Origin of the sequence: Streptomyces sp. NPDC046866, from assembly GCF_040704625.1 — a bacterium.
Taxonomy (GTDB): Bacteria; Actinomycetota; Actinomycetes; order Streptomycetales; family Streptomycetaceae; genus Streptomyces.
In genome coordinates this window covers 1-56,080 of sequence record NZ_JBEYXN010000014.1, presented here as the reverse complement: position 1 = coordinate 56,080, position 56,080 = coordinate 1, and the positions used below count along the sequence as shown (strand labels likewise).

52 protein-coding genes and 1 riboswitch (1 of these 53 cut by a window edge) are annotated in these 56,080 nt (G+C 72.9%); of the genes, 18 read left to right on the top strand and 34 right to left on the bottom strand.

Translation table 11 applies throughout. The annotated features are described in order from the left end of the window. A protein-coding gene (locus tag AB0953_RS20910) for a DUF5931 domain-containing protein (RefSeq protein ID WP_366861001.1) crosses the window boundary here: on the bottom strand, positions 1-1,023 show its 5' portion. Its footprint begins 186 nt before the window's first position; only the first 1,023 of its 1,209 coding nucleotides appear in the window; its start codon is at positions 1,021-1,023; its stop codon lies beyond the left edge, outside the window. A 41-nt stretch (positions 1,024-1,064) separates the two neighbouring features. Further along, positions 1,065-1,811 (bottom strand): lysophospholipid acyltransferase family protein, encoded by a 747-nt coding sequence (locus tag AB0953_RS20905; RefSeq protein WP_366861114.1) that lies wholly within the window; start codon positions 1,809-1,811, stop codon positions 1,065-1,067. Between the two features lie 169 nt (positions 1,812-1,980). Here AB0953_RS20905 and AB0953_RS20900 point away from each other — a divergent pair, with 169 nt between their 5' ends. Both AB0953_RS20900 and AB0953_RS20895 read left to right on the top strand, forming a co-directional pair. After that, complete coding sequence (locus tag AB0953_RS20900; protein ID WP_366861000.1) at positions 1,981-2,763, top strand: alpha/beta fold hydrolase; 783 nt, start codon at positions 1,981-1,983, stop codon at positions 2,761-2,763. After that, complete coding sequence (locus AB0953_RS20895; RefSeq protein ID WP_366860999.1) at positions 2,756-3,391, top strand: hypothetical protein; 636 nt, start codon at positions 2,756-2,758, stop codon at positions 3,389-3,391. The genes AB0953_RS20900 and AB0953_RS20895 overlap by 8 nt, the downstream gene beginning before the upstream one ends. Positions 3,392-3,630: 239 nt before the next feature. Here the strand turns inward: AB0953_RS20895 and AB0953_RS20890 are convergent, their stop codons facing one another. From AB0953_RS20890 to AB0953_RS20865, 6 genes are all read right to left on the bottom strand, one after another. Then, complete coding sequence (locus AB0953_RS20890) at positions 3,631-4,398, bottom strand: endonuclease/exonuclease/phosphatase family protein (RefSeq protein ID WP_366861113.1); 768 nt, start codon at positions 4,396-4,398, stop codon at positions 3,631-3,633. An 88-nt stretch (positions 4,399-4,486) separates the two neighbouring features. Beyond that, positions 4,487-5,428, bottom strand: coding sequence for an ROK family glucokinase (locus AB0953_RS20885; protein ID WP_362174664.1), 942 nt, complete (start codon positions 5,426-5,428; stop codon positions 4,487-4,489). Between the two features lie 61 nt (positions 5,429-5,489). Next, positions 5,490-5,978: a DUF5304 domain-containing protein gene (locus tag AB0953_RS20880; protein ID WP_366860998.1), complete on the bottom strand. Its 489-nt coding sequence runs from the start codon at positions 5,976-5,978 to the stop codon at positions 5,490-5,492. Between the two features lie 78 nt (positions 5,979-6,056). Then, the gene (locus AB0953_RS20875) at positions 6,057-7,283 is read right to left on the bottom strand and encodes an ArsA-related P-loop ATPase (RefSeq protein WP_366860997.1); all 1,227 of its coding nucleotides are present in this window, start codon (positions 7,281-7,283) and stop codon (positions 6,057-6,059) included. 5 nt (positions 7,284-7,288) lie between these two features. Further along, a complete protein-coding gene (locus AB0953_RS20870; RefSeq protein ID WP_366860996.1) occupies positions 7,289-7,738 on the bottom strand; it encodes an SRPBCC family protein in 450 nt (149 codons plus the stop codon). A gap of 80 nt (positions 7,739-7,818) precedes the next feature. Continuing rightward, complete coding sequence (locus AB0953_RS20865; RefSeq protein ID WP_366860995.1) at positions 7,819-8,649, bottom strand: metallophosphoesterase; 831 nt, start codon at positions 8,647-8,649, stop codon at positions 7,819-7,821. Between the two features lie 230 nt (positions 8,650-8,879). Between AB0953_RS20865 and AB0953_RS20860 the strand changes: the two genes are divergently transcribed. Further along, a complete protein-coding gene (locus AB0953_RS20860; RefSeq protein WP_366860994.1) occupies positions 8,880-10,676 on the top strand; it encodes an AMP-dependent synthetase/ligase in 1,797 nt (598 codons plus the stop codon). 10 nt (positions 10,677-10,686) lie between these two features. Here the strand turns inward: AB0953_RS20860 and AB0953_RS20855 are convergent, their stop codons facing one another. The 7 genes from AB0953_RS20855 to AB0953_RS20825 form a co-directional block, all read right to left on the bottom strand. Next, positions 10,687-12,303 carry a GMC oxidoreductase gene (locus AB0953_RS20855; protein WP_366860993.1) on the bottom strand — a complete coding sequence of 539 codons (1,617 nt, stop codon included), beginning with the start codon at positions 12,301-12,303 and terminating at the stop codon, positions 10,687-10,689. Positions 12,304-12,470: 167 nt separating this feature from the next. After that, the gene (locus tag AB0953_RS20850) at positions 12,471-13,613 is read right to left on the bottom strand and encodes a glycosyltransferase family 4 protein (protein WP_366860992.1); all 1,143 of its coding nucleotides are present in this window, start codon (positions 13,611-13,613) and stop codon (positions 12,471-12,473) included. A 37-nt stretch (positions 13,614-13,650) separates the two neighbouring features. Beyond that, positions 13,651-14,874, bottom strand: coding sequence for a hypothetical protein (locus AB0953_RS20845; RefSeq protein WP_366860991.1), 1,224 nt, complete (start codon positions 14,872-14,874; stop codon positions 13,651-13,653). Between the two features lie 25 nt (positions 14,875-14,899). Continuing rightward, positions 14,900-15,946: an NlpC/P60 family protein gene (locus AB0953_RS20840; RefSeq protein WP_366860990.1), complete on the bottom strand. Its 1,047-nt coding sequence runs from the start codon at positions 15,944-15,946 to the stop codon at positions 14,900-14,902. Between the two features lie 290 nt (positions 15,947-16,236). After that, the gene (locus AB0953_RS20835) at positions 16,237-17,262 is read right to left on the bottom strand and encodes an NlpC/P60 family protein (RefSeq protein ID WP_366860989.1); all 1,026 of its coding nucleotides are present in this window, start codon (positions 17,260-17,262) and stop codon (positions 16,237-16,239) included. A gap of 270 nt (positions 17,263-17,532) precedes the next feature. Beyond that, entirely contained in the window at positions 17,533-18,897 is a 1,365-nt protein-coding gene (locus AB0953_RS20830; protein WP_366861112.1) for an NYN domain-containing protein, read from the bottom strand. Between the two features lie 43 nt (positions 18,898-18,940). Next, positions 18,941-19,180 carry a hypothetical protein gene (locus AB0953_RS20825; protein WP_249771655.1) on the bottom strand — a complete coding sequence of 80 codons (240 nt, stop codon included), beginning with the start codon at positions 19,178-19,180 and terminating at the stop codon, positions 18,941-18,943. A 127-nt stretch (positions 19,181-19,307) separates the two neighbouring features. Here AB0953_RS20825 and AB0953_RS20820 point away from each other — a divergent pair, with 127 nt between their 5' ends. Beyond that, positions 19,308-20,033: a rhomboid family intramembrane serine protease gene (locus tag AB0953_RS20820; RefSeq protein ID WP_366860988.1), complete on the top strand. Its 726-nt coding sequence runs from the start codon at positions 19,308-19,310 to the stop codon at positions 20,031-20,033. Next, on the top strand, positions 20,030-20,311 hold the full coding sequence (locus AB0953_RS20815) for an Lrp/AsnC ligand binding domain-containing protein (protein ID WP_366860987.1): 282 nt from the start codon (positions 20,030-20,032) through the stop codon (positions 20,309-20,311). The genes AB0953_RS20820 and AB0953_RS20815 overlap by 4 nt, the downstream gene beginning before the upstream one ends. A 20-nt stretch (positions 20,312-20,331) precedes the next feature. Here AB0953_RS20815 and AB0953_RS20810 read toward each other — a convergent pair whose 3' ends face one another. The 7 genes from AB0953_RS20810 to AB0953_RS20780 all read right to left on the bottom strand — a co-directional run bounded on the left by AB0953_RS20810 (position 20,332) and on the right by AB0953_RS20780 (position 28,228). Continuing rightward, entirely contained in the window at positions 20,332-20,910 is a 579-nt protein-coding gene (locus tag AB0953_RS20810; RefSeq protein WP_366860986.1) for a ferredoxin, read from the bottom strand. 13 nt (positions 20,911-20,923) lie between these two features. After that, positions 20,924-22,348 carry an aminotransferase class V-fold PLP-dependent enzyme gene (locus tag AB0953_RS20805; protein ID WP_366860985.1) on the bottom strand — a complete coding sequence of 475 codons (1,425 nt, stop codon included), beginning with the start codon at positions 22,346-22,348 and terminating at the stop codon, positions 20,924-20,926. Between the two features lie 231 nt (positions 22,349-22,579). Beyond that, positions 22,580-22,696, bottom strand: a riboswitch (SAM riboswitch). Positions 22,697-22,827: 131 nt separating this feature from the next. Then, entirely contained in the window at positions 22,828-23,892 is a 1,065-nt protein-coding gene (trpD, locus tag AB0953_RS20800) for an anthranilate phosphoribosyltransferase (protein ID WP_366860984.1), read from the bottom strand. Between the two features lie 152 nt (positions 23,893-24,044). After that, complete coding sequence (locus AB0953_RS20795; protein ID WP_366860983.1) at positions 24,045-25,670, bottom strand: cytochrome bc complex cytochrome b subunit; 1,626 nt, start codon at positions 25,668-25,670, stop codon at positions 24,045-24,047. Continuing rightward, positions 25,667-26,725 (bottom strand): Rieske 2Fe-2S domain-containing protein, encoded by a 1,059-nt coding sequence (locus AB0953_RS20790; RefSeq protein ID WP_366860982.1) that lies wholly within the window; start codon positions 26,723-26,725, stop codon positions 25,667-25,669. Before AB0953_RS20790 ends, AB0953_RS20795 begins: the two co-directional genes overlap by 4 nt. After that, on the bottom strand, positions 26,722-27,531 hold the full coding sequence (locus tag AB0953_RS20785; RefSeq protein ID WP_366860981.1) for a c-type cytochrome: 810 nt from the start codon (positions 27,529-27,531) through the stop codon (positions 26,722-26,724). The genes AB0953_RS20790 and AB0953_RS20785 overlap by 4 nt, the downstream gene beginning before the upstream one ends. A gap of 76 nt (positions 27,532-27,607) precedes the next feature. Beyond that, positions 27,608-28,228, bottom strand: coding sequence for a heme-copper oxidase subunit III (locus AB0953_RS20780; protein ID WP_366860980.1), 621 nt, complete (start codon positions 28,226-28,228; stop codon positions 27,608-27,610). A 187-nt stretch (positions 28,229-28,415) separates the two neighbouring features. Here AB0953_RS20780 and AB0953_RS20775 point away from each other — a divergent pair, with 187 nt between their 5' ends. Continuing rightward, positions 28,416-28,817, top strand: coding sequence for a hypothetical protein (locus AB0953_RS20775; protein ID WP_366860979.1), 402 nt, complete (start codon positions 28,416-28,418; stop codon positions 28,815-28,817). A 95-nt stretch (positions 28,818-28,912) separates the two neighbouring features. Here the strand turns inward: AB0953_RS20775 and AB0953_RS20770 are convergent, their stop codons facing one another. The 4 genes from AB0953_RS20770 to coxB all read right to left on the bottom strand — a co-directional run bounded on the left by AB0953_RS20770 (position 28,913) and on the right by coxB (position 33,378). Next, entirely contained in the window at positions 28,913-30,157 is a 1,245-nt protein-coding gene (locus tag AB0953_RS20770) for an Ig-like domain-containing protein (RefSeq protein ID WP_366860978.1), read from the bottom strand. 127 nt (positions 30,158-30,284) lie between these two features. Beyond that, positions 30,285-30,683 (bottom strand): cytochrome c oxidase subunit 4, encoded by a 399-nt coding sequence (locus tag AB0953_RS20765; protein WP_361914025.1) that lies wholly within the window; start codon positions 30,681-30,683, stop codon positions 30,285-30,287. Further along, positions 30,680-32,407 carry a cytochrome c oxidase subunit I gene (gene ctaD / locus AB0953_RS20760; protein WP_366860977.1) on the bottom strand — a complete coding sequence of 576 codons (1,728 nt, stop codon included), beginning with the start codon at positions 32,405-32,407 and terminating at the stop codon, positions 30,680-30,682. Before ctaD ends, AB0953_RS20765 begins: the two co-directional genes overlap by 4 nt. Further along, positions 32,404-33,378 (bottom strand): cytochrome c oxidase subunit II, encoded by a 975-nt coding sequence (gene coxB / locus AB0953_RS20755; RefSeq protein ID WP_366860976.1) that lies wholly within the window; start codon positions 33,376-33,378, stop codon positions 32,404-32,406. The genes ctaD and coxB overlap by 4 nt, the downstream gene beginning before the upstream one ends. A 283-nt stretch (positions 33,379-33,661) precedes the next feature. On the opposite strand from coxB, the gene AB0953_RS20750 reads away from it, so the two are divergent. Further along, on the top strand, positions 33,662-35,041 hold the full coding sequence (locus AB0953_RS20750; RefSeq protein ID WP_366860975.1) for an aminotransferase class V-fold PLP-dependent enzyme: 1,380 nt from the start codon (positions 33,662-33,664) through the stop codon (positions 35,039-35,041). 263 nt (positions 35,042-35,304) lie between these two features. On the opposite strand, the gene AB0953_RS20745 is transcribed toward AB0953_RS20750, so the two are convergent. Beyond that, positions 35,305-36,282, bottom strand: a complete 978-nt coding sequence (locus AB0953_RS20745; RefSeq protein WP_366860974.1) for a carbohydrate kinase family protein — start codon at positions 36,280-36,282, stop codon at positions 35,305-35,307. 132 nt (positions 36,283-36,414) lie between these two features. Here AB0953_RS20745 and AB0953_RS20740 point away from each other — a divergent pair, with 132 nt between their 5' ends. Both AB0953_RS20740 and AB0953_RS20735 read left to right on the top strand, forming a co-directional pair. Then, positions 36,415-36,630: a hypothetical protein gene (locus AB0953_RS20740; RefSeq protein ID WP_366860973.1), complete on the top strand. Its 216-nt coding sequence runs from the start codon at positions 36,415-36,417 to the stop codon at positions 36,628-36,630. Between the two features lie 75 nt (positions 36,631-36,705). After that, positions 36,706-38,157 (top strand): hypothetical protein, encoded by a 1,452-nt coding sequence (locus AB0953_RS20735; RefSeq protein WP_366860972.1) that lies wholly within the window; start codon positions 36,706-36,708, stop codon positions 38,155-38,157. 130 nt (positions 38,158-38,287) lie between these two features. Here AB0953_RS20735 and AB0953_RS20730 read toward each other — a convergent pair whose 3' ends face one another. Continuing rightward, positions 38,288-38,644 (bottom strand): iron-sulfur cluster assembly accessory protein, encoded by a 357-nt coding sequence (locus AB0953_RS20730; RefSeq protein WP_114058871.1) that lies wholly within the window; start codon positions 38,642-38,644, stop codon positions 38,288-38,290. Between the two features lie 295 nt (positions 38,645-38,939). Here AB0953_RS20730 and nadA point away from each other — a divergent pair, with 295 nt between their 5' ends. After that, positions 38,940-40,127: a quinolinate synthase NadA gene (nadA, locus tag AB0953_RS20725; RefSeq protein ID WP_366860971.1), complete on the top strand. Its 1,188-nt coding sequence runs from the start codon at positions 38,940-38,942 to the stop codon at positions 40,125-40,127. 104 nt (positions 40,128-40,231) lie between these two features. Here nadA and AB0953_RS20720 read toward each other — a convergent pair whose 3' ends face one another. The 3 genes from AB0953_RS20720 to AB0953_RS20710 all read right to left on the bottom strand — a co-directional run bounded on the left by AB0953_RS20720 (position 40,232) and on the right by AB0953_RS20710 (position 45,149). Next, positions 40,232-43,354 carry an efflux RND transporter permease subunit gene (locus tag AB0953_RS20720; RefSeq protein ID WP_366860970.1) on the bottom strand — a complete coding sequence of 1,041 codons (3,123 nt, stop codon included), beginning with the start codon at positions 43,352-43,354 and terminating at the stop codon, positions 40,232-40,234. Positions 43,355-43,522: 168 nt separating this feature from the next. After that, positions 43,523-44,245 (bottom strand): response regulator transcription factor, encoded by a 723-nt coding sequence (locus tag AB0953_RS20715; RefSeq protein ID WP_366860969.1) that lies wholly within the window; start codon positions 44,243-44,245, stop codon positions 43,523-43,525. A gap of 70 nt (positions 44,246-44,315) precedes the next feature. Beyond that, positions 44,316-45,149: an adenosylcobinamide-GDP ribazoletransferase gene (locus AB0953_RS20710; protein ID WP_366860968.1), complete on the bottom strand. Its 834-nt coding sequence runs from the start codon at positions 45,147-45,149 to the stop codon at positions 44,316-44,318. Positions 45,150-45,237: 88 nt separating this feature from the next. On the opposite strand from AB0953_RS20710, the gene AB0953_RS20705 reads away from it, so the two are divergent. Beyond that, a complete protein-coding gene (locus AB0953_RS20705) occupies positions 45,238-46,017 on the top strand; it encodes a hypothetical protein (protein WP_366860967.1) in 780 nt (259 codons plus the stop codon). A 27-nt stretch (positions 46,018-46,044) separates the two neighbouring features. Here the strand turns inward: AB0953_RS20705 and AB0953_RS20700 are convergent, their stop codons facing one another. After that, on the bottom strand, positions 46,045-46,323 hold the full coding sequence (locus AB0953_RS20700; protein ID WP_366860966.1) for a hypothetical protein: 279 nt from the start codon (positions 46,321-46,323) through the stop codon (positions 46,045-46,047). Positions 46,324-46,336: 13 nt separating this feature from the next. Beyond that, complete coding sequence (locus AB0953_RS20695) at positions 46,337-47,131, bottom strand: PspA/IM30 family protein (protein WP_366860965.1); 795 nt, start codon at positions 47,129-47,131, stop codon at positions 46,337-46,339. Positions 47,132-47,448: 317 nt separating this feature from the next. On the opposite strand from AB0953_RS20695, the gene AB0953_RS20690 reads away from it, so the two are divergent. After that, positions 47,449-48,057 carry a DUF3043 domain-containing protein gene (locus AB0953_RS20690; RefSeq protein ID WP_366860964.1) on the top strand — a complete coding sequence of 203 codons (609 nt, stop codon included), beginning with the start codon at positions 47,449-47,451 and terminating at the stop codon, positions 48,055-48,057. 101 nt (positions 48,058-48,158) lie between these two features. Then, the gene (locus AB0953_RS20685) at positions 48,159-48,866 is read left to right on the top strand and encodes a methyltransferase domain-containing protein (protein ID WP_366860963.1); all 708 of its coding nucleotides are present in this window, start codon (positions 48,159-48,161) and stop codon (positions 48,864-48,866) included. Positions 48,867-48,951: 85 nt separating this feature from the next. Here the strand turns inward: AB0953_RS20685 and AB0953_RS20680 are convergent, their stop codons facing one another. Further along, positions 48,952-49,164, bottom strand: coding sequence for a hypothetical protein (locus AB0953_RS20680; protein ID WP_366861111.1), 213 nt, complete (start codon positions 49,162-49,164; stop codon positions 48,952-48,954). A gap of 104 nt (positions 49,165-49,268) precedes the next feature. On the opposite strand from AB0953_RS20680, the gene AB0953_RS20675 reads away from it, so the two are divergent. From AB0953_RS20675 to AB0953_RS20655, 5 genes are all read left to right on the top strand, one after another. Further along, the gene (locus tag AB0953_RS20675; RefSeq protein WP_366860962.1) at positions 49,269-50,474 is read left to right on the top strand and encodes a bifunctional adenosylcobinamide kinase/adenosylcobinamide-phosphate guanylyltransferase; all 1,206 of its coding nucleotides are present in this window, start codon (positions 49,269-49,271) and stop codon (positions 50,472-50,474) included. 82 nt (positions 50,475-50,556) lie between these two features. Continuing rightward, a complete protein-coding gene (cobT, locus tag AB0953_RS20670; protein ID WP_366860961.1) occupies positions 50,557-51,621 on the top strand; it encodes a nicotinate-nucleotide--dimethylbenzimidazole phosphoribosyltransferase in 1,065 nt (354 codons plus the stop codon). A 374-nt stretch (positions 51,622-51,995) separates the two neighbouring features. Next, the gene (locus tag AB0953_RS20665; RefSeq protein WP_362174783.1) at positions 51,996-53,711 is read left to right on the top strand and encodes a phosphatidylglycerol lysyltransferase domain-containing protein; all 1,716 of its coding nucleotides are present in this window, start codon (positions 51,996-51,998) and stop codon (positions 53,709-53,711) included. Continuing rightward, positions 53,708-54,454 carry a hypothetical protein gene (locus tag AB0953_RS20660; protein WP_366860960.1) on the top strand — a complete coding sequence of 249 codons (747 nt, stop codon included), beginning with the start codon at positions 53,708-53,710 and terminating at the stop codon, positions 54,452-54,454. Before AB0953_RS20665 ends, AB0953_RS20660 begins: the two co-directional genes overlap by 4 nt. Before the next feature lie 60 nt (positions 54,455-54,514). After that, positions 54,515-55,729: a histidine kinase gene (locus tag AB0953_RS20655; protein WP_366860959.1), complete on the top strand. Its 1,215-nt coding sequence runs from the start codon at positions 54,515-54,517 to the stop codon at positions 55,727-55,729. The last annotated feature ends 351 nt before the right edge of the window (positions 55,730-56,080 follow it).

Below are 56,080 nucleotides of genomic sequence, written 5' to 3'. Positions count from 1 at the left end.
GGTGACGACCACCTCGTCGCCCCAGTCCTCGACCAGGATCCATGCGCGCGCGCCGTCGCCCGCGTGCTTGCGCACGTTGTCCAGGGCGGCGCCGACCGCTGCGGCCACCTCCCGCGCCGCGGGCGCCGGCAGCGGGACCGGGGTGCCCGGCTCGGCGAAGCTCACCCGGGAGCCGGCGTGCGGGGCGAGCAGGCTCCGCAGGTCCGTCTCGCCCTCGTCCGCGCCGGGTTCGTCCACCTCGTACGCGTCCACCAGCGCGCCGAGCGATTCGTCGCGGGAGACCCGGGAGGTGTGCACCAGGCCGCTGGAGACCAGGGTGCGCAGCGCGACCTCCTGCTCGCCGGCCATCCGGCCGAGCTCCGCGGCCTCGCCGCCCAGCTCGGTGCCGCGCCGCTGGACCATGGCGAGGACCTGCAGGACCCCGTCGTGGATGTCGCGGGCGAGGCGCTCGCGCTCTCGGGTGGCGGCTTCGATCTCCAGGGCGCGGGCGAGGGTGGCCTCACTGGCCCGGGCCACCTCGACGACGTACCCGACGGCGACGGAGGCCACCCACACCAGCACCACGTTGTGCACGGTGTCGCGGGTGGGCGCGCCGCGCTGGACGATGTTGGCCGCGGCGACGAAGCTCGACGCGAAGCAGGCCCAGCGCCAGCCGCCCTTGATCGCGAAGGCGAGGACCGCCCCGGCCGTCCAGATGCTCGGGAGGGTGGGGCCGCCGGCGGTGATCCGCTCGTCGGTGTCCGCGAGCGGCGTGAGCAGGATGCCGACGAGGGCGATCGTGAGGTCGGCGACGAGGAACCGCCGGGTGCAGCTCGCGGCGCCCGCGACCTTGGGCAGGGTGGCCAGGGTCCACACGACGAGGAACGAGAGGTAGCCCACCGCGACCCAGGGGCGGTCGAAGGCACGGTACGCCGACGCGAACAGCCCCACGGCGTAGACCGTGCTGATCAGCCGGTAGCCGGTCAGCGCCCGCCACAGCGGCTGCTCGACCGACATGCGCACGACGCGTTCGCGTTTCGCCATCCCCCACCCCTTGCGGGCGGTCCCGCCCCGAACTCCGGCGCCTACTCGGCGCTCTTGCCGTCCCCGCCCTTGCCGTCGGCCCCCTTGTCGGCCGCCTTCGCGGCCTTGGCGGCCTTCTCGGCGTCGGCGATCTGGCGTTTGGCGGCCGTCGCGTAGATGTCGACGTACTCCTGGCCCGACAGCTTCATGATCTCGTACATGACCTCGTCGGTCACCGAGCGCAGGATGAAGCGGTCGCCGTCCATGCCCTGGTAGCGGCTGAAGTCCAGCGGCTTGCCGATCCGGATGCCGGGGCGCATCAGCTTCGGGACGACCTTCCCGGGGGGCTGGATCTTCTCCGTGTCGATCATCGCGACGGGGATCACGGGCGCACCGGTGGCCAGCGCCACGCGGGCCAGGCCGCCGGGCTTGCCGCGGTACAGACGGCCGTCGGGTGAACGCGTGCCCTCGGGGTAAATACCGAACAGCTCACCCCGCTCGATGACCTCGATGCCGCTCTTGATGGCGGCCTCGCCGGCGCCGCGCGCGCCGGAGCGGTCGACCGGGAGCTGGCCGACGCCCTTGAAGAAGGCGGCCGTCAGCTTGCCCTTGACGCCCGGGGAGGTGAAGTACTCGGCCTTCGCGATGAAGGTGACCTTCCGGTCGAGCACGGCCGGCAGGAAGAAGGAGTCCGAGAAGGACAGGTGGTTGCTCGCCAGGATCGCCGGCCCCTCGGCGGGAATGTTCTCGAGGCCCTCCACCCACGGCCTGAAGGCGAGCTTCAGGGAACCCCCGATGGAGAACTTCATTGCGCCGTAGATCAACTCGTAAGCCTTCCTGTGTCCTGTCGAACAGACCTTAACCCCTGGCTCGCACCGCGGCGGTCCGACGGCCCTGGTCGGTGCCGGGCCGGTCGCGTACGGTGAAGTCACACAGCGCTACGCACCCCCCTTCCACCCCCTCACTAAGGAGACCCCGGTGCCCGTCCTCCCTGGAGCCGAGCCGTTCCGCCACGAGGGCGGAGAGGTCGGCGTCCTCCTGTGCCACGGTTTCACCGGCTCCCCGCAGTCGCTGCGCCCGTGGGCCGAGTACCTCGCCGCACGGGGCCTGACGGTGTCGCTGCCGCTGCTGCCCGGGCACGGGACGCGCTGGCAGGACATGCAGCTCACGGGCTGGCAGGACTGGTACGCCGAGGTCGACCGGGCGCTGCGGGAGCTGTTGGACTCCTGCGCCCGGGTGTTCGTGTTCGGGCTGTCCATGGGCGGGGCGCTGACCCTGCGGCTGGCGGCGAAGCACGGTGATGCCATCAGCGGCATCGTCCTCGTCAACCCGGCCAACAAGGTGCACGACCCGCTGGCCTTCGCCCTTCCGGTGGCCAAGCACTTCGTCCGTTCGACGCCGGGCATCGCGAGCGACATCGCCAAGCCGGGCTCGGAGGAGGTCGGGTACGACCGCGTGCCGACGCGGGCGGCGCATTCGCTCCGGCAGTTCCTGCAGCTGGTGGACGGCGAGCTGCCCCAGGTGACGCAGCCGGTGCTGCTGCTGCACAGCCCGCAGGACCACGTGGTCCCGCCGGCGGACTCGGCGCGGATCCTGGCGCGGATCTCCTCGACGGACGTCACCGAGACCCTGCTGGAACAGAGCTACCACGTCGCGACGTTGGACCACGATGCGGAGCGGATCTTCGAGGACAGCTACGCGTTCGTCGGGCGGCTCGCACAGAGCGTCGTCGGCAGGGAGGGGGCGGCCAGCGGTGGCTGAGCACGAGGAGTCCTCGGGGGGCGTTCCCCCGCTGGACGAGGAGGCGGCGTGGGCGGCGATCGTCGCCGGTTACGGGCAGGAGCCGCCGGACCCGCCGGGGGCGCGGCCGTTCCGGCCGATCGAGAACCTGATGCTGCCGGAGGAGGACGTGGAGCCGGAGCCAGAGCCGAAGCCGAAGCCTGAGCCGAAGCCGAAGCCCGAGGGTCCGTCGGCGTCGCCGCTGCCGGAGGGCCCTGCGGACCCGCCGGCCCCGCCGCCCGCGCCCGCGGCGTTGGGCAGCTCCGTGGTCTTCGCGCCGGGCGTCGGCGCGGGCGGGGCCGGGGCCGGGGTCGGTGCCGGGCCGCGCGACCATTCGCCGCCGGATCCGGACGAGCTGGACGAGGGGCACTTCGTCCAGCCGGAGCCGGAGCTGCCGGAGGCCGATACGACGACGAAGTTCGCGTGGCTGGCGGTGGTCGGCGGGCCGGTGCTGCTGCTGGTGGCGGTGCTGCTGCAGTGGGACATGACGTGGTGGCTGACGACGCTCGGCGTCGGCGGCTTCCTGGGCGGTTTCGCCACGCTGGTGGCCCGTATGTCGCAGGGCGACGACGACGATGACGACGACCCCGGCCGCGGCGCGGTCGTCTGACCCCCGCCGCCCCTGCCGCTGGCCGCTGCCCGGAGCCGTTCCCCGCCCCGCCCCTTCTCCCCCAGCTACCGCTGGGAGGTGCCCCCAGAAACCGGGGCTGACGCCCCGGACCCCGTTGCGGGCGCTCCGCGCCCGGTGCGCTCAAACGCCGCGCGGGCTGGATCCATCCAGCCCCGCCGGCGGTTGAGGCGTTTCGGGAAGGGGCGGGGTGGGGAATCGGCTCCGCGCAGCGGCAGCCGCTACACCGGCGCCGGAAGGCGGAGGGCCGCGAGGACCGGGAGGTGGTCCGTGGCGGCGGCCAGGTCCGCCGGCTCGATCCCGTCCAGGCCCTGCGGAACACCGCACCCCAGGACCTCCACCCCCGCCGAGGCGAAGATCGCGTCGATGCGACGGGGCGGCCTGGACCGGACGAAAGTGTGCTCCCCGCCCCAGGGCGCAGCCACGCGGCAGTCCTGGAGGGCCCCGGCCAGCAGCCGGAACGCGGGCCCGTCGGGGGCCTCGTTGATGTCCCCGGCGACGATCGCGTAGGGGGCGTCGGCCTTCCGGACCCGCGCCAGCAGCTGCTCGGCCTGGGCCAGCCGCTCGGCCCGGTCCAGCGAGAGGTGCGCGCTCACCACGGCGACCCGGGCGGCCCCGAAGCGGACCACGGCGGTGGCGAAGCCGCGCCGGTGCAGGCCGGGGGTCAGCGGCAGCAGGACGTCCTCGGTGCCCTCCACGAAGGCGCGCAGCGAGCACAGCAGGAGCGGGCCGGCGGCGGTCGCGCCGCCCGAGAGGACGACCAGGTCGGTCTTGGCGGCGAGCCGCGCCGCGTGCTTGCGCCAGCGGAAGAACCGCGGCGCCTCCTGGACGAGGACAAGGTCGGGGGCGCAGGCCCGGATCACCCGGGCCAGCGCCTCCTCGTCGTCGCGCATCGAGCGGATGTTGTAGCTGAGGACGCGGACGACGGCCGAGCCGTCCGGTTCGGTACGGGACCGGGGCAGAGCGGGGAGCCGCGAGGTCAGGTCCATATCCATACCGGCAACATAGCCATCCTGCCCGCCGCGCCCCAGAGGGCACGGCGGGCAGGATCGCCCAGCGCGAAGGGCGCGGGGTGCGTCAGCCCTGGCGGGCCAGGTCCGCGGCGCCGACCAGGCCGGCCTTGCCGCCGAGCTGGGCGGCCAGCACCTGCGCGTGCGGGCGCCAGGCGCCGCCGATCAGCCAGCGCTTGAAGGACTTGCGGATCGGGTCGAGGACGAGGTCGCCCTCGTCGGAGACGCCGCCGCCGACGATGAACGCCGAGGGGTCGAAGAGCGAGGCCAGGTCGGCCAGGCCGGCACCGGCCCAGCGGGCCAGCTCGCGGAAGGAGTCGATGGCCACGGGGTCGCCCTGGCGGGCGGCCTGGCTGATGTGCTTGCCCTCGATGCCGTCGGGGGTGCCGTCGCCGAGCGCGAGCAGGATCGCCGCGTTCTCGGGGGTGGCGTTGGCGCGCTGCTTGGCGTACCGGACGAGGGCGCGCCCGGAGGCGTACTGCTCCCAGCAGCCCTGGCTGCCGCAGCCGCACAGCAGGCCGTCCGGGACGACCCGGATGTGGCCGAACTCCGCGGCGACGCCGAAGCGTCCGCGGCGCAGCTTGTTGCCGATGATGATGCCGCCGCCGAGGCCGGTGCCCAGCGTGATGCAGATGACGTCCTCGTGGCCCTGGCCGGCGCCGAAGCGGTACTCGCCCCAGGCGGCGCAGTTGGCGTCGTTCTCGACGACGACCGGGAGCCCGATGCGCTGCTCGACCTTGTCCTTGAGCGGTTCGTGGCGCCAGTTGATGTTGGGCGCGAACAGCACGGTGGCGCGCTTGTCGTCCACGTAGCCGGCGGCGCCGATGCCGACGGCCTCGATGGTGTGGTTCTTGCTGACTTCGGACACGGCGGCGCAGATCGCGTCCGTCACGCCGTCCGGCGTCGGCGGGGTGGGCACCTTGTACGTCTCAAGGATGGTGCCCTCTTCGTCGACCACGCCGGCCGCGATCTTCGTGCCGCCGATGTCGACGCCGATGGTGAGTCCCATTAGTCCCTCGGTTTCCGGTCAAACCCCGCCATGGCCAACGGTACCCGAGGGCAGCGGGGTCTCAGTCGAGATCGATCCGGTGGCCGGGGCCGGCCCCGCCCTCGTCGCGGGGGTCGGAGCCGTCGCCGGAGGGCCGGTCGGAGGGGCGCCCGGCGCCGGGCCCGGGGGCGGGCTCGTCGCGGGTCCAGCGGCGTTCGTGGCCCTCCACGGCGGAGCGGTAGGCGGCCAGCAGCTCGGAGCCGGCGGCCGCCAGGTGGCCGAAGACCTCGGGGTTGCGCTCGACGACGGGTTTGGCGGCGGCCTTCGCCTGGTCGACGAACTGCCGCAGCGCGCCCTGGGCGGTGGCTGCGAGCAGCGGATTGTTCAGGGCGGACACCTTGTCGGCGACGGCCTCGAACAGCTTGTACAGCTCCTCGGCGGCGCCTGCGGTGCCCGTGTCGGCGCCGCCGCCGTGCCGGGTGCGGCGGCGCTCCTTCTCGGCGGCGAGGTCCTCGGCGCAGGCCGTGGCCCAGGCGTCGTCGTCGGCGGGACGGTCGGTGGCCTCGCTCATGGCGGACTCTCCTGCGGCAGCGGCGAAACGTGCGGTGCGTTTATCCCTTTCGACGTTACCCGAACGGGGGTACGCGGTTCAGGCCCGGCGGGGCCACAGTCCCGGGTCGGGGGTGAAGCGGACGCGGAGCTGGCCGTCGGTGAGGGCGGCCCCGGAGACGGTGCAGCGGCGCAGCGCGGAGGGCAGCGAAACGATCCGCCGGTGCGGTCCGGCCGCGACCGTCAGTTCGTCGCCGCGCCGGACCAGGTCGAGGTCGCGCTTGTGCGCGCCGGGCAGCGGCACCACCCAGACGAGTACACCGTCCTCGGCGAGGCGGTCCTCCACGGCCCAGTTCCGGCGGGCCGGCGGGCCGTGCGGGAGCAGCCCGGGGGCGGCGGCGAGCCGGTCGAGGTCCTCCGGCCCGCGCGGGGCCCGGCCGAGGTGGCCGAGCGGGACCACGGGCGTGTGGCCGGCCCACTGGGCGGCGTACTTCTCCTGCTCGGCGGCGAGCCCGGCCAGCCACGGGTCGGGCGAGCCCTGCGGCACCATGCGGTTGGCGACGATCCCCCGGACGGGCAGCTCGTGCAGGGCGAGCCCGAGCAGCCCGGTCCGCAGGGCGGCGTCGGCGGCGGGCCCGGGCTCGGCGACCAGCAGGACCGAGGTGGTGTCCGCCTCGATGACCCGCTGGACGGCGGCCAGCTCCTCGTCCCACCGGGCGGCGGCCTCGTACAGCCACTGCGCGGGCATCGGGACGCCGGCCAGCTGCGCCAGGACGGGGCGCAGGGCGCGCGCGGCCTGCCGCTCGGCCGGGAGCAGCCGGGCCAGGTAGCGGCGCAGCTGCGCGGGCAGGGCGAGGACGGCCACGGCACGGGGCAGCGCGGGCAGGTCGACGACGACCAGGTCGACGGCGGGCGCGGCGGCGGCCCGCCGCAGGGCCCGCAGCAGCGCGAACTGCTCCGCGCCGGGCAGCTCGGTGAGCTCCTCGGCGCCCATGGGCCGGGAGCCGAGCATGCCGAGCAGGGCGGACCCGCGCTCCTGGAGCGCGGCGAGCTCCGTGCGGAACTCCTCGCCGGAGTCGACGCGGGCCACCAGGACCCCGCCGGCGGCCCGGGCTGTCAGCCCCGGCGCGACCTCCACGCCCTGCGCGGCCGCGGTCCCCGCGCCCCCGACGGACTCCGCGGCCCCGGCGGGCGCGGTGAGCGGGTCGGCGGGGTCTGCGCAGAGCAGCAGCACCCGCTGCCCCGACCGGGCCGCGGCGCGGGCGGCGGCCGCGGCGACGGTGGTGCACCCGGCCCCGCCGGGGCCGGTGACGAGCAGGGTGTGCACGCGGATCAGGCCGACCGGGTCGATTCGACGCGCTTCTTCAGGCCCGCGAGGGCCCGGTCGATGATGACCTTCTCGGCCTTGCGCTTGATCATGCCCAGCATGGGGATCTTGACGTCGACCGTCAGCTGGTAGGTGACCTCGGTGCGCTTGCCGCCGTCGAGGGGGGCCAGCCGGTAGGAGCCGTCGAGCTGGCGCAGCATCTGCGACTTGTCCAGGGTCCAGCTGACCTCGTCGGCGCCCTTCCAGGTGTAGGCGAGGGTGTGGTCGTCCCTGATCGCGCCGGCGTCGAGCAGCAGGCGGACCTTCTCGGCGCGGCCGTCCGCGCCGGCGGCGAGCACCTCGGCCTCCTTCACCTCGCCGGTCCACTCGGGGTAGCGGGCGAAGTCGGCGATCACTGCCATGACGTCGGCCGGCGCCGCATCGATCGTGATGCTCGAGCTGGTGTGTTCCGCCATCGCGGTCGCTCCTCCGTGGAGTATTTCGAGGAAGTGTGCGGCCTGCGGCCGCCGCGTGCAGGCTACCGTGCGTGCGGAGGTCACCACTCCAGGGCCCAGGGCCTTCCGGTGGCGGCGAAGTGGCCGACGTTCACGCACTCGGTGCTCCCGATCCGCATCCGGCGGGCCAGCGGCTGGTGGACGTGGCCGAAGAGGGCGTAGCGGGGCCGGGTCCTGCGGATCGCGGCGAGCAGCGCCTCGCTGCCGCGCTCGAAGCGGCGGGCGACGGTGTCGTAGCAGAGCTCGGGGACCTCCGGAGGGATGTGCGAGCACAGCACGTCCACCTCGCCGAGGGCCTCGACCTTGGCGGCGTACTCCTCCTCGTCCACCTCGTACGGGGTGCGCATCGGGGAGGGCAGGCCGCCGCCGACGAAGCCGAAGACCCGGCCGGCGATCTCCACGCGCTGGCCGTCGAGGACGGTGGTGCCCGGGCCTGCGTACTCCTGCCACAGGCCCGGGATGTCGACGTTGCCGTAGGTGGCGTACGTGGGATGGGGGAACGCGGCGAACATCTCGGCGTACTGGCGGCGCACCGCGTCCTCGATCAGCCGCTCCCGGTCCAGCCCCGCCCACAGCCGCCGGCCGAGGGCGCGGGCCTCGTCGAAGCGGCGGGCGGTGCGCAGCGCCACGATCCGGTCGGCGTTCTCGACGCCGAAGAGGTCGGGGAAGATGCCGCGGGAGTGGTCGGCGTAGTCGAGGAAGAGCACCAGGTCGCCGAGGCAGATCAGGGCGTCGGCGCCGTCCCCGGCGCGGGCGAGCGCCTCGGCGTTGCCGTGGACGTCGCTGACCACGTGGACACGGGTCCCGGTGCGTGCGGCGGACGGTGCGGCCGGGTGCGTGCCGCTCTTCCTGCCCTGGGTGCTGCCAGCCATGGGGGCAACCCTAGGGGGGCCGTCGGACGGCGGGTAGAGGGGGTCGCGCAAGTGGCCCTACCTGCGGTTACTTCCGAGTCCTCGGCGCTGTCGACTAGGGTCGGCAGGGCAGTGCCGCGTCATGTGACGCACGGAACATCTGGCCGGTTCCCTCTATCCGGAACCCACTACCGGTGGGTAACGTCCGGTCGGTCCACACGGTGGCGATGGCGCCCAGAGGAGCAGCAGTCTTGCGCGAGTTCAGCCTTCCGGCCCTGTACGAGGTCCCGTCGGACGGGAACCTGACGGATCTCATCCGCCGCAATGCCGCGCAGCATCCCGACACCGCCGTCATGGGCCGCAAGGTCGACGGCAGGTGGCAGGACGTGACGGCCACCGAGTTCCTCGCCGAGGTCCGGGCCGCCGCCAAGGGCCTGATCGCGGCGGGCGTGCAGCCCGGCGACCGGGTCGCGCTGATCTCCCGCACCCGCTACGAGTGGGTGCTGATCGACTTCGCGATCTGGACCGCGGGCGGCGTCACCGTCCCCGTGTACGAGACCAGCTCGCCCGAGCAGATCCAGTGGATCCTCGGCGACTCCGGCGCCGTCGCCGCCGTCGTGGAGGGCCCGGGCCACAGCGCCGCCGTGGCCTCCCTGCGCGAGCGGCTGCCGGAGCTGCGCGAGGTCTGGGAGATGGAGCAGGGCGCCGTCGAGGCCCTGAAGGCCGCCGGCGCCGACGTCCCGGACGCCGTGGTCGACGAGCGCAGCGCGCTGGCGGGCGCCGACGCCCCGGCCACCATCGTCTACACCTCGGGCACCACCGGCCGCCCCAAGGGCTGCGTGCTGACCCACCGCAACTTCTTCGCCGAGTGCGGCAACGTGGTGGAGCGCCTGAGCCCGCTGTTCCGCACCGGCGAGTGCTCGGTGCTGCTCTTCCTGCCGGCCGCGCACGTCTTCGGGCGCCTGGTGGAGGTGGCGGCCGTGCTGGCGCCGATCCGCCTGGGCTGCGTACCGGACATCAAGAACCTCACCGACGAGCTGCAGTCGTTCCGGCCGACGCTGATCCTCGGCGTGCCGCGCGTCTTCGAGAAGGTCTACAACTCGGCGCGCGCCAAGGCCCAGGCCGACGGCAAGGGGAAGATCTTCGACGCGGCGGCCGAGACGGCCATCGCGTACAGCCGCGCGCTCGACAGCGCCGGCGGCCCGTCCTTCGGACTGCGGCTCAAGCACAAGGTCTTCTCCAAGCTGGTCTACAGCAAGCTGCACGCCGTCCTCGGCGGCCGCGGCGAGTACGCGATCTCCGGCGGCGCCCCGCTGGGCGAGCGGCTCGGCCACTTCTTCCGCGGCATCGGCTTCACGGTGCTCGAGGGCTACGGCCTGACGGAGTCCTGCGCGGCCACCGCCTTCAACCCGTGGGACCGCCCGAAGATCGGCTCGGTCGGCCAGCCGCTGCCGGGCTCGGTGGTGCGCATCGCCGACGACGGCGAGGTGCTGCTCCACGGCGAGCAGGTCTTCCGGGGCTACTGGCAGAACGAGGCGGCGACCGCCGAGGCGCTGACCGACGGCTGGTTCCACACCGGCGACGTCGGCACCCTCGACGAGGACGGCTACCTCACCATCACCGGCCGCAAGAAGGAGCTCATCGTCACGGCCGGCGGCAAGAACGTCGCCCCGGCGGTGATCGAGGACCGGATCCGGGCGCACGCGCTGGTCGCGGAGTGCATGGTGGTGGGCGACGCGCGGCCCTTCGTGGCGGCGCTGGTCACCCTCGACGAGGAGTTCCTGGCCCGCTGGGCCGCGGAGAACGGCAAGCCGGCCGGTGCCACCGCGGCGGACCTGCGCGAGGACGCGGACCTCATCGCCGCCGTCCAGAAGGCCGTGGACGACGGCAACGCGGCGGTTTCCAAGGCGGAATCGGTGCGGAAATTCCGCATCCTGCCCTCCCAGTTCACGGAGGAGTCCGGCCACATCACGCCCTCGCTGAAGCTGAAGCGGAACGTGGTGGCGAAGGACTTCGCGGACGAGATCGAGGCGCTCTACCGCTCCTGAGCCCCGCCCCTCACCGGGGGTCCTCGGCCAGGATCCGGGCCATGTTGCGCTCCGCGAGGGCGGTGATGGTCACGAACGGGTTCACGCCGAGGGACCCCGGCACGAGGGAGCCGTCGACCACGTACAGCCCCCGGTAGCCCTTGGCCCGGCCGTGGTCGTCGGTGGCCCGGCCGAGGACGCAGCCCCCGAGCGGGTGGTACGTGAAGGTGTCGGCGAAGGCCTTGTTGTCGCCGAACAGGTCGTAGCGGTAGATCGTGAAATTGGCGCGGTTGATGCGGTCGAAGAGGCACTTGGCCGCCTCGACGGACGGGGTGTTCTGCTCGCGCCGCCAGTTCAGCCGCGCCGAGTCGGTGGCCGCGTCGTACGTGAAGAAGCCGCGCTCGGGGTTCTTGGTGATGGCCAGGTACATCGAGATCCAGTGCTCGATGCCCATCGGCAGCGGGGCGATCTCCGCGAAGACCGGGTTGGCCGCGTTGTCCCAGTCGTCGATGCCGAGGGCGGGCATGGTGGCCTGGTTCGCGCCGACGGTGTCCCAGAGGTGGTTGGCGCGGGCGGTCATGATGTTGCCGTTGTGGCCCCAGCCGCGGCCGACCTGCTCGCTCAGCTCCGGCAGGGTGCCGCGCTCGCGGGCGCGCAGCAGGATCTCGGTGGTGCCGAGGCTTCCGGCGCCGAGGAAGAGCTGCCGGCAGCCCAGCTCGCGGACCTCGGTGACCCGTCCGGTGACGTCGCTGCCGTGCACGGTGAGCACGTAGCCGCCGGCCGGGTCCTGGCGTACGCCGACCACGCGCTGCATGGTCTCGATGGTGACGTTGCCGGTGCCGAGCGCGGCCGCGAGGTAGGTCTTGTCGACGCTCTTCTTGCCGTGGTTGTTGCCGTAGATCACCTCGCCGGCGAGGGCGGAGCGGGCGGCGGTGCCCGCGGCCTCGCGCTGCATGTACCCGAAGTCGTACACGTTCGGCACGAAGGCGGTCTTCAGGCCGGTGTTCTGGGCGTGCCTGCGGGAGATCCGGGCGAAGCGGTACCACTCCGTGGACTCGAACCAGCCCGGGTCGATGTCGTTGACGCCGAGCATGGCGCGGGCGCGGGGGAAGTACGTGCCGTACATCTCGTCCGCGTCGACGCGCGGCAGCACCTCCTGGAAGTAGGAGCGGCGCGGGGTCGGCGCCATGCCGCCGTTGACGAGGGAGCCGCCGCCGACGCCGCGGCCGACGTACACGGACATGTCGCCGTGGTGCACGCGGTCGAGGACGCCGGGGTACGGGGTGATGTCGCGGTTGACCACGTCCAGCCAGAGGAAGGTGGCGAGCGGGGCCTCGGTGCGGGTGCGGAACCACATGGAGCGGTGGTCGGGGGCCGAGGTGGAGGGGAAGACCTTGCCGTCGGGGCCGGGGGTGTTCCAGAGGCGGCCCATCTCCAGGACCACGGTCCGCACGCCGGCCTGGCCGAGGCGGAGCGCGGCGACGGCGGCGCCGTAGCCGGAGCCGACGACGATGGCGGGGGCGTAGGCCGCTGGGGGCGGTTCGGCGGCGTGGGCGGCCTGGAGGCCGATGCGGGTGAGGCCGAGGGCCGCCGCCGTCTGCAGGGCGCCGAGCCCCAGAAAATGACGGCGCGTCAGATGACTTCTCATGGCGGCATGATGGACGGAATCCGGCCGTCCGCCGAGAGACGGTGTTGACAGACATCCACGTCACAGTCCGACGTGTACGTCTTCCGCTGCCCGGAGCCGTCCCCCTCCCCGCAGCGGGAAGGGGCGGGGAGGGGAAACGGCTCCGCGCAGCGGGACGGCGGCAGCGGCTACAAGAGGTCGCGGAGGCGGTCGGCCAGGAGGTCCCAGCGCCACTTCTCCTCGACCCAGGCCCTGCCCCGCTCACCCATGCGGGAGCGAAGGGCCGGGTCCTGGAGCAGGGCCGTGATCCGCTCGGCGGCATCGCCGGCGGAGCCGCCCCGGACCACCCAGCCCGTCTCGCCGTCCAGCACCGCGTCGGGCGCTCCCCCCGAGTCGCCCGCGACGACCGGCAGGCCCGTCGCGGAAGCCTCCAGGTACACGATCCCGAGCCCCTCCACGTCCAGCCCGCCCCGCCGCGTCCGGCACGGCATGGCGAAGACGTCGCCGGCGCCGTAGTGGGCCGGCAGCTCGGACCACGGGACGGCGCCCGTGAAGACCACGGAGTCCGCGACACCGGTCGCGGCGGCCAGCGCGCGCAGGTCCGCCTCGTACGGCCCCCCGCCCACCACCAGCAGCACCGCATCCGGCACGGCCGCCAGGATCCGCGGCATGGCCCCGATCAGGGTGTCCTGGCCCTTGCGCGGGACGAGGCGGGAGACGCAGACCACCACCGGGCGGTCGGACAGGCCCAGCCTCGCCCGGATCTCGTCGCCTCCCGACCCGGGGTGGAAGGTCTTCTCGTCGACGCCCGGCGGCAGTTGGACCATCCGGGCCGCGGCCCGCTCGGTCAGGGCCGACGCGATCCGGGAGCGGGTGTACTCCCCCAGGTACGTCAGGGTGTCCGTGCCCTCGCCGATCCGCCGCAGCAGCTGCCGCGCCGCGGGCAGCTGGGCCCAGCCGGCCTCGTGCCCGTGCGTGGTCGCCACGATCCGCCGCGCCCCGGCCCGCCGCAGCGCCGGCCCCATCAGCCCGAGCGGGGCGGCGGCCCCGAACCACACCGACTCGCAGCCGTGTTCGCGCAGCAGGCCCACCGCCCGGCGGGTGACGCGCGGCGTCGGCAGCAGCATGGTGGTCCGGTCGCGCACCACCTGGAACGGCTGTTCCGCATCGAAGGCGGCGGTGGCCTCCCGGCCCTCCGCGCTGTGCTTCCAGGTGGAGGCGTAGACGACGATCCGGTCGGGATCCAGCCGCAGCGCCATGTTGTGCAGGAAGGCCTGGATGCCGCCCGGTCGCGGCGGGAAGTCGTTGGTCACGATCAGCGTCTTGTGCATCGCCTGCCGACAGTACCGGACGGGCCCGCCGGGGCGGTCAGGCCGGTCGGTCCCCGGCCGGCTCCCCGCGCAGGGCCTCCTGCCAGGCGCGGGTCAGCCCCGCCTCGTCCAGGCCCAGTACGCCCTCCAGCGCCTCCGGCAGCGGCTCGCGCCCCGCGCGCTCGTACAGGGTGACCAGGGCCGCGTCCCCCCACCGCTGCGCGATCAGCCGGCAGGCCAGCCAGGCCCCCTCGTAGGCGCGCGCCAGCGCCTCCGGATCGCTGCCGAAGGCGAAGTCGGCGTCGCGGGGCAGCACCGCCGGCAGCTCCCCGCGCCGCACCGCCCGGCCCAGGGCGGGCGCGGCCTCGGCCGGGGCGGTGCCGCGGGCGCGGTAGGCCGCCCAGTCGGCGAAGCCCTCCGAGAGCCACAGCGGGGTCCGGGCGGAGGTGGCGGCGCGGGTGGCGACGTGCGTGGCCTCGTGGGCCAGGACGATGCCCCGGCCGGCGGCGCTGAGCTCGGCGTATCCGGAGGGGTTGACCACGATCCGGTCGGCCGGGCCGGCCGCGGCGCCCGTGCTGCCGGTGGTCACTGCGGCCATGCCCCGGTACTCCGAGGCCGGCCGCCCCAGCAGGGCCCCCATCGCCTCCGGCGAGCCGGGCACCAGCACCACCACCCGCCCCGCCCACGGCCGCGGCCAGGCGGCGCCCGCCGCGGCCACCGCCCGGTCGGCCTCGGCTGCGATCCCGGACAGCTCCCCGGGGTCGCGGCCGGCGCCCAGCACCAGCGCGTGCGCGCCGCGGGCCACGGTCACGGGGCCCTGGTCCCACAGCTGCTGCGGCGCGCCCGGTCCGGGCCCTTCGCCGGTGACCCGCCACCGTCCGCCGGACCGGCCGAGGCGCACCTCGCGGGCGGAGCCGGCCGGGGCCGGGTCGTAGCCGGCGATCCGGTAGCCGAGCCGGGCCTGGGCGGTGGCCCGGTCGCCGTCCCGCCGGACCGCGGTGACCTCGTACGCCCACCCCTCCAGCGGGATCCCGGCGAGCGGGGCGGGCGGCCGCTGCGACCAGGCGGCGACGGCGGCGCGCACCTCGCGCTCCGCGGTGTCGGGGGCCGGGGGTGCGGAGCAGCCGGCGAGCAGCCCGCCGAGGAGCAGCGGCACCACGGCCGCGCGGCGCAGGACCGGGCCGGAGCCGGAGCCGCGGGCGGCGGCGCGGCCCGGCATGCGGGCGGCGGCGCGCCGCGGCGGGCGGGCGGCTCGTACGGCGGCCGGGAGGCTCGGGGGCATCCGCCGATCGTAGCCACCGGCCCGCTCAGGGCCGGGTGACGGAGGACACCGGCATCATCCCGACCGGGTCGTAGCGCACCCGGGCCCCCGGGTAGGGGGCGTGGACGACCTGGCCGTTGCCGACGTACATGCCGACGTGGCTGGCGTCGGAGCGGTAGGTGACCAGGTCCCCGGGCCGGGCCTCCGAGAGCGGGACCTGCCGGCCCGCGTACCGCTGGGCCTGGGAGGTGCGCGGCAGGGAGACGCCGGCCTGCCGGTAGGACCACACCATCAGCCCGGAGCAGTCGAACCCGGTGGGGCCGGTGGAGCCCCAGATGTACGGGCGGCCCACCGCGGAGCGGGCGGCCCGCACGGCCGCGGCGGCGCGGCCCGAGGAGGCGCCCGGGCCGGCGTCGGGCAGCCCGGGCGGGAGGGCGTCGGGCCGGTCGCCGGAGCGGGAGGCCCGCTCGTAGTCGGCCCGCTCCTGTGCGGGCATCTCGTTCAGCAGCCGGCGGGCCGCGGCGAGCTTCGCCGTGACGACGCGCTTCTGGCGGGCCACGTCGGCGCGCACGGAGTCGAGCTCGGCGAGCTTGAGCGAGGCCTCGTGGCGCTGCTGGCCCAGGCGGCGCTGCTCCGCCCGCAGTTCGGCGAGCTGCTGGGCCTGGCGGCCGGTCAGGCGGTCCAGCGTGGAGGCCTTTTCGAGGTATTCGTCCGGATCCTCGGACAGCATCAGCTCGACGGCGGGGTCGATGCCGCCGGAGCGGTACTGGGCGCCGGCGAAGGCGCCGAGCACGCCGCGCATGGTGTTGATGCGGTCCTGGCCGCGGGCCAGCTGGTCCTGCGCCCGGTCGATCTCGGCGCGCAGTTCGCCGGCCCGCTCGCCGGCCTTGTTGTAGAGCTCGGTGGCCTGCTCGGCCTCCTCGAAGAGCCGGTCGACCTGGGCGCGGGCGCCGGAAGGCGGCTCCTGCGGCAGGGCGGGGGCCGCCGCGGCGGCGCCCGTCATGGCGGCGGCGGCCGCGGCCGCGGCGGTCAGGACGGTGGCCTTGGTGGTGCGGTCGAGGCTGCCGAGACCGGACCGGCGATGGGACGCCATGTGACGCCGCTCCCTTCCGCTGCGGGACCGGGTCCGCCCCCCGTGGACGGCCGTGTGCCGGGGCTCCGCGCGGGCAGACAGTAGCCGCGCGGCCGGGCACCGGCCAACGACCGCCGCGGGCCGCACACGGCGACGCCCCGCCCGGTACGCAGGTCACGGGCGGGGCGCGGGGTCGCGTCGGGGCCGACGAATTCGCCCGGATGGGCGGTGTACGACGTGCCAGCGCGCAGGCGCCGGACGGGGCGGCGGAGTCAACCGCGCGCCGGAGTCAGGGGCCGGGGCGCAGGGCGTCAGATGCGGACGCCGAACTGGAACGGCATGTTGTTGATGGACTCGTACTTGACGCCGCCGCGCGGGTTCGAGGCGTGCAGCACGATGCCGTTGCCGGCGTACAGGCCGACGTGGTGGATGTCCGAGTAGAAGAAGACCAGGTCGCCGGGCTGGAGCTCGCTGCGGCCGATGCGCGTGCCGTCGTTCTGCTGGGTGTAGGTGGTGCGGGAGATGCTGACCCCGGCCTGCTTGTAGGCCCACTGGGTCAGCCCCGAGCAGTCGAAGGCGCTGGGGCCGGTGGCGCCGGAGACGTAGGCGCTGCCCAGCTTGGTCTTGGCCGCCTCCAGGGCGGCCCCGGCGCGGCCGGAGACCTTCACGTTGCCAAGGTCGGCGCGGTCGCCGTCGCCGCGGCTGGCGCGGCTGTCGTCGTCCTTGAGCTGAGCGCGCTCCTGCGCGGTCAGGGTGTTCAACTGCGCCTGGGCCTCGGCGAGCTTGTCCTGCGAGGCCTTCTTCTTCTCGGCGAGCTCCTTGCGGGTGGCGTCGAGGTCGGCGAGCTTGCCGGCGGCCTCCTGGCGCTGCTGCGCGAGGCTGCGCTGCTTGGCCTGGATCCGCTGGACGGCCTCGACCTGCTTGCCCGTCAACTGCTCGAGCGTGGAGGCCTTCTCCAGGTAGGTCTCGGGGTCCCCGGAGAGGAAGAGGGCGACGGACTGGTCCATGCCGCCGGTGCGGTACTGGGCGCTGGCCATCGAACCCAGGGTGTTGCGGAGCTGGTTGAGCTCCTCCTGGCCGCGGGCGACCTGGTCCTGGAGCTGGGATATCTCCTTCTCCAGCTTCTCCTGGCGCTCCTTGGCCGAGTTGGCCTTCTCGGTGGCCTGCTCGGCCTCCTCGTAGAGCGCGTCGACCTTGGCCTTGACCTCGTCCTTGCCGGGCCCGCCGGGAGCGGCGGAGGCGCCGTGCGCCGAGAGGGCGACGGCAGCGGCGGCCGTGGCGGTGAGGACGGTCACCCGTGCGCGGGTCGGCTGCTTGGGTCGACGGTGGGACGCCACGAAGCCGAGCTCCTTCTTCCAGTGCCGCCGAGGAGGGGAGGGGAAACGCACGCGCGCACCCCGGCGACGCCTTCGCCGTCACCCCGAATGGGTGATCTACCGCACGAAGGTTTGAGCAGACCCTAGTGACCCGGCTGTGATCACTTCAAATCCCCGCGGGAAAAATCCCTTGCTCCGACCAGGTTCTTTACCTGGGGCGCACGCTGCGTGCAGGCCACTTGACGGTCCGTTCGCCGACCCTCCGGCGAAATGCCGTATTCCGCCAACGAGTTATGAAACGCGCGAAAGCCGCTTCAGGAGCAAAGCGGACGTGACGGGCCGGGCCCCGGCCTTCGCCACGCCGTCGGCCACCTCGCGGTCCGTCGAGACCACGACCACCGGCCGCCCGGGCGGTTCGGCGCGCACCAGCTGGCGGATCAGCTCGTCCGCCGTCACGCCCGGCTTGGAGAACAGCACCCGCACCCCGCGCGGTGGCGCGAGTAGCACCGGCGCCGCCAGCTCCGCCCCGTCGAACACGCAGGTCATCTCCGCGCCGGTCTGCGCGGCCAGCATCGACAGCCCGCCCAGCAGCCGCAGCCGCTGCTTCTCCAGCGGCATCGTCGGATAGCCGGTCTTGGTCACGTTGTAGCCGTCGACCACCAGATGGGCCTGGGGCAGCGCCAGCAGCTGGTCCAGCAGCGCCGGGTCGGTCTCCGACAGGGCCCGCGCCGCGATGTCCTTCGGGGTCATCCGGCCCGGCTCCACCGCCTCGACGGTGTCGGCCGGCCGCGTCGAGACCGGCGGCAGGGCCAGCTCGCGGCGCAGCCCCTGGGCCGCGTCGAGGACGGTGTCCAGCAGCAGCCGCAGCCGCATGTCCTCGATGCTGCGGCCCTCGCGGGTGGCCCGCCGCGAGGTCTCCAGCGCCGACTCGGCCTCCGCCAGGCGCGACTTGAGCCGGCGGGTCTCGCTCTCCGCGGCCGCCACCTGCGCGGCGGCCTCGGCGCGGATCGCGTCGACCTCGGCGGTCACCTTGCGCAGGGCCGCCTCGCCCCGCTTGACGTCGCTGTGGGCGCTGCGCAGCTTGCGCTGAAGCGATTCGGCTTCCTTGCGCGCCGCCTCCAGCTCGGCCCGGACCTGCTCGCCGCCGGAGCGCTGGAGGTCCCGTACGTGGGCCAGTTCCCCGCGCAGCCGGTCCAGTTCGCGCCGGGTCTCCTCGTCGGCGCGCTCGGCGTCGGCGCGCTGGGCCTCCTCGCCCGCGGCGGCCACCAGCTTCACCCAGCCGGCCGGGCGCAGCACGTACGCGGCCGCGGCCACGTCCAGCGGGTCCGCGGCGGCGGGCGGCGCACCGGAGTCCAGCGCCCCGGCCAGCTCCGGCTGGGCCTCGCGCACCTTCTCGGCGACGCGGCCGCGGAAGACGGCGTCCCCCTCCACGGCGGCGGCCATGGCGTTGCCCGCGAACTTGGCGCGCCGGGTCGGGGTGAACCGGGCGTACTGGCGCAGCTGCGCCGGGAGGTCCGCGACCGTCAGTCCGCCGAAGGCGTCCGAGACGAGCGCGACGACCCGGCGCCGCACGCCTTCCGGCAGCGGGCGGTCGAGCACCTCGGCGGCGTCGCCGGCCGCACCGGCCGGCTCAGCGCCGCTTGCTGGCTCCACAATCCGTCACCCCTACCGTGATCTTTCCGAGAGGGGCGTGGCTCCCTCAGGAGTCCGCGCCCGGCCTGTCCACGAGTTCGATCTGGTCCACCGCGTTGCACCAGCGGCAGCGGACCGACTCGATGGTCTCACTGACCACCTCGCGCTCCTCGACCTTGGGCTCCCCGGCGAGGTCCAGGTGGACGTACTCCACCACCTTCGACGAACGGGTGACGTCGAAGCGCGTGAGGTTGCCGCACAGCGTGCAGCGCCACCGCGTGGTGTCGGTCGGCAGGGGAACCGTCATCGGGACGCTCTCTTCTTCGTAGCTGATTCAATTAAAGCCGCCGTCTGCGCGAATCGGCGGACCGCAGCACGTAACCCTACGGCCTGCCGGTGCGTGGGGAGGGGCCGGTTGGGTCATGCTCAATCGCATGATCGTAAAGTGGCGGGCTGCCGTGCGCGAGGCCGCGCGCGGGCCCGTGGCCACCCATGCGCTGATCGCGGGCTGCTGCCTGGTGTTCGTCCTCGGCCCGGCGTCCGGGCTGAACCCCTCCTACGGGACCGGCGAGCGGCTCCTGGAGTCCGGCGGCGCGTACTTCCGGCGCTGGGGCGTGGTCCCGGACGAGCTCTTCACCGGCTCCGGGCGTGCCCTGCTGACCCCGCTGACCGCGCTGTTCGTGCACGGGAGCTGGCTGCACCTGCTCGGGAACATGCTGTTCCTGTACGTCTTCGGCGCCATGACGGAGGAGCGGATGGGGCGCCCCGGGTTCCTGTGCTTCTACGTCGGCACCGGCTACCTGGCCCTCGCCGCCTACGCGGCCGCCAACGCCTCCTCGGACCAGACCCTCGTCGGCGCCTCGGGCGCGATCTCGGCGGTGCTGGGGGCGTTCCTGTGCCTGTTCCCGCGGGCGCGGGTGACCAGCCTGTTCCCGTTCCTGCTGTTCCTGCCGCTGCGGTTCCCCGCCTGGGCGGTGCTGTTGTTCTGGTTCTCCCTCCAGTGGCTGGCGGCCCACCGGGCGGGCAGCGGGCCGGGGGTGGCCTACCTGGCCCACCTGGTGGGGTTCTCACTGGGCTTCGTCTACGCGTGGGGGCGCTACCGGCGTACGACTAGAGTGAGGCGATCAGCGACGGCCACCGAGGGAGACAGCCAGCCGTGATCACCGCGATCGTGCTCATCAAGACCAGCGTGGACCGCATCCCCGAGATCGCCGAGTCCATCGCCGCGCTGGAGAACGTCAGCGAGGTCTACTCCGTCACGGGGACGTACGACCTCATCGCGCTGGTCCGCGTGGCCCGGCACGACGACCTGGCGGACATCATCCCGGGCCGCATCAGCAAGATCCCGGGCGTCGAGGCCACCGACACCCACGTCGCGTTCCGCACCTACTCCCAGCACGACCTGGAAGCCGCCTTCGCCATCGGCCTGGACTCCTAGCCCGCGCACCGCCCCCCGGCTCACAGCCGGGGCAGCGCCTCCGCCGGCCCGGCAGGACGGCCCTCGGCCAGCCAGAACACATAGCCGCGCAGGCAGTCGCCGAGCCCCGTGTCGATGTGTGCCACGTACTCGCGCGCCCCGAGGGCGGCCTCCCGCTCGTACGGGCTCGCCGACGCCGACCAGGCCCGGGCCGCGCCCACGGCCCACTCGCGCACCCGCCCGCGCTCGCGCCACCAGTCCCGGACCAGCTCCGGGGTCCAGTACAGGTCGCCGTCGGCGCCGTAGCCGGCGAACGGATCGGCCTCGGCGGCCCGGATGAGGTCGTGCGTCTCGCCGACGGAGCGGGGCTGGCGGTAGACGAACTCCTGACCGTGGTCGTCGCCGTAGAGGACGTGCGCGGGCGCGTGGGCCCGGCCGGTCCAGCAGGTGTCGCTGTCCGCCCCGTAGAACGGCCCGGGGACGTCCCGCCAGCTGCGCCTGTCCCAGCGGCCCGGCACCGGGGCGCTCCAGTCCTGTACCGGAGCGTCCCAGGGCGGCAGGGGCCGGCCGGCGGCGGCGCGGACGGTCGGGACCGGGTCCCAGTAGGTCGTCAAGGGCATGGCGGGCAGGGTGTCACACGGCCGGGACGCAGCGGCCCTCCTCGGTGCGGTACTGCCACTTCGCCCCCTCGGTGACGAGCTCCTTGACGGCGCGAACGAAGCGGTCCACGTGCTCGTCGGGGGTGCCGGCGCCGAAGCTGACGCGGATGGCGTTCAGGGTGGGGGCCGCCCCGGACGAAGTCCGGTGGAGCTCCCCGGGAGCCGCATCCGGGGCGCCGCACTCGCCCGGCTCCTGCGCGGCGCCGCCGAGCAGGGTGCGGACCAGCGGGTGGGCGCAGAACAGGCCGTCGCGCACCCCGATCCCGTACTCGGCGGACAGGGCGGCGGCGAAGTGGGAGCTGTTCCAGCCGTCCACCACGAAGGAGAGGACGCCGACGCGCGGGGCGTCGTCCCCGAAGAGGGACAGGATCCGCACCTGCGGGACGTCCGCGAGGCCGGCCCGCACCTTCGCGATCAGCCGGCGCTCGCGGGCGACGAGGGCGTCGAAGCCGGCCTCTGCCAGGGCCCGGCAGGCCGAGGCGATCGCGTAGACGCCGATGACGTTCGGGGAGCCGGCCTCGTGGCGCGCGGCCGTGGTGTGCCACTCGACCTCGACACCGCCGTCCTCACGCCGGGCCACCTTGCGCGAGGCCCCGCCGCCCGCCAGGTAGGGCTGAGCCTGCTGGAGCCAGTCGGCCCGGCCGGCCAGCACGCCCGAGCCGAAGGGCGCGTACAGCTTGTGCCCGGAGAAGGCCACCCAGTCCACGTCCAGCTCCTGCACGGAGACGGGGTGGTGCGGGGCCAGCTGGGCGGCGTCGAGGACGATCCGCGCGCCGTGGGCGTGCGCGGCCGCGGCGAGCTCCTTCACCGGCCACAGTTCGCCGGTGACGTTGGAGGCGCCGGTCACGCACACCAGCGCGGGGCCGTAGGGGTGTCGGTCGGCGAGGGCCCGCTCCAGGGTGGCCACGGCCTCGCCCGGGGTGCGGGGCGCGTCGAGGTACGTGACCTGCGCGTGGTCCCAGGGCAGCAGCGAGGCGTGGTGCTCGGTCTCGAAGACGAAGACCCGGCAGCCGGCCGGCAGGGCGGCCGCCAGCAGGTTCAGGGAATCCGTGGTGGACCGGGTGAAGACCACCTGGTCGGCCGGGCGGCAGTCCAGGAACGCGGCGACCGCGGCCCGGCTCTGCTCGAACAGGTCGGTGGACAGCTGCGAGAGGTAGCCGGCGCCGCGGTGCACGCTGCCGTAGTACGGGGCGTACGCGGCCACGTCGTCCCACACGCGCTGCAGGGCCGGGGCGCTCGCGGCGTAGTCCAGGGCCGCGTAGGTGACCTCCCCGCCGGTGACGAGGGGGACGGTGACGTCCCGGCCGAGGACGGCGAGCGGCTCGGCGCAGGCGGGGTCGCAGGCGGCGGTCGCGGGGGCGGCGGTGGCGGTGGCGGTGGCGTTCAGGGACGCGGACATGGCGGAATCTCCCGGCAGGCAGGGCGCAATGGCTTCGGAGGTCACCCGTGCGCGGGCGCGGCGGCGCTGCGGGCCGGCCGTCGTCCGGGGTACGGGGAAAGGTCTCGGAGGGGGCGGGTACGCGAAGGGGACCCTGGTTCCGAGGGGTGAAGAAGGGGCGGACTCGCCCTATCGCATTCGCTTGCTCACGGAAAAACGCTCCTCGAGAGACCAGGACCCCTGGTGTCGAGGGATCCGCGCTTGCCGCGGGCCTTGCTGCCCGCGGCCTGGTCATCACCCGGGGCACCCCGCCACGGAAGGAGGGTTGCCGGACAGCAAGCCGGGGCCAAAACGCTGTCACTCGTGACCTGCTCAGCATCCTGCCACAAGATCCCGCACGCACAAGGCCCCGGTCCGCATGCTGGGACCGGGGCGTGGCCGGAAATCGACGGCAGGGATCCGTCAGCTCGGGGCGCCGCCCGCGCCGCCGGTGCGACCGCTCAGAGGTTGCTGGCCGCCACCCACCGCTCCAGTGCGGCCCGGGCGGCCCCGGAGTCGATGGCCTCCGCCCCGCGCGCGATGCCCTCGCGGATCTGCTCCTCCAGGGAGCCGGAACCGGGGTCGAGGGCCACCAGGGCAGCCGCCGCGTTCAGCAGGACCGCGTCGCGCACCGGACCCGTCTCGCCCGCCAGCAGCCGTCGGGCGACGTCCGCGTTGTACGAGGCGTCCGCGCCGCGCAGCTCGGAGACGTCGACCAGGTCGATGCCCACGTCGCGCGGGTCGAAGGGCTGCTCCTGCACCCGGCCGTCCCGCACCCACCACACCCGGGAGGTGGCCGTCGTGGTCAGCTCGTCCAGGCCGTCGTCGCCGCGGAAGACCAGCGCCGAGGAGCCGCGCTCCGCCAGCACGCCCGCCACGATGGGCGCCACCCGGGCGTCGGCGACGCCGGTGGCCTGCGCCCGCACCCGCGCCGGGTTCGTCAGCGGGCCCAGGAAGTTGAAGGTGGTCCGGATGCCCAGCTCCCGGCGGGCGGCGGCCACGTGCCGCAGCGCCGGGTGGAACTTCACCGCGAAGCAGAAGGTGATGCCCGCCTCCTCGGCGACCTGCACCACCCGAGCCGGGGCGAGGTCGAGGTTGACGCCGAGCTTCTCCAGCACGTCGGAGGCCCCGCTCGCCGACGAGGCCGCCCGGTTGCCGTGCTTGACCACCTTGGCACCCGTGCCGGCGACCACGATGGAGGACATCGTCGAGATGTTCACCGTCTTCGCGCCGTCGCCGCCGGTGCCGACGATGTCCACGGTCCGGCCCGGCACCTCGATCAGGTTGGCGTGGGCGTACATGGCGCGCACCATGCCGTTGATCTCCTCGACCGTCTCCCCCTTGGCGCGCAGGGCCACCGCGAAGCCGGCGATCTGCGCGTCGGTGGCCGCGCCCCGCATGATCCGGTCCATGGCCCAGGCGGTGTCGTCGGCGCGCAGGTCCCGGCCGCCGAGCAGGGCGTCGAGGACGCCCGGCCAGGTGGGGGCCGCCACGCTGTCGCCGCCTGCCGGGGTCACAACGTTCATGGTCCGCTCCTGAGGGTCCACCGTCGAATGGAAAAGTCCTGGAGGGTTCAGCCTATCCAGCCCCGAACACGGCAAAGAGCCCCGTCCAGACCCTGGACGGGGCTCTCGCCGTGGCGACACCAGGAACTGACCGGAATCAGTCCCCTACGGGATCAGTGGTGGCCGTGGCCGCTCTGGATCTCCTTGTACTCCTCCACCGTGGGCTTCGGAATCTGGTTGTTCTCCGCGTAGAGGCCCTTGCTGAGCTTCACGCGGAGCTTCTCCATGCGGCCGACCTTGCGCTCGACGCCGTTCTCGTCGACCGTCGGGCCGAGTTCGAGCGGCTTGTACTGCTCGTGCGCGGTCAGCGTGTGCAGCTTGTCCTGCGACAGCGGCTCGTGGACCTCGACGAACTCACCGTGCGGCAGGCGCTTGATGATGCCGGTCTCGCGGCCGTGCAGCACCTTGTCGTGGTCGCGGCGCTGCAGGCCGAGGCAGATCCGCTTGGTGACGATGAACGCGAGCACCGGGACGACGAAGAAGCCGATCCGCACGAACCAGGTGATGTTGTTGATCGACAGGTGGAAGTACTGCGCGAACATGTCGTTGCCACCGCCGATGAGGAGCACGATGTACTCCGCGATCCAGGCGACACCGAACGCGGTGCGGGTCGGGACGTTGCGCGGGCGGTCCAGGATGTGGTGCTCGCGCTTGTCCCCGGTGACCCAGGACTCGATGAACGGCCACACGGCGATCGCGCCGAGCACCAGCGGGAAGAGCAGCAGCGGGATGAACACGCCCAGGACGAGCGTGTGGCCCCACAGGTTGATCTCCCAGCCGGGCATGGCACGGATCAGGCCTTCCGGCATACCCATGTACCAGTCGGGCTGCGCACCGGTGGACACGTGGTCCGGGCGGTACGGGCCGAGCGCCCAGATCGGGTTGATCGAGGCGATCGCGGCGATGGCCGCGATGACACCGAAGACCAGGAAGAAGAAGCCTCCGGCCTTGGCCATGTAGACCGGCAGCAGCGGCATGCCGACGACGTTGTTGTTCGTCTTGCCGGGACCCGCGAACTGGGTGTGCTTGTGGTAGAAGACCAGGATCAGGTGGGCCACCAGCAGGCCCATCATGATGCCGGGCAGCAGCAGGATGTGGATCGAGTAGAACCGCGCGACGAAGTCGCCGCCGGGGAACTCGCCGCCGAAGAGGAAGAACGACAGGTACGTGCCGATGACCGGCACGGACAGGATCGCGCCCTCCATGAAGCGGACACCGGTGCCCGAGAGCAGGTCGTCCGGCAGGGAGTAACCGGTGAAGCCGGTGAACATGCCGAGGACCAGCAGCAGGAAGCCGAAGATCCAGTTGACCTCGCGCGGCTTGCGGAACGCGCCGGTGAAGAAGACGCGCATCATGTGCACGACCATGCCCGCGACGAAGATCAGCGCCGACCAGTGGTGGATCTGCCGGATGAGCAGACCGCCGCGGACGTCGAAGCTGATGTCCAGTGTCGAGGAGAAGGCCTCGGACATCGTGACGCCCTGCATCGGGACGTACGAGCCGTGGTACACGACCTCGTTCATGCTCGGGTGGAAGAACAGCGTCAGGTACACACCCGTGAGGATGATGATGATGAAGCTGTAGAGGCAGACCTCGCCCAGCATGAAGGACCAGTGGTCCGGGAAGATCTTGCGCATGTTCGCCTTGGCGAGGCTGTAGATGCCCAGGCGGCCGTCCGCCCAGTCCGCCACTCGCTCGCCGGCGGGCGCTTTGCGCTTCGTATCGGTGGCAGTGCTCATCCGCGCTCCCAGAATGCAGGACCGACGGGCTCCTCGAAGTCGCCGAGCGCCTCGAGGAAGCCTTCGCCATTCACGCCGATCCGCAGCTGCGGAAGCGCGTGGCCGGCCGGGCCGAAGATGACACGGGCGCCGTCGGAGAGGTCGAAGGTGGACTGGTGGCACGGGCAGAGCACGTGGTGCGTCTGCTGCTCGTACAGGCTGATCGGGCAGCCGACGTGGGTGCAGATCTTGGAGTAGGCCACGATGCCCTCGTGGGACCACGCGAGCTCACGCTTGTCCTTGATGTCCTCCGGCTTGATCCGGACGATCATCAGGGCGGCCTTGGCGATCTGGGTCTGGAAGTCGTGCTGCGTCTCCTCCAGGCCCTCGGGCATGGCGAAGGTCAGCGAACCGACCTGGACGTCCTCGGGACGCAGCGGCTCCATCGTGTTCTGGTTGATGAGCAGCTTGCCCTTGGCCCACACGGTCTTGCGCAGCTTGTCCTCGGGCAGCGGGCCCAGGTCGCGCATGATCATGACGGCGGACAGCGGCAGCATGGCCAGCGCGCCCAGCATCGTGTTGCGGATCAGCGGGCGGCGGCCGATGCCGGACTCGTTCGCACCGTCGGCGAAGTCCTGCATGACCTTGGCCTTGACCTCCGCCGGGGCGGCGATCGGGTGGCGCTCGTCGGCGACCTCGACGTCGGACATCAGGGTGCGGGCCCAGTGGACCGCGCCCGCGCCGATGCAGAAGAGGGCCGCGCCGAGGGTCAGGCCCAGGGCGAAGTTGAGGGCGCTCACCTTCCCGAGGGGGAAGATGAACACCATCTTGTCGACCGGGATGGCCACGTAGGAGGCGATGAAGCCGATCGTGGCCAGCATCGACAGCGTGAACAGCATCGCCACGGTGCGCTCGGAGCGCCGGGCGGCCCGCTCGTCGATGTCCTGGATACGCGGCTTGTGGACCGGGAGGCCGGGGTCGGCGAACGGGTCGTCCGCGACCGCCACACCACCGTGGTGCGCGTCGCCCTGCTCGCTCGGCAGGTGCTTGTCTTCGGGAATGTCTTGGCTACTCATGACTTCTTGGCCTTAGCGGTGTGGGCCGCGACCCAGACGGCGACAGCGATCAGCGCACCCAGACCGAAGATCCAGCCGAAGAGGCCCTCGGAGACGGGGCCGAGGCCGCCGAGCTTGAGGCCGCCCGGGCTGACCGACTTCTCGCCGTTCACGTGCTGGAGGTACGCGATGATGTCCTTCTTCTGCTTCTCCGGCATGGTGCTTTCCGGGAAGGAGGGCATGTTCTGCGGGCCGGTGAGCATGGCCTCGTAGATGTGCTTGGGCGAGACGTCCTCGAGGTTCGGGGCGTACTTGCCGTTCGTCAGGGCGCCGCCCTCACCGGTGAAGTTGTGGCACTGCGCGCAGTTGTTGCGGAACAGCTCGCCACCCTTGGCGACGTCGGCACCCGCCGGGTCGTACTGCTTCTCGGTCGGCGTGATGGGGCCGGCGCCGAGGGAGGCGATGTACGCGGCCAGCTGGTCGATCTGCGCCTGGGAGTAGATCACCGGCTTCTTCGGCACCTGGGCGCCGGGCTGCTGGGCGGGCATGCGGCCCGTGCTCACCTGGAAGTCGACGGCCGCGGAGCCGACGCCGACCAGGCTGGGGCCGTCAGTGGTTCCCTGACCGCCGGTTCCGTGGCAGCTTGCGCAACCCACGGCGTAGAGCTTCTTGCCCTCCTCGATGGCGAGGGACTGGGCGGTTTCATCGGCCTGCGCCTTGCCCGCAGGGGCGAAGGCGGCATACAGCCCCCCAGTGGCCGCCAGCGCGAGGAGTAGAACGACGACCGCCGCCAGCGGATGGCGTCGTCGTGCGGAGAGCTTTTTCACGGATTACCCCGGTGTCAGGATCTTCTGCGTCGGTGTTTCTGGATGGAGTGCCGGGCGGGCCCGGCGACGTGTCCCGCTACTTGATCAGGTAGATCGTCGCGAAGAGGCCGATCCAGACGACATCGACGAAGTGCCAGTAGTAGGACACGACGATGGCCGACGTGGCCTGTTCGTGGGTGAACCTCTTGGCCGCGTACGTCCGGCCGAGGACCAGCAGGAAGGCGATCAGACCGCCCGTCACGTGCAGCCCGTGGAAGCCGGTGGTCAGGTAGAAGACCGAACCGTACGGACCGGACGAGAGGGAGATGCCCTCGTGCTTGACCAGCTCGGTGTACTCGAACACCTGGCCGCCAATGAAGATCGCACCCATGATGAACGTGACGATGAACCACGCCCGGAGCTTCTTCACGTCACCGCGCTCGGCGGCGAAGACGCCGAGCTGGCAGGTGAGGGAGGAGAGCACCAGGATCGTGGTGTTCGTCGCCGAGAAGGGCAGATTCAGGGCCGAGGCCTGCTCTGTCCAGTACTCGGCGCCCGTCACCGATCGCAGGGTGAAGTACATCGCGAAGAGGGCCGCGAAGAACATCAGCTCGGAACTCAACCAGATGATGGTTCCGACGCTGACGAGGTTCGGTCGATTGACCGTCGGGTGCGCGTGCCCGGTATCTACTGTCGTTGCTGTCGCCACGACCGACATTATGTCGGTCGCTTATCCCGCCCTCACCCCGGGGGGTGCCGTTCGGAGTGTCAGGGCCGTGTGCAAGGCCCGAACGGCCCATCGGGGGACCGTTCGCGAGGGTGTCCGAACCGATGTTGACACCGGGTCCGGAGGAGTAGCATCCCGCGCAACATCAACGTGATTCACGGCACCGTGGAGGAACGAAATGCGGTCGACTGCACGGGTTCTGGTCTACAGCGACGACGCGAACACCCGGCAGCAGGTGCGCCTGGCGGCCGGGCGCAGGCCGGCCGCGGACCTGCCGCCCGTCGAGTTCACGGAGTGCGCCACGCTGCCGGCGGTCCTGAGCGAACTGGACGCGGGCGGGATCGACGTGTGCGTGCTGGACGGCGAGGCGGTCCCGGCCGGGGGCATGGGGGTGTGCCGGCAGATCAAGGACGAGGTCTTCCACTGCCCGCCGGTGCTGCTGCTGATGGGGCGCCCGCAGGACGCCTGGCTGGCGACGTGGAGCCGGGCGGATGCGGCGGTGACCCTTCCGGTCGACCCGGTGGAGTTCGCGGACGCACTGGCGGCCCTGCTGCGCTCCCGGCTGTCGCTGGACGCCTAGGAGGCGGCGCCCCGGGTGCGCGGGCTCCCGTACGGGCGCCTGCGCACCGGGCCCGCGCCTTCGCGGGCCGGCCGCGCGGGGCGGCCGGGCAGGGCTCAGACCTGCGGGCGCAGGCGGGCCTGGTCGGTGGGGCTGCGGCCGTCCGGGGTGCCCTTGAGCAGGGCGCTGCCCTCGCGCCACTTCTTCCAGTCCATGTTCCAGTCGCCGTAGCCGTTGCCGAAGACGTCCATGTCGTCGCCGATGGAATTGATCACCTTCACGATGTCGCCCTCGGTGATGTTCTCGTAGAACCAGGCGGCGTTGCCCGTGCTCATGCCGGTGCAGCCGTGGCTGACGTTCTCGTAGCCCTGGGAGTCGACGGACCAGGGCGCGGCGTGGACGTATTCACCGCTCCAGGTGACCCGGGTCGCGTAGTAGACGGGCAGGTTGTAGTACTCGTCGCCGCCGATGCCGACGGTGTCGCCGCGCATCTGGACGAAGTACTGCTTGCCCAGCACCACCTTGACCCCATTGCGGGTGGAGAAGCCGGGCTTCCCCGTGGTCACCGGAATGGTGTTGATCACTTCTCCGTTGCGCCGGAACTCGAGGTAGTGGGCGGCGGCGTCGGTGGTGACCTCGACGCGGTCGCCGATCCGGAGCTCCACCGGCTTGCTGGCGGCCCCGTGGAGGCGGTCGGAGATCCGGACGCCCTCCAGGTTGCTCCGTACGGAGACGGTGCTGTGGGCGGGCCAGTACTCCTTGGGCCGGTAGTGGAGGTGCTTGTCGTCCACCCAGTACCAGGCGCCCTCGACGCCGGGCGGGGTCTGGACGACCAGGCCGCGCTCGATGACGGCGCGGGCCGCCTTGTCCTTGACGGCCTCGCTCAGTTCGGCCGTGATGGGCTGTCCGACGCCGTACTTGCCCGCCTCCGGGCCGAATACGACGTTCAGGAGGCGTTTGGCCGGGGTGGTGTCGAACGTGAGCGTACGCAGCCCTGGAGCGCCGCGCTCGTCCTCCGTGCCCACCTGGACCGTGTAGCGCACGCCGGCCGCCATCGGGGCGGTGCTGTGCCAGCGGTCGCCCTTGGCGGTGAGCTCGCCCGCGAGACGGCGGCCGTAGGTGTCCACGGCGGTCACGTCGGTGATCCGGCCCCCGCCCGCCTTGGCGGTGATCTCGAGGGGCTTGTCGGGGTCCACGGGGCGCCGGCCGACGGCCTGGTTGAAGGCGACCTGCTGTGCCGCGTCGTACGGGCGGGCGGACAGGGGGTTGCCGCCGCCCCCGCACGCGGTGGCGCCGGCACCGAGGGACGCGACCAGCGCGGTGCAGCTGAGCGCGGTACGAAGGCGCGGTGAGTGCTTCATGGGGCCAACGCTATGAAAGTAGGACAGTCATGGCACCCGGGATGACTGCAAACGAGGGGCCCGGACTCCCCCATTGGAGGTGTCCGGGCCCCTCGTACGGCTCTGCGCCGTGGTACTGCGGGTGCTGCTACTGGTTCTGGTTCTCACCGCGGTAGTACTCGTACACCCAGCCCCACAGGCCGATCAGGATGATCGGGGCCGAGAAGTACATGAGCCACCAGCCGAAGATGACGCCCATGAACGCGAGGGCGCCGCCGATGCCCAGCGACAGCGGCTGCCAGCTGTGCGGGGAGAAGAACCCCAGCTCTCCCGCCTCGTCGGCGACCTCGGCCTCCAGGTTGTCCTGGGCCATCTCGTCGACGCGCTTGGCCGTGAAGGCCAGGTAGTAGCCGATCATCACGCTCAGGCCGAAGGCCAGGAAGAGCGCGGTGGTTCCGACGGGCTCCTTCGACCACACGCCGTACACGACGGCCATGATCAGGATGAAGAAGGAGAGCCAGAGGAACATCTTGCCCTGGATCTTCACTTGCCGGCCTCCTTGCCACCGGTGACGGCCTTCGCCGGGGCGTGGTCCTCGAGGTGGTCGAGGGCCGCGATCTCCGGGTGGTGCAGGTCGAACGCCGGCGATTCGCTGCGGATGCGCGGCAGGGTGAGGAAGTTGTGCCGCGGCGGCGGGCAGGAGGTCGCCCACTCGAGCGAACGGCCGTAGCCCCACGGGTCGTCGACCTCGATCTTCTTGCCGTACTTGGCCGTCTTCCAGACGTTGTACATGAACGGCAGGAAGGACAGGCCGAGCACGAACGAGCTGATCGTCGAGATCGTGTTCAGCGCGGTGAAGCCGTCGGCGGCCAGGTAGTCCGCGTAACGACGCGGCATGCCCTCGGCACCGAGCCAGTGCTGCACCAGGAAGGTGCCGTGGAAGCCGATGAACAGCGTCCAGAAGGTGATCTTGCCGAGGCGCTCGTCCAGCATCTTGCCCGTGAACTTCGGCCACCAGAAGTGGAAGCCGGCGAACATCGCGAACACCACGGTGCCGAAGACGACGTAGTGGAAGTGGGCGACGACGAAGTACGAGTCGGAGACGTGGAAGTCCATCGGGGGCGAGGCCAGGATGACGCCGGTCAGACCACCGAAGGTGAAGGTGACCAGGAAGCCGATCGTCCAGAGCATCGGGGTCTCGAAGGACAGCGAGCCCTTCCACATGGTGCCGATCCAGTTGAAGAACTTCACACCGGTCGGGACCGCGATCAGGAAGGTCATGAAGGAGAAGAACGGCAGCAGCACACCGCCGGTGACGTACATGTGGTGGGCCCACACGGTCACCGAGAGGCCGGCGATCGCGATCGTCGCGGCGATCAGGCCGATGTAGCCGAACATCGGCTTGCGCGAGAAGACCGGGATGATCTCGGAGACGATGCCGAAGAACGGCAGGGCGATGATGTACACCTCTGGGTGTCCGAAGAACCAGAAGAGGTGTTGCCACAGCAGGGCGCCGCCGTTGGCCGCGTCGAAGACGTGGGCGCCGAACTTGCGGTCGGCCTCGAGCGCGAAGAGCGCGGCGGCCAGCACCGGGAAGGCGAGCAGGACCAGGACACCGGTCAGCAGCACGTTCCAGGTGAAGATCGGCATGCGGAACATCGTCATGCCGGGTGCGCGCATGCAGATGATCGTGGTGATGAAGTTGACCGAGCCGAGGATCGTGCCGAAGCCGGAGAAGGCCAGACCCATGATCCACATGTCGGCGCCGATGCCCGGCGAGCGGACCGCGTCCGACAGCGGGGAGTAGGCGAACCAGCCGAAGTCGGCGGCGCCGTTCGGCGTCACGAAGCCGGCCACCGCGATGGTGGAGCCGAAGAGGTACAGCCAGTACGCGAACATGTTCAGCCGCGGGAACGCCACGTCGGGCGCACCGATCTGCAGCGGCATGATCCAGTTGGCGAAGCCCGCGAAGAGCGGGGTGGCGAACATCAGCAGCATGATCGTGCCATGCATGGTGAACGCCTGGTTGAACTGCTCGTTCGACATGATCTGCGTGCCCGGGCGCGCAAGCTCGGCACGCATGAACAGCGCCAGGACGCCGCCGATGAGGAAGAACACGAACGACGTGACCAGGTACAGGGTACCGATGGTCTTGTGGTCGGTCGTGGTCATCCACTTCACGACGACGTTGCCCGGCTGCTTGCGCCGTACCGGCAGCTCGTTCTCATACGAGTCGGCGGCGGCACCCTGGGATTCGTTGAGGATGCTCACAGTTTGTTCGTCTCCGCGTTCCGGGCCGGGTCAGTCTGCTTGATGCCGGCCGGCAGGAAGCCGGTCTGCCCCTTCTCGGCCAGTTCCTTCAGGTGCGCCCGGTACGCCTCGGGGGACACGACCTTGACGTTGAAGAGCATCCGGGAGTGGTCGACGCCGCAGAGCTCGGCGCACTTGCCCATGAACGTGCCCTCTTCGGTGGGCGTGACCTCGAAGACGTTGGTGTGGCCCGGGATGACGTCCTGCTTGAAGAGGAACGGCACCACCCAGAAGGAGTGGATGACGTCGTTCGAGGACAGGATGAAGCGGACCTTCTCGCCCTTGGGCAGCCAGAGGGTCGGCCCCGGGTTGTCGGTCTGCGGGTTGCGGTCGCCCGGGATGCCCTTCTCGTAGACGCCCTCGGCGCCCTTCGGGAAGTCCTTGGTGAAGCGGTCCGGGATCCGGGAGAGCTCCTTGGGGACCTCGCCGGCCTTCGGGGTCGCCGCGTCGCCGTCGACGTCCTCGATGTAGTTGAAGCCCCAGCTCCACTGGAAGCCGATCACGTTGACCGTGTGGGCCGGCTTGTCGGAGAGCGAGAGGAGCTTCGACTCGTCACGCGCGGTGAAGTAGAACAGCACCGAGACGATGATGAGCGGGACCACGGTGTACAGCGCCTCTATCGGCATGTTGTACCGGGTCTGCGGGGGAACCTCCACCTTCGTCCGGCTGCGCCGGTGGAAGATGACGCTCCACATGATCAGGCCCCACACCAGGATGCCGGTGACCAGAGCGGCCGCCCAGGACCCCTGCCACAGGGAGAGGATGCGAGGCGCCTCCTCCGTGACCGGGGTCGGCATTCCGAGGCGGGGGAAGTCTTTCCATGTGTACGAGCAACCAGTGGCGGTCGCCAGGACCACGCCCGCAGTCAGCGCCTGCAGCAGCTTCCGCCGCATCGGGCGCCGCGGCGAGCGGTCGGAGCCGTAGGGACTCACGTAGCGCCTTCCCGAGAGTCTCGGCCCGCGCGGCCGGCCGCGGCCGTGTTCGGGTCGGTCGCCGGCCCTGACGCAGGCAGGGGTTTGGATGTTTATGCGGACCAAACCCTACTGGACGCTATTTGGGGTCGCGCGGGGAGGGTGCCCAACGCGCCGCTACTGCCCCCGAAGGGATGGATCCGCCGTACGGGGGACGGCGCGGCACCGGCTGAATGGCGGCGTCGGGGCGGCATCTGACGCCCCCTGACCTCCGGCGTGGAGGCCTGCCGGTTAGCGTGGCCGGATGCCCTACTTCGACACCGCGTCCACCGCCCCGCTGCACCCCGTGGCCCGGCAGGCGCTGCAGGCCTCCCTGGACGAGGGCTGGGCCGACCCCGCCCGACTGTACCGGGAGGGGCGGCGGGCCCGGCTGCTGCTGGACGCGGCGCGCGAGGCGGCCGCGGAGGCGGTGGGCTGCCGCCCCGACGAGCTGGTGTTCACTCCTTCGGGGACCCACGCGGTTCACTCGGGCATCGCGGGCGTACTGGCCGGCCGCCGGCGCGTCGGCGGCCATATGGTCGTATCGGCGGTCGAGCACAGCAGCGTGCTCCACGCGGCGGAGGCGCACGAGGCGGGCGGCGGCACGGTGGCCCGGGTGCCGGTGGACCGCACCGGCGCGGCCTCGGCGGCCGGATACGCCTCCGCACTGACGGCCACGACCGCACTGGCCTGCCTGCAGTCCGCCAACCACGAGGTGGGCACGGTGCAGCCGGTGGCCGAGGTGGCCGAGGTGTGCGCGGCGGCCGGGGTGCCGCTGCTGGTCGACGCCGCCCAGTCGCTGGGCTGGGGCCCGGTGGAGGGCCGCTGGTCGGTGCTGGCCGCCAGCGCCCACAAGTGGGGCGGGCCGCCCGGGGTCGGTCTGCTGGCGGTCCGCAAGGGGGTCCGCTTCGCCCCCCAAGGCCCCGCCGACGAGAGGGAGTCGGGGCGCTCCCCCGGCTTCGGCAACCTCCCGGCCGCGGTGGCGGCCGCCGCGTCGCTGCGGGCCGTACGGGCCGAGGCGGATGCGGAGGCGGCGCGGCTGCGGGTGCTGGTGGACCGCATCCGGCGGCGGGTGGCCCGGCTGGTGCCGGACGTGGAGGTGGTCGGGGACCCGGTGCGGCGGCTGCCGCACCTGGTCACGTTCTCCTGCCTGTACGTGGACGGCGAGGCGCTGCTGCACGAGTTGGACCGGGCCGGGTACTCGGTCTCCTCCGGCTCCTCCTGCACGAGCTCCACGCTGACCCCGAGTCACGTCCTGAAGGCGATGGGAGTGCTGTCCGAGGGCAACGTCCGGGTGTCCCTGCCGGCGGGGACCACCGCCGCCGAGGTGAACGGCTTCCTGGAGGTGCTGCCGGGGGCGGTGGCCGGGGTGCGGGCCGCGCTGGGCGCGCCGGAGGCGGAGCCGCAGGAGCCGGTCGCGGAGTCCCTGGAGATCGACGCGGTGGGCCTGCGCTGCCCGCAGCCGGTGATCGAGCTGGCGCGGGCCATCCGTACGGTGCCGGTGGGCGGCACGGTCACCGTGGTGTCGGACGACGAGGTGGCCCGGCTGGACATCCCGGCGTGGTGCGCGATGCGGGGCCACGCCTACCTGGGGGAATCCCCCCGCCCCCCGGCCACGGCCTACACCGTCCGCCGCACCCTCTGACCCCTCCGAAACCGAACCCCGCGCCGGCGTTCGAGGGGCGGAGCCGGGTGCCCCGGTCCCCGCTGCGCGGAGCCGTTCCCCTCCCCGCCCCTTCTCCCCCAGCTACCGCTGGGAGGTGCCCCCAGAAACCGGGGCTGACGCCCCGGACCCCGTTCCGTGCGCTTCGCGCCCGGTGCGCTCAAACGCCGCGCGGGCTGGATGTGATACGGGGAAGGAGCGGGGCGAGGAGGGGGCTCCGCGCAGCGGCAGCCCCCTGGGCCGGGTCAGACGGAGAGGTGGGCGCGGACCTCGGAGGCGGCGTCCTCGCCGTACGCCTTCGTGAAGCGCTCCATGAAGTGCGCACGGGCCAGCGTGTACTCCTGGGTGCCCAGCGTCTCGATGACGAGGGTGGCGAGCATGCAGCCCAGCTGAGCCGCCCGCTCCAGGCCGACGCCCCAACCCAGCCCCGTCAGGAAGCCCGCGCGGAACGCGTCGCCGACACCGGTCGGGTCGACCTTCGCGGTCTCCTCGGGGCAGCCGACCAGGATGGTCTCCTCGCCCGCCCGCTCGATGCGGACACCGCGGGAGCCCAGGGTCGTCACGCGGGTGCCGACCTTGCCCAGGATCTCCTCGTCCGACCACCCGGACTTCGTCTCGATGAGCCCCTTCTCGTACTCGTTCGAGAAGAGGTAGGTCGCGCCCTCCATCAGGGTGCGGATGTTCTCGCCGTCCATGCGGGCGATCTGCTGCGAGAAGTCCGCGGCGAACGGGATGCCCCGCGTCCGGCACTCCTCCGTGTGGCGGAGCATCGCCTCGGGGTCGTCGGCGCCGATCAGGACCAGGTCGAGCCCGCCCACCCGGTCGGCGACGGCCTTCAGCTCGATCTGGCGGGCCTCGCTCATCGCGCCCGTGTAGAAGGAGCCGATCTGGTTGTGGTCGGCGTCGGTGGTGCAGACGAAGCGCGCGGTGTGCAGCACCTCGGAGATCCGCACGGACGCGGTGTCGACGCCGTGCCGGTCGAGCCAGGCGCGGTACTCGTCGAAGTCGGAGCCCGCCGCCCCGACGAGGATCGGCCGGATGCCGAGCTGGCCCATGCCGAAGCAGATGTTCGGGCCGACGCCGCCCCGCCGTACGTCGAGGTTGTCGACGAGGAAGGAGAGGGAGACCGTGTGCAGCTGGTCCGCGACGAACTGGTCGGCGAAGCGGCCGGGGAAGGTCATGAGGTGGTCGGTGGCGATGGAGCCGGTGACTGCGATACGCACGGCGTGGATGCTCCTGCGGATGACGGCGGGGTGACAGTCAAAACTACCCGCTCCCGGCCGCCTCGCCGACCCCACGAAACTACCCCGTAGTAGCCCTTTCTTCGCGGGCGGCGCCGAGCCTACCGTGCCCCCATGACCTATACCGACGGATTCGGATACGGAGAGTGCGCGGCCGACACGCGCCTCGGGTTCGCGCGGCTGCTCGGCGACTGCGCCAGGATGGCCCCGCACTGGGCGGTCCCGGCGGACCCGCGGCCGGCCCGGGTGGCGCCCGCGCAGATCCACGGGGTCAGCGTGCCGCCGTCCTCGGCCCGCCTGATCGCCGCCACCGCCGAGTACGGCGACTAGGGCGGCGGAACCGGTTTCGCGCCTGTTCCGTCACACCCGCATCAGCCACCGGCGGTACGGGCGAAGGAGCATGCGGTGACCAGCGAACAACCCGACACATCACACGGCACACGGCGGCGGCCTGCCTGGGCCATCGGCTCGATCGCGGCGGCCGTCCTGCTCGCGGGCGGCGGCACGGCCTACTGGGCGTCCACGGCGTACGGGGACGGCGGCTCGGGCGGCGGCCGTACGGGCACCGCCGCGGCCGCGGCGCCCCGCGTGGCACCGAGCCCGCCCGGGCCGGGCATCGCCCCCGGCGAGCCGGACCCCCACGGCGGCGGGGTGACGTACCGGGCGGAGGTCCCGCTCCCGCAGGCCCCGGCGAGCGCACCCTCGTACGCCGCGGCCGGCGAGACGGGCGAGCAGGAGGTGGCGCGGCTCGCGCAGGCCCTCGGCATCGCGGGCGCCCCGCGGCTGGTGGGCGAGACCTGGCAGGCCGGCGAAGGCGGCGACGGGTCCGGGCCCCTGCTCACGGTGAACCACAAGGCCCCCGGCACCTGGAACTTCGCCCGCTTCCACGGGGGCGGCGGCGCGGGCGACGACTGCAAGCGCGGCAAGGACACCTGCGGGCCCGCGACGCTCCCGCAGGGCGAGGGCGCGGGAGCGGCCGCCGGCGTCGGCAAGCCGGTGAGCGAGGAGGCGGCGAAGGCGGCCGCCGCCCCGGTGCTGGCCGCGGCCGGGCAGAGCGGGGCGCGGCTGGACGCCCGCCAGATCCAGGGCGCGGTCCGGGTGGTGACGGCCGACCCGGTGGTCGGCGGGCTGCCCACGCAGGGCTGGTCCACCAAGGTCAGCGTCGGCGCGGACGGCACGGTGGTCGCGGGCAGCGGCGAGCTGAAGGCCCCGGAGCGGGCCGGCGACCAGCCCGTGATCGGGGCCGCGGAGGCGCTGGCCCGGCTGAACCGGGCCTCGGGCGGCGGCGACGGCACGGGCCCCGGCCCGAGCGGCTGTGCGACCTCGGTCCCGCTGGCTCCGGACACCCCGGTGGGCCCCTCGGACACGCCGCCGTGCAACCCGGAGCCGCGGCCGATGAAGCCGCCGCGGACGGAGACGGTGAAGGGCGCCGTGCTGGGGCTGGCGCCCGGAACGGTGAACGGGGCCCGGGGCCTGGTGCCGGCCTGGCACTTCGAGGTGGCGGGCACGGGCGGTGCGCCCGGGCGCACGGTGGTCCAGTCCGCCGTGGAGGGCGGCGGCCCCGTCCCGCCGGCGCCGGCGTCGGGCGCGCGGACCGTGCCGGGGTTCTCGTACGGCCAGGCCGACCGGAAGCTGACGGTGAACTTCTGGGGCGGCGTGTGCAGCACGTACGCGCTGGAGGCCCGTGAGGAGGCCGGTTCGGTGACGGTGCGGATCACGGACACCCCGACCGATCCGGGCCGGGCCTGCATCATGATCGCCCAGGAGATGTCGGTCTCGGCGACGCTGCAGCAGCCGCTGGGCGGGCGCAAGGTGGTCGACGGGACCACGGGCAAGCCGCTGCCCCAGCAGCAGTAGCCCGGTGGATGTGCGAAGGCCCCGGCACCTCACGGTGCCGGGGCCTTCGCCACACTCCGGGCGTCACACTCCGGGCGTCGGCCCTTGGCCTCGGCCTTCGGGCGTCGGCCCTCGGGTGCCGCCTTCGGGCTTAGCTGAAGGAGTCGCCGCAGGCGCAGGAGCCGGTGGCGTTCGGGTTGTCGATCGTGAAGCCCTGCTTCTCGATCGTGTCGACGAAGTCGATCGAGGCACCCTGCAGGTACGGGGAGCTCATCCGGTCCGTGACGACCTTCACGCCGCCGAAGTCCTTGACGACGTCGCCGTCGAGCGAGCGCTCGTCGAAGAAGAGCTGGTAGCGCAGGCCGGAGCAGCCGCCGGGCTGGACGGCGACGCGGAGCGCCAGGTCATCGCGGCCCTCCTGCTCCAGCAGGGTCCTGACCTTCTCGGCGGCGGCGTCGGACAGGAGGATGCCGTCGCTCACAGTGGTCTTGTCGTCCTGTACGGACATCTGCATTCACTCCCGAAGTGGGCGGCTCCCCGCCTCAGGCAGGGAAACGTCGGACTCTTGCCGTCGATGGCAACGAGCGGGGCCGCGGATTCATTCCGGACCCGACGCGTGTTTCAGACATTCATGCTCGCACACCGCCGCGCGGCGGCGGACCCGGCGCGGAGACGGGTTCATCACGGGCGAATGCGTCACATCGACACTATGGCCATCGTCAAAGTGACATGAAGCGGCTATCATAGATAGCGTCAAATAGACGAGAAGTCGAATGAAGTCTCGTAGTCGCAGAACAGAAAGGGTGCGTGTCGTGACCACCGCCCAGCCTTTGGACGTCCAGCCGACGCCCCTTGCCCTGCTGCTGCTCGGCCGCGAAGCCGACCCGAAGAGCGAGCGCGGCGTGGAGTGTCCGGGCGACCTGCCCTCGCCGTCCGACCCGGACCTGGTGGCGCGCGCCCGCGCGGCCAAGGAGAAGCTCGGCGACAAGGTCTTCATCCTCGGCCACCACTACCAGCGTGACGAGGTCATCGAGTTCGCCGACGTCACCGGCGACTCCTTCAAGCTGGCCCGTGACGCGGCCGCCAAGCCGGAGGCCGAGTACATCGTCTTCTGCGGCGTCCACTTCATGGCCGAGTCGGCGGACATCCTGACCTCCGACGCGCAGAAGGTGGTCCTGCCGGACCTCGCCGCGGGCTGCTCGATGGCCGACATGGCCACCGCCGAGCAGGTCGCGGAGTGCTGGGACGTGCTGTCCGAGGCGGGCATCGCCGACGTGACGGTCCCCGTCTCGTACATGAACTCCTCCGCCGACATCAAGGCCTTCACCGGCAAGCACGGCGGCACGATCTGCACCTCCTCCAACGCGAAGAAGGCGCTGGACTGGGCGTTCGAGCAGGGCGAGAAGGTGCTCTTCCTGCCGGACCAGCACCTGGGCCGCAACACCGCCGTCCGCGACATGGGCATGTCCCTGGACGACTGCGTCGTCTACAACCCGCACAAGCCCAACGGCGGCCTGACCGCCGAGCAGCTGCGGGGCGCGAAGATGATCCTGTGGCGCGGGCACTGCTCGGTCCACGGCCGGTTCTCGCTGGACTCGGTCAACGACGTCCGCGAGCGCATCCCGGGCGTGAACGTCCTGGTGCACCCGGAGTGCAAGCACGAGGTCGTGGCGGCCGCGGACTACGTCGGCTCGACGGAGTACATCATCAAGACGCTGGAGGCGGCGCCGGCCGGCTCCAAGTGGGCCATCGGCACCGAGCTGAACCTCGTCAAGCGCCTGGCGAATCGATTCGCCGCGCAGGACAAGGAAGTCGTCTTCCTCGACAAGACGGTCTGCTTCTGCTCCACGATGAACCGCATCGACCTGCCGCACCTGGTCTGGACCCTGGAATCCCTCGCCGAGGGCACCCTGGTCAACCAGATCCAGGTCGACAAGGAGACGGAGAGCTTCGCCAAGCTCGCCCTGGAGCGCATGCTGGCCCTGCCGTAGCCGCAGGCCGCGCAAGCCGGACTCTCCCGGAACGCCCCGAAGGGCCGCCCCCCTCGTCGAGGGGGGCGGCCCTTCGGCCGTTCGGCGGTTCCTGCGGCGGCCGGTCAGACGCCGGCCGGGGCCGGATCGCTGTCCTGCCTGTTCTGCGGGTCCGGTACCACGCGCAGGCGGGCCGTGCGCTTGGCGCGGCGGCGGTCCTTGCGCAGTTCGGCCATCGTGTACAGGGTCGGCACCAGCAGCAGCGTCAGCAGGGTCGAGGAGACCAGGCCGCCGATCACCACGACCGCGAGCGGCTGGGAGATGAAGCCGCCCTCGCCGGTGACGCCGAGCGCCATCGGCAGCAGCGCGAAGATCGTCGCCAGGGCCGTCATCAGGATCGGGCGCAGCCGGTGCCGGCCGCCCTCGACCACGGCCTCGACGACGCCGAGGCCTTGGGCGCGGTACTGGTTGACCAGGTCGATCAGGACGATCGCGTTGGTCACCACGATGCCGATGAGCATCAGCATGCCGATCAGGGCGGGCACGCCCATCGGGGTCCCGGTCACCAGCAGCAGACCCAGCGCGCCGGTCGCCGCGAACGGGATCGACACCAGCAGGATCAGCGGCTGCACCAGCGACCGGAACGTGGCGACCAGCAGCATGAAGACGATCGCGATCGCGGCGAGCATGGCCAGGCCCAGCGAGGCGAAGGCCTCGCCCTGGTCCTCGGAGACCCCGCCGATGGTGGCCGTGGCCCCCTCGGGCAGGTCCAGTGCCTTGATCTTCGTCTGGAGCTGTGCGCCGATGGCGCCGGTGTTGTCCCCGACCGGCTTGGCGGTGACGGTCGCGGCGCGGGCGCCGTCGATCCGGGTCATGGAGACCGGGCCGGGCACCTCCTTGACCTCGGCGATGTCGCCGAGCCGGGCCGGGCCGACGGGCAGCGCCTGGAGCTCGGCCAGGGTGGTGGCCGGCTGCGGGGACTTGATGACGACGTCCCGCTCGGTGTTGTCCAGGACGGCCTTGCCCGCCGGGGTGCCCCGTACGGCCTGGGCGACGAGCGCGCCGAGCGCGGCCTGGTTCAGGCCCGCCTCGGCGGTCCTCGGGGTGGCGGTCACCGAGATCCGCGGCACGGACTGCGACAGGTCGCTCTGGACGTCGGTGACGTCGTCGAGGGTGGCCATCTCGGCCCGGACCTGCTCGGCGGCCTTGGCGAGGACGCCGGCGTCGCCCGCCTTGACGACCACGCTGAGGTTCTGGCTGCCGAAGCCGCCGCCCGCGGAGATGGAGGTGTCGCCGATGCCGTCGAGCGAGCCGAGGGTGTCCTCGATCCGCTCCTTGACGGCCTCGGAGTCGCTGCCGTCCTCCAGGACCACCTGGTACGAGGCCTGGTTGGAGCCGGTGCCGCCGCCGAAGGCGGCCAGGAAGCCCGAGGAGCCGACGGTGACCTGGTAGTCCTTGACGCCCTCGATCCCGGTGAGCGCCTTCTCGACCTTCCGGCTCGCCGCGTCGGAGGCGGCCAGCGAGGTGCCCGGCGGCAGCTGCTGCTTGATCGTCAGGACGGTCTGCTCGCCCTGGTCGAAGAAGTTCGTCTTCAGCAGCGGGGTCATCCCCAGGGTGCCGACGAGCACCACGACGGCCACGGCCAGCGTGCTCGCCCGGCGGCGGGTGACCAGGCCGAGGGCCCGGACGTAGAAGCGCTGGAGTCGGCTCCTCGCCTCCTTCTCCTCCGCCTCGCGCCGCGCCCGGTCCGGATCCTCCAGGGCACCCTTGGGGGCGCGCAGGAACCAGTACGAGAGCACCGGCACGACGGTGAGGGAGACGAGCAGCGAGGCGAGCAGGGCGGCGGCGACCGTGAGGGAGAACGGGCCGAAGAACTCGCCGACCATGCCGCCGACGAAGGCGATCGGCAGGAAGACGGCGACGGTGGTGAGCGTGGAGGAGGTGACCGCGCCGGCCACCTCCCTGACCGCGGCGATGATGGCGGCCTCGCGCTCCTCGCCGTATCCGAGGTGGCGCTTGATGTTCTCCAGGACCACGATCGAGTCGTCGACGACCCGGCCGATGGCGATGGTGAGGGCACCCAGCGTCAGCATGTTCAGCGACAGGTCGTCGGCCCACAGCACGATCAGCGCGAGGACGACGGACAGCGGGATGGAGACCGCGGTCACCAGCGTCGAGCGCAGCGAGGCGAGGAAGACCAGGATCACGAGCACCGCGAAGAGCAGCCCGAGCAGGCCCTCGGTGGTGAGGCTGGAGATGGACTTCGCCACGGGCGGGCCCTGGTCTCCGACGACGGTGAGCTCGGCGCCCGCGCCCAGCGCGGAGCGCAGCTCGGGCAGCTTGTCCTTGACGGCGTCGGAGATCGCGACGGCGCTGCCGTCCTTGTCCATGGTCAGGACGAGGGCGAGGCTGGGCTTGCCGTTGGTGCGGGTGAGGGAGACGGCCTTGGCGGGCTCCTGCTTGACGGTGGCCACGTCGCCCAGGCGGACGGCCGGCTTGCCGGGGCCGGCGCTCAGGCGCAGCTCCTCCAGCCGGTCGAGGGAGGTGTAGCCGCCGCCGACGCGGACGGTGCGGTTCTTGCCGCCCTCGTCGAAGGAGCCGGCCGGGACGGTGGCGCCGCCCGCCTGGAGGCCCTGGGCGAGCGCGGCGCCGTCGAGGCCGGCGGCGGCCAGCTTGGCGGGATCCGGGGTGACGGCGACCTGGAGCTCCTGGACGCCGTCGACGGTGACCTGGCCGACGCCCTTGATGTCCTCGAGGACGGGGACGACGGAACGGCCCAGCCGGTCGGCGAGCGCCTGCTGGTCCGTGTCGGAGGTGACGGCGAGGACGACGGTGGGGATGTCGTCGGTGGAGCCGGCGACGACCTGCGGGTCCACCTCGGCGGGCAGCCGGACGCGGGCCCGGTTCACGGCCTGCTGGACGTCGGCGACGAGCTGCTTGGTGCCGCTGTCGCCGTAGTCGAACTTGGCCATGATCAGGGCGTTGCCCTCGCTGGCGGTGGAGGTGATGCCGGTGATGCCGTCGACGCCCTTGAGGGTGGCCTCGATCGGCTCGACGACCTGCTTCTCCACCACGTCGGGCGAGGCGCCCTGGTAGGGGGCGAGCACGGAGACCACCGGCAGTTCGATGGACGGCAGCAGCTGCTGCTTGAGCTGCGGGACGGCTATGGCGCCGAAGAGCAGCGCGGTGATCGAGACCAGGCCGATCAGCGCTCTTTGGGACAGGCTGAAGCGGGACAGCCAGGACATGGGCGTCGGTATCTCTCTGCAGTCGGTCGGGGCGGGCGCCGCGGGGCGGCGGGGGCCGCGGGCGGCCCTCCAGCCTGGCGCACGCCCGGACGCCGCTGCGTCGGCCCCAGGTCCCGTCCTTATCTGCGGCATACCGCGCCTGTAGTACGCGGGGCGCGGTAGGCGGTCCTACACCGCCCGGCCGGGCCGCTCTTCGGCCCGCGGCCGGACCAGGCCCGACTCGTAGGCGACGACGACCAGTTGGGCCCGGTCGCGGGCGCCGAGCTTGGCCATGGCGCGGTTCACGTGGGTCTTGACGGTGAGCGGGCTGACCTCCAGCCGGCCGGCGATCTCGTCGTTGGACAGGCCCGCGGCGACGTGGACGAGGACCTCGCGCTCCCGGCCGGTCAGGGCGCCGAGCCGCTCGGCGTGGGCGGCGGCCGGTGCGGCGGCCGCGGCGCCGCCGCCCTGGGCGAGGAAGGTGGCGATGAGCCCCTTGGTGGCGGCCGGGGACAGCAGTGCCTCGCCGGCGGCGGCGACGCGGATGGCGCTCAGCAGCTCGTCGGGCTCGGCGCCCTTGCCGAGGAAGCCGGAGGCGCCGGCCCGCAGGGCCGAGACGACGTACTCGTCGACCTCGAAGGTCGTCAGCATCACCACGCGGACCGCGCCGAGTTCGGGGTCCTGGCCGATCATCCGGGTGGCGGCAAGGCCGTCGGTGCCCGGCATCCGGATGTCCATGAGCACCACGTCGGGCCGGGTCCGCCGGGCGAGCTCGTAGGCCTGGGCCCCGTCGCAGGCCTCGCCGACGACCTCCATGTCGGGCTCGGAGTCGACGAGCACCTTGAAGGCGCTGCGGAGCAGGGCCTGGTCGTCGGCGAGCAGGACCCTGATGGGCGTCGGCGTCTCTTCCACGGCCCGACCCTACGCGGCGGGGGCGCGCCGGCCGCCCCAGGGGTCGGCCGCGGGCCAGCCGAGGGACAGCTCAGCCGAGGGACAGCACGACCAGGGCCACGGTCGCGGAGACCTCGGCGACGGCGCCGAAGACGTCGCCCGTGACCCCGCCGAAGCGGCCGGTGCACCGGCGCAGCAGGACCTCCGCGGCCGCGAGGCCGGCGAGGACGGCGGCCGCGTTCCGGGCGGCGGCGAAGGGGCCCATCGGCGCGGCGGCCGCCGCGGCCAGGGCAGCCACCGCCACCGCGGCCAGCGCGGCCGCGGTCCGCGGGACCACCCCGGCGACGGCCGCGCCCAGCCCCTCGATGCGGGCGGGCGGCACGCCGTCGCGGGAGGCGAGGGTCATGGCGAGGCGGGCGGTGACGGCCGCGACGAGCGCCGCGAGGCCGCCGCGGGCCCAGCCGCCGGCGTAGAGGTCGGTCAGGGCTCCGGCCTGGACGAGCAGCACCAGCAGCAGCGCCACCACCCCGAAGGGGCCGATGTCGGACTTCTTCATGATGCGCAGCGCCTCGGCGGCCGGTTTGGCGCTGCCCAGCCCGTCGGCGGTGTCGGCCAGGCCGTCCAGGTGCAGCCCGCGGGTCATCGCGGCCGGGACGGTGAGGGTGACGGCGGCGGCGAGCAGCGGGCCGCCGCCGAGGAGCAGCAGCAGGACGCCGGCGGCCGCCGCGAGCACGCCGACGACCAGCCCGGCGAGCGGCGCGCAGGCCATGCCGGTGCGGGCGGCGGGCCGGTCCCAGCGGGTGATGCGGGCGGGGAGCACGGTGAGGGTGCCGAAGGCGAAGCGGAGGCCGTCGGGCAGCGAGGCCCGCTCGGCGGGCGGCGTCAGGCGCGACGGCGCAGGCTGATCATCGAACGAATCTGTCATCGGCGCGAACGCTACCCGCTCGCCGGGCCCGGTAAATTGCCGCATACAGGCCAAAGAGGGAGCTGCCACGACACAAGGAGCCGACGGTATGGGCCACTGGTGGTATCGCAACATCGTCGAACCGGGAAAGCTCCCGCTGCTCCTCGCCCTGCTGTCCTTCGTCCTGTCGTTCCTGGTCACGCGCCTCATCACCCGGCTGATCCGGGCCGGGAGGGGGCCCTTCAGGAACGTCACCCCGGGCGGCCTGCACGTCCACCACGTGGTCCCCGGCGTGGTCCTGGTGATCATCGGCGGCTTCGGGGCCATCGGCAGCGGCGCGCACGGGTTCGGCTCACTGCTCTCCGCCGTGCTCTTCGGCCTGGGAGCGGGCCTGGTCCTCGACGAGTTCGCCCTGATCCTGCACCTCGACGACGTCTACTGGAGCGAGCAGGGCCGCAAGAGCGTCGAGGTCGTGGTCCTGACGGCCGCCCTGGTGGCCCTGGTCCTCGGCGGGTTCCTGCCGTTCGGGGTGAACGACCTGACCGTCGACGAGCGGCAGAACCGGGGCCTGGTGGTGCTGAACACCGCCACGAACTTCTTCCTGGCGCTGGTCGCCCTGTGGAAGGGCAAGGCGCGCACCGCGTTCTTCGGCACGGTGATCCCGTTCGTGGCGCTGATCGGGGCGGTCCGCCTGGCCCGGCCGGGCTCCCCGTACGCGAAGAGGTTCTACGCGAACCGGCCGCGGGCCCGCGCCAAGGCCTCCCTGCGCGCCTTCCACCACGACCGGCGCTGGGCGGCCCCGCGCCGGAAGTTCGAGAACTTCATCGGCGGGACCCCCGACCCGGACCGGACGGCGGCGGCGGCCCGGAAGGAACCGCCGCCGCACTGAGGAGGCGCCCTCGTGCGCCCCGGCGGTTCAGCCCGGGATCAGCCCGTCGTCGCTCAGCATCTCCCGGACCTCCTGCAGCGAGGCGTCGGGCGCCGGCAGGATCAGCTCGGACGGCTCCAGCGCATCGTCGGGCAGCGGGGTGCCGAGCCGCCGCACGGCTTCCAGCAGGGCGCCCAGCGTCCGCCGGAAGCCCGCCTCGTCGCCGCCCTCCATCTCCTCGAGCAGCTCGTCGTCCAGCCTGTTGAGCTCGGCGAAGTGGCTGTCGGCCACCTCCACCTGGCCTTCCCCCATGATGCGGACAATCATGACGGGCCCCGTCCTACTGCTTGTCGAACCGGTGCTGGTCGTGCTGCTGCCGGGCCGCACCCGGGGCGCCGCCCTCGATGGCCTGCTGCTGCGCGGACGGGCCGCCGGCCAGCTCGGCCTTCATGCGCTGGAGCTCCAGCTCCACGTCCGTACCGCCCGAGAGGCGGTCCAGCTCGGCCTGGATGTCGTCCTTGGCGCCCAGACCGCTCTGGTCGTCGAGGGCGCCGGAGGCCAGCAGCTCGTCGATGGCGCCCGCGCGGGCCTGCAGCTGGGCGGTCTTGTCCTCGGCGCGCTGGATGGCCACGCCGACGTCGCTCATCTCCTCCGAGATGCCGGAGAAGGACTCGGCGATCCGGGTCTGGGCCTGGGCCGCCGTGTACGTGGCCTTGATGGTCTCCTTCTTCGTCCGGAAGGCGTCCACCTTGGCCTGGAGGCGCTGCGCGGCCAGCGTCAGCTTCTCCTCCTCGCCCTGGAGGGTCTGGTGCTGCACCTCCAGGTCGCTGACCTGCTGCTGCAGCGCGGCCTTGCGGGAGAGGGCCTCGCGCGCCAGGTCCTCGCGGCCCAGCGCCAGCGCCTTGCGCCCCTGGTCCTCCAGCTTGGCGGACTGGCCCTGCAGCTGGTTGAGCTGCAGCTCCAGGCGCTTGCGGGAGGTCGCCACGTCGGCGACGCCGCGGCGCACCTTCTGCAGCAGCTCCAGCTGCTTCTGGTACGAGTAGTCGAGGGTCTCGCGCGGGTCCTCGGCCCGGTCAAGGGCCTTGTTCGCCTTCGCGCGGAAGATCATCCCCATACGCTTCATGACACCGCTCATGGGCTTCGCGCGCCCCCTTCTGACGGACTTCGCTCCAGGTCACCAACAGTTGCGATCCTCGATCACCCGAGATGACCGCCACAGAACCCACAGTACGGGCCCTGTCTCCATTACCGCACCGTTCGCGAAGGGATGCGCTCCTCCTCCAGGACGACTGCGCCCCCGCCTTTGTCAGGCGTAAGGAGTAGGTGCTCCCCCGACCGCCGCCGGGGCGCCGGCGGGGCCGCTCCCGTCACGAACCGTGCACTGGTCCAGACGCCCGCCGTTGCCGGATCGTTCCCGGAGGGGGTGGGGTCCCCGGCCGCAACCACGTAGGCTTGGGTTTTGTGTTTGGTAGCCGCTCCTCCAAGGAAGAGAAGGCCGCCGCCACCGACAAGGTGAGCGCCGACCTCTCGAAGCCCCGTGACCCGCAGGCCCCCAAGGGCCGCCCGACGCCGAAGCGCGCCGTGGCCCAGTCGCAGCGCAAGGCTGTGGTGGCCTCGACCGGCGACCGCAAGGAGGACGCCCGGCGTGCTCGTGAGCGGCGCCGGGTGGAGCTGGCCAAGCAGCGCGAGGCGCTGGCCAACGGCGACGAGCGCTACCTGCCGGCCCGCGACAAGGGCCCCGTGCGCAAGTTCGTCCGCGACTTCGTGGACTCCCGCTTCTCCGTGGCCGAGATGTTCCTGCCGCTGGCCGTGGTCATCCTCGTCCTGAGCATGATCCGGGTGCCGTCGATCCAGAACGTCGCCCTGCTGCTGTGGCTCGCGGTGATCGTCCTGATCATCCTCGACTCCATCGGCCTCGGCTTCCGCCTCCGCAAGGCCCTCAACGAGCGCTTCGCCGACCAGCCGCGCCGCGGCGCCGTGGCGTACGGCCTGATGCGCACGCTGCAGATGCGTCGCCTGCGTCTGCCGAAGCCGCAGGTCAAGCGCGGGGAACGGCCCTGAGCGCAAAGGCGCCCGCAGGGTCGGGGGACGGTTTCTCCGGGGGCGCCCGGCTGTGGCTCGAGGGCCTCGGCGGACTGCGCAACGCCGTCCGCCAGGAGCTCGTGGGCCGACAGGTCGAGGAGCAGATCGCCCAACGCTTCCCGGTCGGGCAGCGGCTGCGCGTCCTCGACGTCGGCATGGGCCAGGGCACCCAGGCGCTGCGCCTCGCCCGCGCCGGGCACAAGGTCACCGGCCTGGAGATGGACCCGGGCATGCTGGCGGTCGCCCGTGCGGCGCTGGAGTCCGAGCCCGCGGGCATCCAGGAGCGGGTCCGGCTGATGGAGGGCGACGGCCGGGAGACCGGCGCGCACTTCACCCCCGGCAGCTTCGACATCGTGCTGTGCCACGGCGTACTGATGTACGTGCCCGAGCCGGACGCCATGCTCGCCGGGCTGGCCCGGATGCTGGCCCCGGGCGGCCTGCTGTCCCTGCTCGTGCGCAACGGCGACGCCCTCGCGATGCGGCCGGGCCTCGGCGGCGACTGGGCGGGCGCGCTGTCCGCCTTCGACACCGTCGACTACACGAACCGGCTGGGTTTGGACGTGCGGGCCGACCGGCTGTCCGAGCTGACGGCCACGCTGTCCGGGATCGGCGCACCGCTGCAGTCCTGGTACGGGGTCCGCGTCTTCACCGACGGGACCGAGGCCGGCGAGCAGCTCCCGCCGGACGAGGAGCTGGAGCGGCTCCTGGCGGCGGAGGAGCGGGCCGGGCGGACGGACCCCTACCGCGGGGTCGCGGCACTGCTGCACCTGTGCGGCGTGCGCGGCTGACCCCTCCCCACCCTTCGAGCGCACACGTGCGCCCCGGGCCCCTTGACGGGACCCGGGGCGCACGCGTGTCCGCGGCCGCGGCGGGTCAGGCCTCCAGCGCCTCGCGCAGGCTCATCGCGTACAGCTCGACGCCGTTGTCGTCGGACAGCTTCACCCGCTCGGCGCCGCCCTCCAGCAGCTGCTTCCAGTACTCCCCGATCCAGGACTCCGCGTCGCCCTGCGTGGTGAACTCCTCCGGGGTCACCGCCGGGGCCGTCTCGGTGCCCTCGGCCGTCTCGAACCGCCACGTCCACGCCATGTCCGCCTCCGTTGCTCGTCCGCTGCTCATCCGCTGGTCGCCTTGAGTCTGCCCGCAGAGTAGCCGGGCGCGCACCACTCCCGGCGACGCGGGAGGATCTTCTCGTGGAACTCACTCTGCTCGGCACCGGCACACCCGAGGGACTGCCCCGCCCCGGCTGTCCCTGCGCGGCCTGCGCGGTCTCCGTCGGCCCCCGTGCGCGGGCCGCGACCTCCCTGCTCGTCGACGGGGCGCTGCTGCTCGACCTGACCCCCGGGGCGGTCCTGGCCGGCGCCCGCGCCGGGCACTCGCTGGCCGGCGTGCGCCAGGTGCTGCTCACGCACCCGCACGACGGGCCGGCCGTCGAGCTGCCGCCGGGGCTGCCGGCCGCCGGGCGGGTGCCGGACGGGCGGGAGCTCGCGGTGATCAGCGGCCACCGGGTGCGGGCGGTGCCGATGGACGCGCCGGGCACCGGGTACGAGGTGACCGGCCCGGACGGCAGCCGGCTGCTCTACCTGCCGCCCGGCGGGGCGCCGGCCGGGGCTCCCTGGAGCCTGGCGCAGCGCCCGTACGACATGGTGCTCGCGGACGTGCTGGGCCGGCCGGAGGCGCTGGCGCGGCTGCGGGCCTCGGGGGCGGCCGGGCCGACCACGGACGTGATCGCCGTGCACCTGGACCACGACGTCCCCCCGGGGCGCGAGCTGGAGCGGCGGTGTGCGGCGGCCGGGGCGCGGGCCGTGCCGGACGGGACGACGGTGACGGTGGGCGAGTACCACGCGGTGCCGGACCTGCCGCGCCGCACGCTGGTGCTGGGCGGTGCCCGCTCGGGCAAGTCCGTGGAGGCGGAGCGGCGCCTGGAGAGCTTCCCGGAGGTGGTGTACGTGGCCACCTCGGGCTCCCGCGAGGGCGACCCGGAGTGGGCGGCGCGGGTGGGGCTGCACCGGGAGCGGCGGCCGGCGAGCTGGCGGACGGTGGAGACCTGCGAGCTGGTGCCGCTGCTGGCGGAGGGCGGGGAGCCGCTGCTGATCGACTGCCTGGCGCTGTGGCTGACGGACGCGATGGACCGGGCGGGCGCCTGGGACGACGCGGTCTGGGCGGGGCGCGGGCACAAGGAGCTGCGGGAGCGGACGGCGGAGCTGGTGGCGGCGCTGCGGGCGACCCGGCGCACGGTGGTGGCGGTCAGCAACGAGGTGGGCTCGGGGATCGTCCCGGCGACCGCGTCGGGGAGGCGCTTCCGCGACGAACTCGGGCGCCTGAACGCCGCGGTGGCCGCGGAGTGCGAGCACGTCCTGCTGGTGGTGGCCGGCCAGGCGCTGGTCCTGAAGGACTGATCCGGCGGCCCGGTCCGGCGCCTGGATCCGCAGCGGCCGGACAGGGCTTGGGCAGGGCCTCACCGGCTGTACGCTCTGGCAGATGACCACGCTGAATCTCGACGACTTCTCCGATCTGATCGAGCGCCCCGACGGCGGCGTCCGGCGTGACGCCGAGGAGCGCCGTGAGCGGCTGGCCGTGCCGGCCGGGGCGCTCGGGCGGCTCGACGAGCTCGCCGAGTGGCTGGCCGCCGCACAAGGGCGGGTTCCGGTCAAGCCGATCGAGGCGCCCCGGGTCGTCCTGTTCGCCGCCGACCACGGGATCGCCGCCGCCGGCGTCTCCGCCCGGGCCGCCGGCTCCGCCCACGCGCTGGTGCGCTCCGTGCTCGACGGGACCAGCCCCGTGTCGATCCTGGCCGGGCGGCTCGGCGCCTCGGTGCGGGTTGTCGACGCCGGGCTGGACTGCGACCCGGAGCTGCTGCCGCAGGACGTGGTCCGCCACCGGGTGCGCCGCGGCAGCGGGCGCATCGACGTCGAGGACGCGCTGACCCGCGAGGAGGCCGAGGCGGCCCTGCGGCTCGGCATGCGGATCGCCGACGAGGAGGCGGACTCGGGGACCGACCTGGTGGTCCTGGGGGACCTGAGCGTCGGCGGGACCACGGTCGCCGCGACGCTCGTCGCGGCGCTGTGCGGCACCGACGCCTCCGTGGTGACCGGGCGCGGCGGCCTGCCCATCGACGACCTGACGTGGATGCGCAAGTGCGCGGCGATCCGCGACGCGCTGCGCCGGGCCCGCCCGGTCCTGGGTGACCAGGTGGCGCTGCTGGCCGCGGTCGGCGGCGCGGACGTGGCCGCCATCACCGGCTTCCTGCTCCAGTGCGCGGTGCGCCGTACGCCGGTCGTCCTCGACGGCATCGTCTCGGCGGCCTGCGGGCTGGTGGCCCAGCGGGCGGCGTTCCGGGCCCCGGACTGGTGGCTGGCCGGGCAGGCCAGCGGCGAGCCGGGCCAGACCAAGGCCCTGGACCGGATGGCACTCAACCCCCTGCTCTCCCACGGCGTCACTGTGGGAGAAGGAACCGGGGCATTGCTCGCTCTTCCGCTGGTCCAGGCGGCCGCCGCACTCGCGGCCGAACTCCCGGAGCAGCCGGAGCGGAAGCCGAACGACTGAGCCGCCGGGGGCCGTGGTTTTTGACCGGACCATGACCCCCGGGCCCGGCCACCCATGGACGGCGGCGCCCCATATCATCGCGTTTCATGGGAGAGGCCCGCTTGACCAGCGCACATACCGACCGGATCGCCCCTCAGGCCGCAAAGGCCGCACAGGGCGCGCAGCCGAAGAAATCACCGCAGTCCCCCGCCAAGGACGGCGCCAAGGAGACCAGCAGCAAGGACACCGGAAAGGCCGGGAACACCGGGAACGCCGGAAACGCCGGGAACGCCGGGAACAAGGACACCGGCAGCAAGAAGGACGACGGCGGCGGCCGCGACACCGGCCGCGGATCGGTCCGGTCCCGGCGCAGCGCCGCCTTCGCGGTCTGGTACCTGCGCGCCGTCACCTTCGTGAACTTCCTCAGCGCGGTGTGGGTCTCCCTCGGGCAGGACCTGCGCCGGCACAACACCGCCGACTTCTACACCCCGTACCTGCTCACGGCGGGCTTCGCCTCCGGCCTGTTCTCGCTGCTGCTCGCCGTCACCATGGGCCGGCGCAAGCGCGCCGCGTGGATCCTGAACCTGGTCCTGGGCGGACTGCTCCTGCTGGCCTTCGCCACCGCCGCCTTCGCTCCGTGCACCAGCGGCGAGTTCAACCTCTGCTACCCCGAGTTCCGGGACCACACCCAGAACTGGATCTCGCTCGTCCTGACCGCGGCCTTCGTCGCCGCCCTGGTCGTCGGCCGCAAGGAGTTCTACGCCAAGGGCGACCGCTCCAACCCCAAGCTGGCCACCGCCGTCGCCGCCGTCGGCCTGCTGGTCACCTCGCTGGCCGCCGCGCTGATCGTCGGCGCCGCCAACACCGACCCCGACGCCGCGGACGCCACGTTCCTGGCCCGCTGGCGCTACGGCGCGATGCGCCTGATCACCCTGGACCCCAACGCCCGCGACTACGCCTCGATCACCACGCCCGCCTGGGTCGACGTCGTCATCAACGTGATGTCGATGATCCTGCTGCTCGCCGTGCTGCTCGCCGCCTTCCGCTCGCGCCGCGCCGTGGACCCGATCACCCCCGAGGACGAGGACAGGCTGCGCGCGCTGCTGGCCAAGCAGGGCGACCGCGACTCGCTCGGCTACTTCGCCCTGCGCCGCGAGAAGTCCGTCATCTGGTCCCCCACCGGCAAGGCCGCCGTCACCTACCGCGTCGTCGGCGGCGTCTCCCTCGCCTCCGGCGACCCCATCGGCGACCCCGAGGCCTGGCCCGGCGCCATCGACCCGTGGCTGGCCGAGGCCCGCGAGCACGGCTGGGTGCCGGCCGTGATGGGCGCGAGCGAGGAGGCCGGACAGATCTACGCCCGGCACGGCCTGGACGCCCTGGAGCTGGGCGACGAGGCCATCGTGGAGACCGCCGAGTTCACGCTGGAGGGCCGCGCCATGCGCACCGTCCGGCAGGCCTTCAACCGCGTCAAGCGCGCCGGCTACACCGTCCGCATCCGCCGCCACGCCGACATCCCGGCCGAGGAGATGGCCGAGCTGGTGCGCCGCGCCGACGACTGGCGCGACGGCGCCACCGAGCGCGGCTTCTCCATGGCGCTGGGCCGGCTGGGCGACCCCGGCGACGGCCAGTGCGTGATGCTGGAGTGCACCGACGGCAACGGCGACCTGCGGGCGCTGCTGTCCTTCGTGCCGTGGGGCCCCAAGGGCCTGTCGCTGGACCTGATGCGCCGTGACCGCGACTCCGAGAACGGTCTGATGGAGTTCATGGTCATCGAACTCCTCGAACGCTCGAAGGAGATCGGCGTCACACAGGTCTCGCTCAACTTCGCGATGTTCCGCTCCGTCTTCGAGCGGGGGTCCAAGCTCGGCGCGGGTCCGGTGCTGCGCCTGTGGCGCTCGCTGCTGAGCTTCTTCTCCCGCTGGTGGCAGATCGAGTCCCTCTACCGGGCCAACGCCAAATACCGGCCGATCTGGGAGCCGCGGTTCATGCTCTTCGAGAAGAGCTCCGACCTTCTGCGGATCGGCATCGCGGCGGGCCGGGCCGAGGGCTTCCTGGAGGCTCCCGGGCTGCCGAAGTGGCTCAACCGCAGACATCTGGAGACCAATCGTTGAGGGTGTGGACGACCACCCCGCTGCGGCGGTTCGCCCGTCGTGAGTGGGGGCCCCTGCTGAGGACCGTCCGGGACGCCCTCGTCCGCGACCGCTGGCGGGCCGTCCCCATGACCCTCGGGGCGGTCTGCCTCACCTCGGCATTCCAGGTCGTCCAGAACACCCCGTGGGGGTTCCAGCCCGTCCAGAACCTCGGGTCGGTCAAGGCCGCCGACCCGTTCTGGCTGGCCCTGCTGCGCACCCCCCTCTCCCTCTTCGTCCCGGCCCTCGACCTGCCGGTGTGGGGGGCCCTCGCCCAGATCCTGCTGGTCTTCGGGATCTCCGAGATCTGCATCGGCTGGTGGCGCACGCTGCTGATCGGCTACGTCGCCACCCTCGCCGGGACCACGTACGCGCGGATCGGGCTCTCCGTGGGCCCCGACCACCCCTTCGGGCTGCCGGTCACCGACCGGGTCGTCAACGACACCGGCCCGTCGGCGGCGGTCGTCGGCCTCGCCCTCTACCTGTGCTGGCGCTACCGCGCGTACCTGACGGGCGCCCTGGTGATCGCCGTCATGATCGGCGAGGTGCTCGTCAAGGACAACCTGGCCGGCAAGGAGCACCTCGCGGCGATCGCCGCCGTCATGGCGCTGTGCCTGGCCAGCGCCTCCCGGCGGCGGCAGCCGTGCACCGCCGGGCCGCCGCGCCGCCGCCCCCCGCCCCCGGCCCGCCCCGCGCCCCCGCGCCCGCCCGCCCCGGGGGGCTGAGCCGGACACCGCCCCGGGAGGCCCGGCTCCGCCCGCGAGGGCAGGCCGTACCGTATCGGGGTGACGACAGACCTCGGGCCGTTCGCCCGCACCCGGCGGTGGCTGCGGGCCCATCCGCTCGCCTTCGACGCCGTCCTGGCGCTCGGGGCGCTCGTCTCCATGGTCGTCGGCTCGTTCGCCGACCCGCACGGACCGCACGGGCCCACCTTCGGCACCCGGACCCCCGAGCCGTTCTCGCTGCTGCTGATGATGCTGGCCGCGGCCGCACTGGTCTTCCGGCGCCGCCGGCCCCGCGCGGTGCTCGCCGCGACCATCGCGCTGTCCCTGCTGGAGCTGACCACCGGCGAACCCCGCGCCCCCGTCGCCATGTCGACCGTGATCGCCCTCTACACCCTGGCCTCCCGCACCGACCGGCCCACCACCTGGCGCATCGGCCTGCTGACGATGGCCGGACTGACCGGCGTGGCCATGCTGGCCGGACCGCTGCCCTGGTACGCGCAGGAGAACATCGGCATCTTCGCCTGGACCGGCATGGCCGCGGCCGCCGGCGACGCCGTCCGCAGCCGGCGCGCCTTCGTCGACGCGATACGGGAGCGGGCCGAACGGGCCGAGCGGACCCGCGAGGAGGAGGCCCGCCGGCGCGTCGCCGAGGAGCGCCTGCGCATCGCACGCGACCTGCACGACGTGGTCGCCCACCACATCGCCCTGGTCAACGTGCAGGCCGGGGTCGCCGCGCACGTCATGGACAAGCGCCCCGACCAGGCCAAGGAGGCCCTGGCCCACGTACGGGACGCCAGCCGCTCGGCGCTGAACGAACTGCGCGCCACGGTCGGCCTGCTGCGCCAGTCCGGCGATCCGGAGGCACCGACCGAGCCGGCCCCGGGGCTGGCCCGGCTCGACGAACTGGTCGACACCTTCCGGCACGCCGGTCTGCCGGTGAAGGTGATGGTGGAGCTCGGCCGGGAGGCCGCCCCGCTGCCCGCCGCGGTGGACCTCGCGGCGTACCGGGTCATCCAGGAGGCGCTGACCAACGTGCGCAAACACGCGGGCCCGGGGGCCCGGGCCGAGGTCAGCGTGGTCCGCGTCGGCGCCTCGACCGAGGTCACGGTCCTCGACGACGGCGGCACCGGCGCCGACCCCTCCCCCGCGGCCGGCCCGGGCGGCGGCCACGGCCTGCTCGGCATGCGCGAACGGGCGGGCGCCCTCGGCGGCTCCTGCTTCGCAGGCCCGCGCTACGGCGGCGGCTTCCGGGTACACGTGGTCCTGCCGGCTTGAGGGGCGCGGCGGCTCGGGCCCGCCAGGCCGGTGGCTGCCCACCCGCCACCTGGCAGCCGGGGTCGGCGCTCGTCGGCACCGGCGCGGACCGGCGCGGACCGGACACGGACAGCCGGCCCGGCAGCGACGAGGCCGGGATCCCAGCCGAACGGCATCAGGGAGGGTATGGGGGCTTCCCGTCAGTCTCATCGTCCTTCCGTGGCGGGCCGGCCTGTCAAGGGCGCTCCCTGCGGTCGCGTCGCTACGCGATCGCCTTCGGCGACCCTTGACAGACCGTCCCGCCACGGAAAAACGAAGACTGCCGGGAAACCCCCAAAAGAACGGCACGGGTCCAACTTCCAGGAGCGGCCC

Excerpts from the sequence above, each read along its gene's own strand:
- AB0953_RS20905 (WP_366861114.1), bottom strand. The coding sequence starts at position 1,811 with ATGAAGTTCTCCATCGGGGGTTCCCTGAAGCTCGCCTTCAGGCCGTGG.
- AB0953_RS20890 (WP_366861113.1), bottom strand. The coding sequence starts at position 4,398 with ATGGACCTGACCTCGCGGCTCCCCGCTCTGCCCCGGTCCCGTACCGAA.
- AB0953_RS20885 (WP_362174664.1), bottom strand. The coding sequence starts at position 5,428 with ATGGGACTCACCATCGGCGTCGACATCGGCGGCACGAAGATCGCGGCC.
- AB0953_RS20880 (WP_366860998.1), bottom strand. The coding sequence starts at position 5,978 with ATGAGCGAGGCCACCGACCGTCCCGCCGACGACGACGCCTGGGCCACG.
- AB0953_RS20870 (WP_366860996.1), bottom strand. The coding sequence starts at position 7,738 with ATGGCGGAACACACCAGCTCGAGCATCACGATCGATGCGGCGCCGGCC.
- AB0953_RS20865 (WP_366860995.1), bottom strand. The coding sequence starts at position 8,649 with ATGGCTGGCAGCACCCAGGGCAGGAAGAGCGGCACGCACCCGGCCGCA.
- AB0953_RS20855 (WP_366860993.1), bottom strand. The coding sequence starts at position 12,303 with ATGAGAAGTCATCTGACGCGCCGTCATTTTCTGGGGCTCGGCGCCCTG.
- AB0953_RS20850 (WP_366860992.1), bottom strand. The coding sequence starts at position 13,613 with ATGCACAAGACGCTGATCGTGACCAACGACTTCCCGCCGCGACCGGGC.
- AB0953_RS20845 (WP_366860991.1), bottom strand. The coding sequence starts at position 14,874 with ATGCCCCCGAGCCTCCCGGCCGCCGTACGAGCCGCCCGCCCGCCGCGG.
- AB0953_RS20840 (WP_366860990.1), bottom strand. The coding sequence starts at position 15,946 with ATGGCGTCCCATCGCCGGTCCGGTCTCGGCAGCCTCGACCGCACCACC.
- AB0953_RS20825 (WP_249771655.1), bottom strand. The coding sequence starts at position 19,180 with ATGACGGTTCCCCTGCCGACCGACACCACGCGGTGGCGCTGCACGCTG.
- AB0953_RS20820 (WP_366860988.1), top strand. The coding sequence starts at position 19,308 with ATGATCGTAAAGTGGCGGGCTGCCGTGCGCGAGGCCGCGCGCGGGCCC.
- AB0953_RS20810 (WP_366860986.1), bottom strand. The coding sequence starts at position 20,910 with ATGCCCTTGACGACCTACTGGGACCCGGTCCCGACCGTCCGCGCCGCC.
- AB0953_RS20805 (WP_366860985.1), bottom strand. The coding sequence starts at position 22,348 with ATGTCCGCGTCCCTGAACGCCACCGCCACCGCCACCGCCGCCCCCGCG.
- trpD (WP_366860984.1), bottom strand. The coding sequence starts at position 23,892 with ATGAACGTTGTGACCCCGGCAGGCGGCGACAGCGTGGCGGCCCCCACC.
- AB0953_RS20795 (WP_366860983.1), bottom strand. The coding sequence starts at position 25,670 with ATGAGCACTGCCACCGATACGAAGCGCAAAGCGCCCGCCGGCGAGCGA.
- AB0953_RS20790 (WP_366860982.1), bottom strand. The coding sequence starts at position 26,725 with ATGAGTAGCCAAGACATTCCCGAAGACAAGCACCTGCCGAGCGAGCAG.
- AB0953_RS20780 (WP_366860980.1), bottom strand. The coding sequence starts at position 28,228 with ATGTCGGTCGTGGCGACAGCAACGACAGTAGATACCGGGCACGCGCAC.
- AB0953_RS20775 (WP_366860979.1), top strand. The coding sequence starts at position 28,416 with ATGCGGTCGACTGCACGGGTTCTGGTCTACAGCGACGACGCGAACACC.
- AB0953_RS20770 (WP_366860978.1), bottom strand. The coding sequence starts at position 30,157 with ATGAAGCACTCACCGCGCCTTCGTACCGCGCTCAGCTGCACCGCGCTG.
- AB0953_RS20750 (WP_366860975.1), top strand. The coding sequence starts at position 33,662 with ATGCCCTACTTCGACACCGCGTCCACCGCCCCGCTGCACCCCGTGGCC.
- AB0953_RS20740 (WP_366860973.1), top strand. The coding sequence starts at position 36,415 with ATGACCTATACCGACGGATTCGGATACGGAGAGTGCGCGGCCGACACG.
- AB0953_RS20730 (WP_114058871.1), bottom strand. The coding sequence starts at position 38,644 with ATGTCCGTACAGGACGACAAGACCACTGTGAGCGACGGCATCCTCCTG.
- AB0953_RS20720 (WP_366860970.1), bottom strand. The coding sequence starts at position 43,354 with ATGTCCTGGCTGTCCCGCTTCAGCCTGTCCCAAAGAGCGCTGATCGGC.
- AB0953_RS20710 (WP_366860968.1), bottom strand. The coding sequence starts at position 45,149 with ATGACAGATTCGTTCGATGATCAGCCTGCGCCGTCGCGCCTGACGCCG.
- AB0953_RS20705 (WP_366860967.1), top strand. The coding sequence starts at position 45,238 with ATGGGCCACTGGTGGTATCGCAACATCGTCGAACCGGGAAAGCTCCCG.
- AB0953_RS20700 (WP_366860966.1), bottom strand. The coding sequence starts at position 46,323 with ATGATTGTCCGCATCATGGGGGAAGGCCAGGTGGAGGTGGCCGACAGC.
- AB0953_RS20695 (WP_366860965.1), bottom strand. The coding sequence starts at position 47,131 with ATGAGCGGTGTCATGAAGCGTATGGGGATGATCTTCCGCGCGAAGGCG.
- AB0953_RS20680 (WP_366861111.1), bottom strand. The coding sequence starts at position 49,164 with ATGGCGTGGACGTGGCGGTTCGAGACGGCCGAGGGCACCGAGACGGCC.
- cobT (WP_366860961.1), top strand. The coding sequence starts at position 50,557 with ATGACCACGCTGAATCTCGACGACTTCTCCGATCTGATCGAGCGCCCC.